The sequence below is a fragment of the Escherichia sp. WS547 genome, assembly GCF_046486065.1.
Classification (GTDB): Bacteria; Pseudomonadota; Gammaproteobacteria; order Enterobacterales; family Enterobacteriaceae; genus Escherichia; species Escherichia coli.
Genome location: NZ_JBJQMA010000015.1, coordinates 57,672 through 114,167 on the forward strand (window position 1 = coordinate 57,672; position 56,496 = coordinate 114,167).

Genomic DNA, 56,496 nt, shown 5'->3' on the forward strand with positions numbered 1-56,496 from the left:
TGGCAGGCATTGTCTGTGGCTGCCTCACTGCGTTAATCCAGGCATTCTGGCAAGGAGCGCCCGATGAGCTATGAGGTTCTGCTGCTTGGGTTACTGGTTGGCGCGGCGAATTATTGCTTCCGCTATTTGCCGCTGCGCCTGCGTGTGGGTAATGCCCGCCCAACCAAACGTGGCGCGATAGGCATATTGCTCGACACCATTGGCATCGCCTCGATATGCGCTCTGCTGGTTGTCTCTACCGCACCAGAAGTGATGCACGATACACGCCGTTTCGTGCCCACGCTGGTCGGCTTCGCGGTACTGGGTGCCAGTTTCTATAAAACACGCAGCATTATCATCCCAACACTGCTTAGTGCGCTGGCCTACGGGCTCGCCTGGAAAGTGATGGCGATTATATAACCCACAAGAATCATTTTTCTAAAACAATACATTTACTTTATTTGTCACTGTCGTTACTATATCGGCTGAAATTAATGAGGTCATACCCAAATGGATAGTTCGTTTACGCCCATTGAACAAATGCTAAAATTTCGCGCCAGCCGCCACGAAGATTTTCCTTATCAGGAGATCCTTCTGACCCGTCTTTGCATGCACATGCAAAGCAAGCTGCTGGAGAACCGCAATAAAATGCTGAAGGCTCAGGGGATTAACGAGACGTTGTTTATGGCGTTGATTACGCTGGAGTCTCAGGAAAACCACAGTATTCAGCCTTCTGAATTGAGTTGTGCTCTTGGATCATCCCGTACCAACGCGACGCGTATTGCCGATGAACTGGAAAAACGCGGTTGGATTGAACGTCGTGAAAGCGATAACGATCGCCGCTGCCTGCATCTGCAATTAACGGAAAAAGGTCACGAGTTTTTGCGCGAGGTTTTACCACCGCAGCATAACTGCCTGCATCAACTCTGGTCCGCGCTCAGCACAACAGAAAAAGATCAGCTCGAGCAAATCACCCGCAAATTGCTCTCCCGTCTCGACCAGATGGAACAAGACGGTGTGGTTCTCGAAGCGATGAGCTAACGCGTCATCTCGCTCAAAAATCCAGATTTATAAAAGAAAAAATGACTGGCCAGCATCGCAACATGCTGGCCTTTTTGGCAAGCAGGTCGGCTCAGCCGATGAGTTAAGAAGATCGTGGAGAACAATATGAGCGCAAATGCGGAGACTCAAACCCCGCAGCAACCGGTAAAGAAGAGCGGCAAACGTAAGCGTCTGCTCCTCCTTCTCACCTTGCTCTTTATAATTATTGCCGTAGCGATAGGGATTTATTGGTTTTTGGTACTGCGTCATTTCGAAGAAACCGATGACGCATACGTGGCAGGGAATCAGATTCAAATTATGTCTCAGGTGTCTGGCAGCGTGACGAAAGTCTGGGCCGATAACACCGACTTTGTAAAAGAAGGCGATGTGCTGGTCACCCTCGACCCGACAGATGCTCGCCAGGCGTTTGAAAAAGCCAAAACTGCACTGGCTTCCAGCGTTCGCCAAACCCACCAGCTGATGATTAACAGCAAACAGTTGCAGGCGAATATTGAGGTGCAAAAAATCGCACTCGCGAAAGCACAAAGCGACTACAACCGCCGTGTGCCGCTGGGCAATGCCAACCTGATTGGTCGCGAAGAGCTGCAACACGCCCGCGACGCCGTTACCAGTGCCCAGGCACAACTGGACGTCGCGATTCAACAATACAATGCCAATCAGGCGATGATTCTGGGGACTAAACTGGAAGATCAGCCTGCCGTGCAACAGGCTGCCACCGAAGTACGTAACGCCTGGCTGGCGCTGGAGCGTACTCGTATTGTCAGTCCGATGACCGGTTATGTCTCCCGCCGCGCGGTACAGCCTGGGGCACAAATTAGCCCAACGACGCCGCTGATGGCGGTCGTTCCAGCCACCAATATGTGGGTGGATGCCAACTTTAAAGAGACGCAGATTGCCAATATGCGCATCGGTCAGCCGGTCACCATCACCACCGATATTTACGGCGATGATGTGAAATACACCGGTAAAGTGGTTGGTCTGGATATGGGGACAGGTAGCGCGTTCTCACTGCTTCCGGCGCAAAATGCGACTGGTAACTGGATCAAAGTCGTTCAGCGTCTGCCTGTTCGTATTGAACTGGACCAGAAACAGCTCGAGCAATACCCGCTGCGTATCGGTTTGTCCACGCTGGTGAGCGTCAATACCACTAACCGTGACGGTCAGGTACTGGCAAATAAAGTACGTTCCACACCGGTAGCGGTAAGCACCGCGCGTGAAATCAGCCTGGCACCTGTCAATAAACTGATCGACGATATCGTAAAAGCTAACGCTGGCTAATCCAGAGGTGCGTGTGATGCAACAGCAAAAACCGCTGGAAGGCGCGCAACTGGTCATTATGACGATTGCGCTGTCACTGGCGACATTCATGCAGGTGCTGGACTCCACCATTGCTAACGTGGCGATCCCCACTATCGCCGGGAATCTGGGCTCATCGCTCAGCCAGGGAACGTGGGTAATCACTTCTTTCGGGGTGGCGAATGCCATCTCGATCCCGCTTACCGGCTGGCTGGCAAAGCGCGTCGGGGAAGTGAAACTGTTCCTCTGGTCAACCATCGCCTTTGCTATTGCGTCGTGGGCGTGTGGTGTCTCCAGCAGCCTGAATATGCTGATCTTCTTCCGCGTGATTCAGGGGATTGTCGCCGGACCGTTGATCCCGCTTTCGCAAAGTCTATTGCTGAATAACTACCCGCCAGCCAAACGCTCGATCGCGCTGGCGTTGTGGTCAATGACGGTGATTGTCGCGCCAATTTGCGGCCCGATCCTCGGCGGTTATATCAGCGATAATTACCACTGGGGCTGGATATTCTTCATCAACGTGCCAATTGGCGTGGCGGTGGTGTTGATGACACTGCAAACCCTGCGCGGACGCGAAACCCGCACCGAACGGCGGCGGATTGATGCCGTGGGGCTGGCACTGCTGGTTATTGGTATAGGCAGCCTGCAGATTATGCTCGACCGCGGTAAAGAGCTGGACTGGTTCTCATCACAGGAAATTATCATCCTTACCGTGGTGGCAGTGGTGGCTATCTGCTTCCTGATTGTCTGGGAGCTGACCGACGATAACCCGATAGTCGATCTGTCGTTGTTTAAGTCGCGCAACTTCACCATCGGCTGCTTGTGTATCAGCCTCGCGTATATGCTCTACTTCGGCGCGATTGTTCTGCTGCCGCAGTTGTTGCAGGAGGTCTACGGTTACACGGCAACGTGGGCAGGTCTAGCCTCTGCGCCGGTAGGAATTATTCCGGTGATCCTGTCGCCGATTATCGGCCGCTTCGCGCATAAACTGGATATGCGGCGGCTGGTAACCTTCAGCTTTATTATGTATGCCGTCTGCTTCTACTGGCGTGCCTATACCTTTGAACCAGGTATGGATTTTGGCGCGTCGGCCTGGCCGCAGTTTATCCAGGGTTTTGCGGTGGCCTGCTTCTTTATGCCGCTGACCACCATTACGCTGTCTGGTTTGCCACCGGAACGACTGGCGGCAGCATCGAGCCTCTCCAACTTTACGCGAACGCTGGCGGGGTCTATCGGCACGTCGATAACCACAACCATGTGGACCAACCGCGAGTCGATGCACCATGCGCAGTTGACTGAGTCGGTAAACCCGTTCAACCCGAATGCCCAGGCGATGTACAGTCAACTGGAAGGGCTTGGGATGACGCAACAGCAGGCATCAGGCTGGATTGCCCAGCAGATCACCAATCAGGGGCTGATTATTTCCGCCAATGAGATCTTCTGGATGTCAGCCGGGATATTCCTCGTCTTGCTGGGGCTGGTGTGGTTTGCTAAACCGCCATTTGGCGCAGGTGGCGGCGGAGGTGGTGCGCACTAAGTACAACTAAGCCAGTTCATTTGAACTGGCTTTTTTCAATTAATTGTGAAGATAGTTTACTGACTAGATGTGCAGTTCCTGCAACTTCTCTTTCGGCAGCGCCAGTTCTTCGTTGCTGTTGATGCGTACGTCACGTTCCAGAATGCTACGCGCAATATCCTGTGCTTCCTGCAACGAGTGCATCTGGTAAGTGCCACACTGGTAGACGTTCAGTTCCGGGATCTGATTCTGATCCTGCACTTTCAGCACGTCTTCCATTGCCGCTTTCCAGGCATCAGCGACACGCTGCTCATCTGGCGTACCAATCAGACTCATATAAAAACCGGTGCGGCAGCCCATTGGCGAGATATCGATAATCTCTACACCATTACCGTTAAGATGGTTACGCATAAAACCAGCAAACAGGTGCTCCAGGGTATGGATCCCTCTTTCTGGCATCACTTCTTTGTTCGGCACGCAGAAGCGCAGATCGAACACGGTGATTGCGTCGCCATGCGGGGTGTTCATTGTTTTCGCCACCCGAACTGCAGGCGCTTCCATCCGGGTATGATCGACTGTGAAGCTATCTAACAACGGCATTTAGCCACCTCCGGTAATTTTTTTAAAAATTTTCTGAACTCTTTCTTCCCAGGCGAGTCTGAGTATATGAAAGACGCGCATTTGTTATCATCATCCCTGAATTCAGAGATGAAATTTTGGCCACTCACGAGTGGCCTTTTTCTTTTCTGTCAGGCGTGTTTTTCCAGCCACACCGCAAACGGTTCGGTATCAGCGGCTTCCATTTCCTGCTGACGGCGTTCAGACGCCTCGCGCTCGGCTACAAAATCCTCTTCGCGCAGAATTTCCAACGGCTCTTCACGCAGCAGATTACGGTACGCTTCAGCAAACGCTTTGCCTGTTCCGCCAATACCAGTATCAATCATAGACCTTAAGATACGGGCAGAGAAAGTCAGATCGGGATTATCGAAGCAGGCGACCAGTTCATCACACACTTTCTGATACGCTTCGCCGCCGTTAATGCTATCCAGCGTTTGCGCAACGCGTTTCAGATCGCGGAACAGATCTTTACCCACCTGCGGTAACGGGAACTGCGCGGTTTCGCAGCCGATACCCAGCGTCAGGCCCGGTTTGCGACCTTCGAGGATCACCCGGTTCCAGTTAACGCGTGTACAGGCAAGTTCGCGACTGCTCATTTCCGGTGCATCAGCCAGCGCACACCAGACCATAAACAGGTCGAGGAATCGCACCTGCTGTTCATCTACACCAATCGGCGAGAATGGGTTGATGTCCAGCGAACGCACTTCAATATATTCAATGCCGCCACGTAACAGCGCATCAGAAGGCGACTCACCACTGCGGGTAACGCGTTTTGGACGAATCGGCGCGTACAGTTCGTTTTCAATCTGCAGCACATTGCTGTTGATTTGCAGCCGCTTACCGTCTTTCTCAATACCAATCTTCGCGTACTCTTCCGATGGCGTTTTGATTGCCTGTTTAAGGCCCGCTACGTACTCGTAAAGATCGTTGAAGGTAATACCAAGATTGCTTTGCGATTTGTTGGTATAGCCAAGATCGCTCAAACGAAGAGAGGTCGCATACGGCAGGTAATACATACCGCACTCGGTTTTCTCAAACGGCAGCGACGTTGGTTTTCCTTGCAGGAAAGAAGAACAAATCGCCGGAGACGCGCCAAACAGATAAGGAATGACCCAACCGAAACGATAGTAATTGCGGATAACGCGGAAATAGCCCGCAGAAATTTTCTCTTTGGCATCAGCGCCCGCGATATCACCACACTTCGCTTGCCAGAATGCCATTGGCAAAGAGAAATTGTAGTGCACGCCGGAAATGGTTTGCATCAGCGCGCCGTAGCGATTTTTCAGCCCTTCACGGTACAGCGTTTTAAAGCGTCCGGTGTTAGAAGTGCCGTACTGTGCCAGTTCGATGTCCTGACCTTCTGCGATGTAGCATGGCATACTTAACGGCCACATCCGCTCATCGCCCATATTGCGCGCCGTATAACGATGCAGATCGCGCATAAAGGTCAGCATATGTTCAATATCACCATCCACTGGTGTAATGAATTCCAGTAATGCTTCCGCAAAATCGGTAGTAATCCATTTGTGCGTCAGTGCGGAACCTAATGCTTCAGGATGACCTGTTGTTGCCAGTCTGCCATCAGCATTAACACGCAAAGTTTCGCGCTCCAGCCCACGCTGTATCCCCTTTAACGCCTGAGGATGTTTTTCCAGCCAGGCCAGCGCCTGTGATACGTCCGGGATCAAATTGACCTCCCGCCTGTCAAAATCGTTTTAATTAGCATAACTGTAATGGTGACCATATGTGCAGGCCTACAATTAGTGCCACCACATCATGCCCTGAACGGTCGCTGCTGCAACTGCAACATAGCGTAACGCTTTACCAAGGCACAAAAAAAAGATTACCGGCCCCCAGGAGATGCGCATCCATCCCGCTAACAGACACAGTAAATCGCCAACCACGGGCATCCAGCTTAATAATAGCGTGACTGCACCATAGCGTTTCAGCCAGCCGGTAGCTTTCTCTTGCCAGCGCGATGTTTTACGCAATGGAAAGAAACGCCCAAGGATAACGTTAGTTAACCCTCCAAGGCTATTACCCATTGTTGCTGTTAAAACTAAAACCCAGGGATGACTGATCCCGGAAAGCAACATTGCCACCAGCACGACTTCGGAGTTGCCGGGTAATAGTGTAGCGCTGAGAAAACTACTGGCAAACAACGAGAAAAGCGATAACGCTTCACTCACAGCAAGCGAACATCCACAGCGTCCATGCCTGCTGCACGGGCCGCCAGAATACCGAAATCGGCATCTTCAAAGACCACACACTGTGTCGGTTGCACGCCCATACGCTGCGCGCACAACAAAAATGTGTCTGGCGCGGGTTTATGGTGTTTGACGTGATCAGCAGCGACGACGGCGTCAAAATAACGGCGTAATCCCAGGTGCGCCAGCAATGCCTCAGCGATGGCGCTTTCACTCCCCGTTCCTACAGCCATTGGGCGACGACCATGCCAGCTTTTCACCACTTCAACAAGAGGAAGCGGCTCGACACTATCCAGCAGCATACTTCTTACTGCTTCTGTTTTTTCACGCGCTAACGCATGCGGGTCGAGATCGGCCTGATTCAGCTCAATAATCGCCTGAGCAATACGCCAGGTGGGCGAGCCATTAAGCGCAATCATCGCCTGAACATCGTACTGAAGACCGTAGTGCCCTAATACTTCGCGCCACGCTTTACGGTGCGTAGGCTCGGTATCCAGGATGGTGCCATCCATATCAAAAATTAAACCTGCATAACGCTCGTACATGGTCTTCTCGCAAGTCGAAAAATATGACGCTACTTTAGCGTAATTGCTTGATTTTGTCGCTGATGGCGAAGGAGAAGAAAATTCAGGAAATGGATAAAGTAGTTATTTAGAAATGAGATATTTTTGAAGGAAATTTGTGGGAGAAGATGGTGCCTGCGGTTAGTACCGCTACCTCTTCGATACCTTCATTGCTGAAGATTACGGAGAATATGGTGCATCCGGGAGGATTCGAACCTCCGACCGCTCGGTTCGTAGCCGAGTACTCTATCCAGCTGAGCTACGGATGCATCGGGAAAACTTATTTTACTGCTGATATTGATACCGCTACTAAAGCCATATCAAATAAGAAAATCCATCTTAACCATCATCACTGATGATTACGGAGAATATGGTGCATCCGGGAGGATTCGAACCTCCGACCGCTCGGTTCGTAGCCGAGTACTCTATCCAGCTGAGCTACGGATGCATCGGGAAATTTATTTTACTGCTGATATTGATACCGCTGCTAAAGCCATATCAAGTAAGAGATGGTGCATCCGGGAGGATTCGAACCTCCGACCGCTCGGTTCGTAGCCGAGTACTCTATCCAGCTGAGCTACGGATGCATCGGGAAACTTACTTTACTGCAGATTTTTTGATACCGCTACTAAAGCCGTATCAAGTAAGAGATGGTGCATCCGGGAGGATTACTCGCCTTGCGGCTCGCCCTTCGGGCCGTTGCTAAAGCAACGTTATCCTCCCTGGTGCCTGCGGTTATTACCGCCACCTCTTCCATACCTTCATCGCTGAAAGTACGTAGAATATGGTGCATCCGGGAGGATTCGAACCTCCGACCGCTCGGTTCGTAGCCGAGTACTCTATCCAGCTGAGCTACGGATGCAAATGGCGGTGAGGCGGGGATTCGAACCCCGGATGCAGCTTTTGACCGCATACTCCCTTAGCAGGGGAGCGCCTTCAGCCTCTCGGCCACCTCACCACACGCCTCTTACGAGTGCTTCGAAGAACTTGTTTATCGCTCATCGTCGCTGCGTGGCGCACATATTACTTTCTGAGACTTATAAGTCAAACAATTTTTCCCACACTTTTATCGTTTGCACACTTCACGCTCAATTAGTCTGTAAAAACGTCAAAAAGAGTGTTTTATCAACAGAAAAACGGAGGTCTGACAGATAGCAGTAATGCAAAAAAATGGAGACTTAAGTTGAATGAACGGGAGTAAAGCGAAAAGACTATAGAGTGAAGGAGAGATTTTGAGGGTGCGTCTCACCGATAAAGATGAGACGCGGAAAGATTAGTAACTGGACTGCTGGGATTTTTCAGCCTGGATACGCTGGTAGATCTCTTCACGGTGAACAGAAACTTCCTTCGGGGCATTTACGCCAATACGTACCTGGTTGCCCTTTACCCCTAAAACTGTCACGGTGACCTCATCCCCAATCATGAGGGTCTCACCAACTCGACGAGTCAGAATCAGCATTCTTTGCTCCTTGAAAGATTAAAAGAGTCGGGTCTCTCTGTATCCCGGCATTATCCATCATATAACGCCAAAAAGTAAGCAATGACAAACACATTACATGTAAGCAGTCATGGCATTACATTCTGTTAAACCTAAGTTTAGCCGATATACACAACTTCAACCTGACTTTATCGTTGTCGATAGCGTTAATGCGAATGCCGTGAAGCGAGTCCACGGCATTGCCTGACGCTTATATTATTGCAATTTCGCGCTGACCCAGCCTTTCACACTGGCTAACGCTGCAGGTAAGGCCGCAGCATCCGTACCACCGGCTTGCGCCATGTCAGGACGTCCACCACCCTTGCCGCCCACCTGCTGAGCGACCATACCAATCAGTTCCCCTGCTTTCACACGATCTGTGACGTCCTTAGATACGCCTGCAATCAGAGAAACCTTACCTTCGGCTACCGTTGCCAGCACGATAATTGTCGACCCCAGCTGATTTTTTAAATCGTCAACCATGGTACGCAACATTTTCGGCTCAACACCGCTAAGCTCGCTAACCAACAGCTTAACACCATTAACATCAATTGCCTTACTGGAAAGATTTGCGCTCTCCTGTGCGGCAGCTTGTTCTTTAAGCTGTTGTAGTTCTTTTTCTAACTGACGCGTACGTTCCAGTACTGAGCGCACTTTATCAGCCAGATTATTGCTATCGCCTTTCAGCAGATGCGCGACTTCGCTTAAGCGATCGCTGTCTGCATGAACGGTGGCGATAGCGCCTTCTCCGGTTACCGCTTCGATACGACGAACGCCTGCAGCAGTACCCGATTCAGAGATGATGCGGAACAGACCAATATCACCGGTGCGGCTGGCGTGAGTACCGCCACACAGCTCGGTGGAGAAATCGCCCATGCTCAGCACGCGTACGCGCTCATCATACTTCTCGCCGAACAGCGCCATCGCACCTTTCGCTTTCGCCGCTTCGAGATCCATGATGTTGGTTTCGATCGGCAAGTTACGGCGAATCTGTGCGTTCACCAGGTCTTCGACCGCACGAATCTCTTCTGGTTTCATCGCTTCGTTGTGTGAGAAGTCGAAGCGCAGCACTTTGTCGTTAACCAGTGAACCTTTCTGCGATACATGAGTACCCAGAACCTGGCGCAGCGCAGCGTGCATCAGGTGCGTTGCGGAGTGATTCAGACGAATACGGGCGCGACGAGCTTCATCAACATCAGCCTGCACCGCGTCGCCCACTTTCAGAGAACCCGCAGCAAGTTTACCGATGTGACCAATCGCCTGGCCGTATTTCTGCGTATCTTCCACCGCAAAGGAGAAGTTAGCGCCTTTCAGTTCGCCTTTATCACCAACCTGACCGCCGGATTCCGCATAGAATGGCGTTTGATCCAGCACGACCACAGCTTCCTGGCCTGCATTGATGGCATCAACCGCTTTACCATCAACAAACAGCGCGGTCACTTTGCCGTTCAGTTCCAGATGGTCATAGCCTTTAAATTCAGATGCGCTGTCAACACGGATCATTGCGTTGTAATCGGCACCAAAGCCGCTGGCTTCGCGCGCGCGACGACGCTGCTCTTCCATTGCTGCTTCGAAACCAGCTTCGTCAACTTTGATGTTGCGCTCACGACAAACATCAGCCGTCAGGTCAACCGGGAAGCCATAGGTGTCGTACAGACGGAAAGCCGTTTCGCCATCCAGCGTATCACCAGAAAGTTTTGCCAGCTCTTCATCCAGCAGCGCCAGACCGCGCTCCAGAGTACGGGCAAACTGCTCTTCTTCAGTCTTCAGCACCTGCTCAACCTGCGCCTGCTGGCGTTTCAGGTCTTCACCCGCAGAGCCCATAACGTCGATCAGCGGACCAACCAGTTTGTAGAAGAAGGTTTCTTTCGCGCCGAGCATATTACCGTGACGCACTGCGCGACGAATGATACGACGCAGTACATAACCACGGTTTTCATTGGACGGCATTACGCCATCCGCGATCAGGAACGCACAAGAACGAATGTGGTCAGCGATTACACGCAGCGATTTGTTGCTCAAATCGGTCGCGCCAGTGACTTTCGCTACCGCCTGGATCAGCGTACGGAACAGGTCGATGTCATAGTTAGAGTTAACGTGTTGCAGCACCGCAGCAATACGCTCCAGACCCATACCGGTATCTACAGACGGCTTCGGCAGCGGTTCCATCGTGCCATCTGCCTGGCGGTTGAACTGCATGAAGACGATGTTCCAGATCTCAATGTAGCGGTCGCCATCTTCTTCCGGACTTCCCGGAGGGCCACCCCAAATGTGGTCGCCGTGATCGTAGAAGATTTCGGTGCACGGGCCGCACGGACCAGTGTCACCCATCTGCCAGAAGTTGTCAGATGCGTATGGCGCACCTTTGTTATCGCCGATGCGAATAATACGTTCGCGCGGGATCCCTACTTCTTTTTCCCAGATTTCGTAGGCTTCGTCGTCGCTTTCATAGACGGTAACCCACAGACGCTCTTTCGGCAGGGCAAACCATTTTTCACTGGTCAGCAGTTCCCATGCAAACTGAATGGCATCGTGTTTGAAATAGTCGCCGAAGCTGAAGTTGCCCAGCATTTCGAAGAAGGTATGGTGACGCGCGGTGTAACCGACGTTTTCCAGGTCGTTGTGTTTACCACCCGCACGCACGCAGCGTTGGGAAGTGGTAGCGCGGGAATAATTACGCTTGTCGAGCCCAAGGAACACATCCTTGAACTGGTTCATCCCGGCGTTGGTAAACAACAAAGTTGGGTCGTTATGGGGTACCAGGGAGCTGCTGGCAACTACCTGATGTCCCTTACTATGGAAAAAGTCGAGAAACGCCTGACGGATCTCAGCGGTGCTCTTGCTCATAATTATCCTGAAATCAAGCTAACGAAATATCGCTACCAGCCGTTGCGTGTCGTTAACCGCCGGGCTGGTAACTGAAAAGTGGGAATAAGATAAGTTTTCTTGACTGGGAAGTAAAATCCCGTATGCGTTCAGTCGGCAAAATTTCGCCAAATATCCTGGATATCTTCCATCAGATAGCCACGATAGAGCAGAAAACGCTGGATCTTAACTTTTTCTGAAAAGACAGTTGGCAAAGGTTCGCCATATTTTCGCGTCGCCTGATCGCGCGCCAGTGCGCACCAGTCGATGTCACATTCACGCATCGCTTTTTCTGTCGCTTCGCGGGAAATACCTTTCTGATTCAGTTCCTGACGAATACGCGCAGGTCCATAACCTTTGCGGCTACGGCTGGCGATAAAGCGCGCAACAAATCGGCTGTCATCGAGATAGCCATGTTCATGGCACCAGGCGATAACGCGCTCGTAATCTTCTGCCGTGGCATCAATCTCTTCCGGGCCATTTTTGCCCATGATCGGTGCCGCGAGTTTACGTCGCAATTCTTGCTCACTGTGATCGCGCACCGCCAGAATGCGTACCGCACGATCCAACAGGCGAGCATATGCCGGGCGACGGGACGTTGATTCTGTCATGGCATATCCTTACAACTTAAAAAAGCAAAAGGGCCGCAGATGCGACCCTTGTGTATCAAACAAGACGATTAAAAATCTTCGTTAGTTTCTGCTACGCCTTCGCTGTCATCTACAGAGAAATCCGGCGTTGAGTTCGGGTTGCTCAGCAGCAACTCACGTACTTTCTTCTCGATCTCTTTCGCGGTTTCCGGGTTATCTTTCAGCCAGGCAGTCGCATTCGCTTTACCCTGACCGATCTTCTCACCTTTGTAGCTGTACCACGCACCTGCTTTCTCGATCAGCTTCTCTTTCACGCCCAGATCAACCAGTTCGCCATAGAAGTTGATACCTTCGCCGTAGAGGATCTGGAATTCAGCCTGTTTAAACGGAGCAGCGATTTTGTTCTTCACCACTTTCACACGGGTTTCGCTACCCACCACGTTTTCGCCCTCTTTCACCGCGCCGATACGACGGATGTCGAGACGAACAGAGGCGTAGAATTTCAGCGCGTTACCACCGGTAGTGGTTTCCGGGTTACCGAACATCACACCAATTTTCATACGGATCTGGTTGATGAAGATCAGCAGCGTGTTGGACTGCTTCAGGTTACCCGCCAGCTTACGCATCGCCTGGCTCATCATACGTGCCGCAAGGCCCATGTGAGAGTCGCCGATTTCGCCTTCGATTTCCGCTTTCGGCGTCAGTGCCGCCACGGAGTCAACGACGATAACGTCTACTGCACCAGAACGCGCCAGGGCGTCACAGATTTCCAGTGCCTGCTCGCCAGTGTCCGGCTGGGAGCACAGCAGGTTGTCGATATCGACGCCCAGTTTACGTGCATAGATTGGGTCCAGCGCGTGTTCAGCATCGATAAACGCACAGGTTTTACCTTCACGCTGCGCTGCGGCGATCACCTGCAACGTCAGCGTGGTTTTACCGGAAGATTCCGGTCCGTAGATTTCGACGATACGGCCCATCGGCAGACCACCTGCCCCAAGCGCGATATCCAGTGAAAGCGAACCGGTAGAGATGGTTTCCACATCCATGGAACGGTCTTCACCCAGGCGCATGATGGAGCCTTTACCAAATTGTTTCTCAATCTGGCCCAGTGCTGCCGCCAACGCTTTCTGTTTGTTTTCGTCGATAGCCATTTTTACTCCTGTCATGCCGGGTAATACCGGATAGTCAATATGTTCTGTTGAAGCAATTATACTGTATGCTCATACAGTATCAAGTGTTTTGTAGAAATTGTTGCCACAAGGTCTGCAATGCATACGCAGTAGCCTGACGACGCACCGCATCACGGTCACCGCTGAAGCATTCCCGCCGGGTAATACCTTCGCCGCGGGCGGTGGCAAAAGCAAACCAGACGGTGCCGACAGGCTTCTCTTCACTGCCGCCATCCGGCCCGGCGATACCACTAATAGACACAGCATAATCAGCACGAGCCGCTTTCAGTGCGCCTATCGCCATTTCCACCACGACAGGTTCGCTCACCGCGCCATGCTGCGCCAGCGTCTCTTCGCGTACACCGATCATTTGCGCTTTCGCTTCGTTACTGTAGGTGACAAATCCGCGTTCAAACCAGGCGGAACTGCCGGCAATATCGGTAATCACTTTCGCTACCCAACCACCGGTACAAGACTCAGCAGTTGTTACGGTTGCGCCACGGGCTTTCAGCGCCTGCCCAACCTGTTCGCTTAACTGCATCAGTTCACTGTCAGTCATCACAACCTCTGTCAGTCAAAAATTTATGCCGGACAAGATAGCACTTTCGTCAGGAAGATGGTGTTGGCGTTGCAATTTTACGAGGAGGATTCAGAAAAAAGCTGATTAGCCAGAGGGAAGCTCACGCTCCCCTCTTGCAAATAGTTACTGCACGCGCGCCAGCGCCACGGCTTGTCCTAACTGCCAGACCGCCATTGCGTAATGGGTGCTGTGGTTATAACGGGTAATGGTGTAGAAGTTCGGCAGACCGTACCAGTACTGGTAACCTGTTCCAACATCCAGACGCAGCAGGCTGGCTTGTTGATGGTTGCCCAGCGGCTGCTGTGGCGTTAAACCTGCCGCGGTAAGCTGCGAAATGCTGTACTTGGTTTTGAAGCCATTTGGCAAGCCTGGAGCCTGACCGTTTGCCATTACCGCGACCTGATCGCCTTTCACCCAGCCGTGCGCTTTGAAATAGTTCGCCACGCTACCGATCGCATCAACCGGATCCCACAGGTTGATATGCCCGTCGCCGCTGAAATCTACCGCATATTGTTTGTAAGACGACGGCATAAACTGTCCGTAGCCCATCGCCCCGGCAAAGGAACCTTTCAGATTGAGCGGATCGTCCTGCTCATCGCGCGCCATCAGCAGGAAAGTTTCCAGCTCGCCAGAGAAATACTCCGCGCGGCGTGGGTAGTTAAATGACAGCGTTGCCAGCGCATCGAGGATACGGGTTTTCCCCATCACGCGCCCCCAGCGGGTTTCAACGCCGATAATCCCGACGATAATTTCCGGCGGTACGCCATACACCTGCCACGCGCGATTCAACGCATCTTCATACTGATTCCAGAAAACCACACCATTCTGCACGTTGTCCGGCGTAATAAATTTTTTGCGATAACGCAGCCATGCGCCGTTCGGACCTGATGGCGGTTTCACCGATGTGGTTGGTGCCTGGTTATCCATCAGCCGCAGTACCGAATCCAGACGTTTCGCCTGAGAGAGAATTTCCTGCAACTGCTGACGATCGAAACCGTGTTTGTTCACCATTTTGTCGATGAACTGCTGGGCATTCGGGTTATTGGCGAAGTCACCGCCCATCTGCATCACATTGTGCTGCGGCTCAAGCAGGAAGCCGCCAGACGGCGTTCCGGTGGTCGTTTCAGTCTCAGTAGGTTTTGGCTTGCTGCTACAGGCGGCAAGCAACACAAAAAGGGGAAGCAATGTTACATAACGACGCTTGAACATGAGGGGTCCATTTAACAGATTCAACCAAGGGCAAGTATGGTAAAGCATCACGCCCCGCACAAGGAAGCGGTAGTCACTGCCCGATACGGACTTTACATAACTCAACTCATTCTCCTCGCTATCCTTTTATTCAAACTTTCAAATTAAAATATTTATCTTTCATTTTGCGATCAAAATAACACTTTTAAATCTTTCAATCTGATTAGATTAGGTTGCCGTTTGGTAATAAAACAATAAATCCTGAAGGAGAGAACAATGATAGAAACCATTACTCATGGTGCAGAGTGGTTTATCGGGCTGTTCCAAAAGGGCGGAGAGGTGTTTACCGGGATGGTGACCGGCATTCTTCCGCTGTTGATTAGTCTGCTGGTTATCATGAACGCACTGATTAATTTTATCGGTCAGCATCGTATTGAACGTTTTGCTCAACGTTGCGCCGGTAACCCTGTTTCCCGTTACCTGCTGCTACCGTGCATTGGTACGTTTGTCTTTTGTAATCCAATGACCCTAAGCCTGGGTCGCTTTATGCCGGCAAAATACAAACCCAGCTACTACGCAGCGGCCTCTTATAGCTGCCACTCCATGAATGGCCTCTTCCCTCATATCAACCCTGGCGAACTGTTTGTTTATCTTGGCATTGCCAGCGGTCTGACGACGCTGAATCTGCCACTTGGCCCACTGGCAGTGAGTTATCTGCTGGTTGGTTTGGTCACCAACTTCTTCCGCGGCTGGGTGACCGATCTGACCACCGCCATTTTTGAGAAAAAGATGGGTATTCAACTTGAACAAAAAGTTCACCTGGCAGGAGCAACATCATGACGCGTATTCGGATCGAAAAAGGAACGGGTGGCTGGGGCGGCCCGCTTGAGCTGGAAGCCACGCCGGGCAAAAAAATCGTCTATATCACCGCCGGTACCCGGCCTGCGATTGTTGACAAACTGGCACAGCTTACTGGCTGGCAGGCTATTGACGGATTTAAAGAAGGTGAACCCGCGGAGGCGGAAATTGGTGTCGCGGTAATCGACTGTGGCGGCACATTACGCTGCGGCATCTATCCGAAACGACGTATTCCCACCATTAATATCCACTCGACGGGCAAGTCCGGTCCACTGGAGCAGTACATTGTAGAAGATATTTATGTCTCTGGCGTAAAAGAAGAAAACATCACTGTAGTGGGTGATGCGACACCACAACCCTCTTCCGTGGGCCGTGACTATGACACCAGCAAGAAAATCACCGAACAAAGCGATGGTTTACTGGCGAAGGTGGGAATGGGTATGGGTTCTGCCGTTGCCGTGTTGTTTCAATCTGGTCGTGACACCATCGACACTGTATTAAAAACCATTCTGCCGTTTATGGCGTTCGTCTCGGCGCTTATCGGCATCATTATGGCTTCCGGTCTTGGCGACTGGATTGCCCACGGTCTTGCTCCGCTGGCTAGCCATCCTCTGGGGCTGGTCATGCTGGCGCTCATCTGCTCCTTCCCGCTGCTTTCACCTTTCCTCGGCCCAGGCGCAGTTATCGCACAGGTTATCGGCGTATTGATTGGCGTGCAGATTGGTCTCGGCAATATTCCGCCGCATCTGGCTTTACCTGCACTGTTTGCCATCAACGCGCAGGCGGCCTGCGACTTCATCCCGGTCGGTTTGTCGCTGGCGGAAGCCCGTCAGGACACGGTTCGCGTCGGTGTCCCTTCTGTTCTGGTGAGCCGCTTTTTAACCGGCGCGCCAACTGTACTGATCGCCTGGTTTGTCTCCGGTTTTATCTATCAATAGAGGCTGAAACATGACCGTTATTTATCAGACCACCATCACCCGTATCGGCGCGAGTGCCACTGACGCCCTCAGCGACCAGATGCTCATCACCTTTCGTGAAGGCGCGCCTGCGGATCTCGAAGAGTATTGCTTCATTCATTGCCACGGCGAGTTGAAAGGTGCACTCCATCCCGGTTTGCAATTTTCGCTCGGGCAGCATCGCTATCCGGTGACCGCCGTTGGCAGCGTGGCGGAAGACAACCTTCGCGAACTGGGTCATGTCACCCTGCGCTTCGATGGTTTAAACGAAGCGGAATTCCCGGGCACTGTCCATGTGGCAGGCCCTGTACCCGACGATATCGCGCCGGGATCGGTTTTGAAGTTTGAATCTGTTAAGGAGTAAAAAATGAATCAGGTTGCCGTTGTTATCGGTGGTGGGCAAACCTTAGGCGCGTTCCTGTGCCACGGTCTGGCTGCCGAGGGGTATCGCGTCGCGGTTGTCGATATTCAGAGCGACAAAGCCGCAAATGTGGCACAAGAAATTAACGCCGAATATGGTGAAGGTATGGCGTACGGTTTTGGTGCTGACGCCACCAGTGAGCAAAGCGTTCTGGCGCTCTCTCGTGGGGTAGATGAAATCTTTGGTCGCGTGGATTTGCTGGTCTACAGCGCCGGAATTGCAAAAGCAGCCTTTATCAGCGACTTCCAGCTCGGCGATTTTGACCGTTCGCTACAAGTGAATCTGGTGGGTTATTTCCTGTGTGCCCGTGAATTTTCGCGTTTGATGATCCGCGACGGGATTCAGGGGCGCATTATTCAGATCAACTCGAAATCCGGCAAAGTGGGCAGCAAACACAACTCTGGTTATAGCGCCGCGAAATTTGGTGGCGTCGGGCTGACTCAATCACTGGCGCTGGATCTGGCGGAGTACGGCATTACGGTGCATTCACTGATGCTCGGTAATCTGCTGAAATCGCCGATGTTCCAGTCGCTGTTGCCACAATACGCGACCAAGCTGGGTATCAAACCGGATCAAGTCGAGCAGTATTACATCGATAAAGTACCGCTCAAACGCGGCTGCGATTATCAGGATGTGCTGAATATGCTGCTGTTCTACGCCAGTCCTAAGGCGTCGTACTGCACTGGTCAGTCGATCAATGTCACCGGCGGTCAGGTGATGTTCTGATCAACAGCGGAGATCCGTTAAGGATCTCCGCGAGACTAATAAAATGCCTGATGCGCTACGCTCATCAGGCATACAGGACTTCCGCCACTACATTACGGAGAAGTTATGGTATCCGCACTCATCACCGTCGCCGTTATCGCCTGGTGTGCGCAACTGGCCTTAGGCGGTTGGCAAATTTCTCGTTTTAACCGTGCCTTCGACACACTATGCCAGCAAGGGCGGGTTGGCGTGGGCCGTTCCAGCGGGCGCTTTAAACCGCGGGTCGTGGTCGTCATCGCCCTGGACGATCAGCAACGCATCGTCGACACCTTGTTTATGAAAGGACTGACCGTCTTCGCCCGACCACAAAAAATTCCCGCAATTACCGGTATGTATGCGGGTGATTTACAGCCCGATGTGATCTTTCCCAATGATCCACTATCACAGAATGCTCTATCATTGGCGCTTAAACTGAAACGTGGATAATTTCGTTGTGAATGTTACTTGCTTGCGAAGTTATCATTTTGAAACCTAAATCAGGTAATCACGCCCATGAAACCTCGTCAGCGTCAGGCCGCCATTCTGGAGTATCTGCAAAAGCAGGGTAAATGCTCGGTTGAAGAATTGGCGCAATACTTTGACACCACAGGCACAACCATTCGCAAAGATCTGGTCATTCTGGAACATGCCGGAACCGTCATTCGTACTTATGGCGGAGTGGTGTTGAATAAAGAGGAATCCGATCCGCCTATCGATCATAAAACACTCATCAACACCCACAAGAAAGAGCTGATTGCAGAAGCTGCCGTTAGTTTTATCCATGATGGCGATTCGATCATTCTTGATGCTGGCAGTACCGTTTTGCAGATGGTTCCCCTGCTCTCGCGCTTTAATAACATCACAGTGATGACCAACAGCCTGCATATCGTCAATGCGCTATCCGAACTGGATAACGAACAAACTATCCTGATGCCAGGCGGAACATTTCGTAAAAAATCGGCCTCATTTCACGGGCAACTGGCAGAGAATGCCTTCGAGCATTTCACCTTCGATAAATTGTTTATGGGCACCGACGGCATCGATCTCAATGCGGGCGTAACCACGTTCAACGAGGTTTATACCGTCAGTAAGGCAATGTGCAATGCCGCGCGCGAAGTGATTTTGATGGCAGACTCATCAAAGTTTGGCCGTAAAAGCCCCAACGTAGTTTGCAGTCTTGAAAGCGTCGATAAGCTAATTACCGACGCAGGTATCGATCCGGCGTTTCGTCAGGCGCTGGAAAAGAAAGGGATCGATGTGATCATAACCGGAGAGAGCAATGAGTGAAGCACTACTGAACGCGGGACGTCAGACTTTAATGCTGGAGTTGCAGGAAGCAAGCCGTTTACCGGAACGTCTGGGCGATGATTTTGTTCGCGCCGCCAATATCATCCTGCACTGCGAAGGCAAAGTGGTGGTTTCGGGAATTGGCAAATCGGGCCACATTGGTAAGAAAATCGCCGCAACGCTTGCCAGTACCGGCACACCGGCTTTTTTTGTCCATCCGGCAGAGGCACTGCACGGCGATCTGGGGATGATCGAAAGCCGCGATGTGATGCTGTTTATCTCTTACTCCGGTGGCGCGAAGGAACTGGATCTGATTATTCCGCGTCTGGAAGATAAATCTATCGCACTGCTGGCGATGACCGGCAAACCGACGTCACCGCTGGGCCTGGCGGCGAAAGCGGTGCTGGATATCTCCGTAGAACGCGAAGCCTGTCCGATGCACCTTGCGCCGACCTCCAGCACCGTGAATACCCTGATGATGGGTGACGCGCTGGCGATGGCGGTCATGCAGGCGCGCGGATTTAATGAAGAAGATTTTGCCCGCTCCCACCCTGCTGGAGCATTGGGTGCTCGCTTGCTGAATAAAGTGCATCATCTGATGCGCCGTGATGACGCTATCCCGCAGGTAGCGTTAACCGCCAGCGTGATGGATGCGATGCTGGAACTCAGCCGCACTGGTCTGGGGCTGGTGGCGGTATGTGACGCTCAACAACAGGTACAAGGCGTCTTTACCGACGGCGATTTACGTCGCTGGCTGGTTGGCGGCGGCGCACTCACCACGCCAGTTAATGAAGCGATGACGACAGGCGGCACCACATTACAGGCGCAAAGCCGTGCCATCGACGCCAAAGAGATCCTGATGAAGCGCAAAATCACTGCCGCACCGGTGGTGGATGAAAACGGCAAACTCACCGGCGCAATTAACTTGCAGGATTTCTATCAGGCCGGGATTATTTAATCCTTCAATCCCAGACGTTTCGCCAGCCGATGCAGGTTGGCGACGTCGGTTTCCAGCATCCGCGCACAGGCAGCCCAGTTGTGATGATTTTGTGCCAGTGCCTGACGAATAGTTTCACGCTGGAACGCTTCTGTCGCTTCACGCAGGTTTTGCTTAACAACGGGCACCGCCGCCGCTTCTGGCGGCGGCAACGTCACCTCAGGAAAAGCAAAATGTTGCGCCTCAAGAATCACTTCATCGCCGCTGCGAGTGGCTCTCGACAGTACTACCGCCCGATGAATAGCATGTTCCAGTTCGCGCACGTTTCCCGGAAAACTGTAGTGTTGCAGTAAATTTCGCGCCCCGGCACTTAATACCACGCGGGAGAGCCCCAGCCGCAAACGACACTGCTCGCAGAAATACCCCGCCAGCAGAATGACATCATCGCCCCGCTCACGCAGCGGCGGCACCGAAAGTGGAAACACGCTCAGGCGATGAAACAAATCGGCGCGGAATCGCCCTGCCAGCACCTCTTCGCGTAAATCGCGGTTAGTCGCCGCCAGCACGCGCACATCGACCCGCAAACTGCGGTCATCGCCAACGCGCTGAATATCGCCATACTGCAACACCCTCAGCAGCTTGGCCTGCAATGCCAACGACAACTCGCCGATCTCATCGAGAAACAGTGTGCCGTTATCCGCCATTTCAAACTTCCCGCTGCGGTTACTGATAGCACCAGTAAACGCCCCTTTCACATGCCCGAACAGTTCACTTTCCGCCACACTTTCCGGCAGTGCGGCACAGTTGAGATAGACCAGCAGATTCACCGCCCTTGGCGAGGCTTCATGAATCGCTTTCGCCACCAGCTCCTTACCGGTTCCCGTCTCACCGCTGATTAAGACGTTGAGATCGGACGCCGCCACAATCTCAATCTCTTTTTTTAATTGCGTCATACCTGGCGACAGACCGATCATCTGCGTCTGTTTCACCGCTTCAAACGGCGTGGCATCGCCTGGCAGCATATTCTGGCTTTCCAGTTGTTCAATCAGCAACGCATTGCTTAACGCTCCCGCCGCCAGCGCGGCAATCAGGCGTAACTCTTCGTCGCTGAAAACATCGAACTGATCGGGCTGCATCCCGTCGAGCGTCAATGCGCCGATCAGGTTTTGCCCGGCAAACAATGGCAGACCAACGCAGGCGTGAACCTTCAGACTCTCCTGCCCGGGAATCAAACCGTCATAGGGATCGGGCAATTCGCTGTCTGCGGGAAAGCGCACCACGTCCCCGGCGCGGGCAATCGCTTCCAGCCGTGGATGCCCTTCCAGCGCAAAGCGTCTACCGAGTACATCCTTTGCCAGCCCGTCGATGGCAAGCGGAATAAACTGCCGCGAGTCGTAACGTAGCAATGCAGACGCATCGCACTCCAGCACCTGACGCAGCGTGGTGATCAGGCGCTGAAAACGATCCTGATGACCAATCCCACGCTGCAATTCGATGGCGATATTCGCCAGCACATCAACGGAAAAACTCATCTTTGCCTCACTGTCAATTTGACTATAGATATTGTCATATCGACCATTTGATTAATAGTCATTTTGACTACTCATTAATGAGCATAATTTTATTTATAGAGTAAAAACAATCAGATAAAAAACTGGCACGCAATCTGCAATTAGCAAGACATCTTTTTAGAACACGCTGAATAAATTGAGGTTGCTATGTCTATTGTGGTGAAAAATAACATTCATTGGGTTGGTCAACGTGACTGGGAAGTGCGTGATTTTCACGGCACGGAATATAAAACGCTGCGCGGCAGCAGCTACAACAGCTACCTCATCCGCGAAGAAAAAAACGTGCTGATCGACACCGTCGACCATAAATTCAGCCGCGAATTTGTGCAGAACCTGCGTAATGAAATCGATCTGGCGGATATCGATTACATCGTGATTAACCATGCTGAAGAGGACCACGCCGGGGCGCTGACCGAACTGATGGCGCAAATTCCCGATACGCCGATCTACTGTACTGCTAACGCTATCGACTCGATAAATGGTCATCACCATCATCCGGAGTGGAATTTTAATGTGGTGAAAACTGGCGACACGCTGGATATCGGCAACGGCAAACAGCTCATTTTTGTCGAAACGCCAATGCTGCACTGGCCGGACAGCATGATGACTTACCTGACAGGCGACGCGGTGCTATTCAGTAACGATGCTTTCGGTCAGCACTACTGCGACGAGCATCTGTTCAACGATGAAGTGGATCAGACGGAGCTTTTCGAGCAGTGCCAGCGTTACTACGCCAATATCCTGACGCCGTTCAGCCGCCTGGTAACGCCGAAAATTACCGAGATCCTGGGCTTTAACTTACCAGTCGATATGATAGCGACCTCTCACGGCGTGGTATGGCGCGATAACCCGACGCAAATTGTCGAGCTGTACCTGAAATGGGCGGCGGATTATCAGGAAGACAGAATCACCATTTTCTACGACACCATGTCGAATAATACCCGCATGATGGCTGACGCTATCGCCCAGGGTATTGCGGAAACCGACCCACGCGTGGCGGTGAAAATTTTCAACGTCGCCCGAAGCGATAAAAACGAAATCCTGACCAATGTCTTCCGCTCAAAAGGCGTGCTGGTTGGCACTTCGACGATGAATAATGTGATGATGCCGAAAATCGCCGGGCTGGTGGAAGAGATGACCGGATTACGCTTCCGTAACAAACGCGCCAGTGCTTTCGGCTCTCACGGCTGGAGCGGCGGTGCGGTGGATCGTCTTTCCACACGCCTGCAGGATGCAGGTTTCGAAATGTCGCTTAGCCTGAAAGCCAAATGGCGACCGGACCAGGACGCTCTGGAGTTATGCCGTGAACACGGTCGCGAAATCGCCCGTCAGTGGGCGCTCGCGCCGCTGCCGCAGAGCACGGTGAATACGGTGGTTAAAGAAGAAACCTCTGCCACCACGACGGCTGACCTCGGCCCACGGATGCAGTGCAGCGTCTGCCAGTGGATTTACGATCCGGCAAAAGGCGAGCCAATGCAGGACGTTGCGCCAGGAACGCCGTGGAGTGAAGTCCCGGATAACTTCCTGTGCCCGGAATGCTCCCTTGGCAAAGACGTCTTTGACGAACTGGCATCGGAGGAAAAATGAGCAACGGCATTGTGATCATTGGTTCGGGCTTTGCCGCCCGCCAACTGGTGAAAAATATTCGCAAACAGGACGCCAGTATTCCATTAACCCTGATTGCCGCCGACAGCATGGATGAGTACAACAAACCGGACCTCAGCCATGTTATCAGTCAGGGGCAACGTGCCGACGACCTTACCCGCCAGACGGCGGGTGAATTTGCCGAGCAGTTTAATCTGCGCCTGTTTCCGCACACCTGGGTAACGGATATCGATGCCGAAGCCCATGTGGTGAAAAGTCAGAATAATCAGTGGCAATACGACAAGTTAGTGCTGGCAACTGGTGCCAGTGCCTTTGTCCCGCCAGTGCCTGGGCGTGAGTTAATGCTGACGTTAAATAGTCAGCAAGAGTATCGCGCCTGTGAAACGCAACTGCGGGATGCCCGACGCGTGTTGATTGTCGGCGGTGGTTTGATTGGTAGCGAACTGGCGATGGATTTTTGTCGTGCAGGCAAAGCGGTCACGCTAATCGACAACGCTGCCAGTATTCTGGCGTCGTTAATGCCACCAGAAGTAAGCAGCCGCTTGCAGCATCGGTTGACGGAGATGGGCGTTCATCTGCTGTTGAAATCTCAGTTGCAGGGGCTGGAAAAAACGGATTCTGGCATTCTGGCAACGCTGGACCGCCAGCGTAGCATCGAAGTGGATACGGTAATTGCCGCCACCGGACTGCGCCCGGAAACCGCCCTGGCACGACGCGCCGGGCTGACGATTAATCGCGGCGTTTGCGTCGATAGTTATCTGCAAACCAGTAATGCCGATATTTATGCGCTGGGCGATTGCGCGGAAATTAACGGTCAGGTATTGCCGTTCCTCCAGCCGATTCAACTTAGCGCGATGGTGCTGGCAAAAAATCTTCTCGGCAATAACACGCCGCTGAAACTCCCGGCGATGCTGGTGAAAATCAAAACGCCGGAATTACCTCTGCATCTGGCAGGCGAAACCCAGCGTCAGGATTTACGCTGGCAAATTAATACCGAACGCCAGGGAATGGTGGCGCGCGGTGTTGATGATGCCGACCAGCTTCGCGCCTTTGTGGTCAGTGAGGATCGGATGAAAGAGGCGTTTGGATTGTTGAAAACGTTGCCGGTATAGGCATGTTTTTCTCCCTCGCCCAAAGGGCGAGGGGACTGTCCGCGCTCTATTTACGCTTAGTTACGCCACATCCGCCACTATGCAGTATGCAGGATGCGCGCCGCAGCAATAACCCCCTGCCCCAGAGACAAACCGCCATCACCTGCCGGTAAACTCTGCGGAAAGAGTAATGTGAAATCAGCGAGATAATGCGACAGACGTGTACGCAGCAATCGGTTATGAATAACCCCACCGCTAAATACCAGCGTAGTGATACCGCGCATCGTGGCCTGCTCACGCATCAACGCGGCAAAACCCTGCGCCAGCGCATCATGAAACGCCCACGCGCGTTGATTAACCGGTGCCTGCCAGTTCAGCCACTGCTGCCAGAAAGTGGCGAGATCCAGTTGATTGTCCACCAGCGGCATCGTCACCGGATGCGTCACTCCGTCGCACGAAGCTGCGAGCGCCTCCAGAGCACAAGCCGCTTCACCTTCATAACTTAACGTGGCTGGCGCGCAGCCCAGCGCCGCCGCCACAGCATCGAACAAACGCCCACACGATGACGCCAGCGGCGCGTTAATTCCACGCTCAATGGCCCGCGCCAGCACGCTCCAGTTTTGCTGTTGCACACTTGCCGTTTCAGGGTAATTCTGCCACTCCGGCACAAAGCGCAGGCACTGCGCCAGCAGGTTACGCCACGGCTGCTTTGCAGCCAAATCGCCCCCCGGAAGCGCCACCGCAGGCAAGCCGCCCAGGTGCTCACATTCGCGATAGTTCACCCGCAGGCATTCACCGCCCCACAAAGCGCCGTTCTCCCCCATACCGATACCGTCGAGCGTCAACGCAATGACATCACCGCCATCCAGCGGCCACTGATGCTCTGCCAGACACGCCGCCGCATGAGCATGATGATGAAGCATCGTTTGCGTCGGCAGATTCATTTCGCGCGCCCACTGGCTGGAGACATAGCCCGGATGCACGTCATGCACAACGTATTGCGGGGTAAAATCGTAGATGTTTTGCATCAGGCGTAACGCTTCGCGCCACTGCATCTGGATGCCATCGTCACTTAAATCGCCCAGATGCTGACTCAACACCGCTTGTTCGCCGCGCACCAGGCAGAAGGTGTTTTTCAGATCCGCGCCGAGACACAGCACAGGCGGAACATTTTTAAAGCCCGGAGGCAAAGCCAGCGCATCCGGCACATACCCCCGCGAACGGCGCAGCATTTCGCCGCTTTCGCGCACTACCGAATCATCCATCCGCTGCACGATGTCGCGGTTATGTAGCAAGAATCCGTCGGCAATGCCCTGCAAATCCGCCAGCGCCTGTTCGTTGCTGATAGCCGGTGGTTTACCGCTCAGGTTGCCGGAGGTCATCACCAGCGGACATTGCAGTTCCTGTAACAGCAAATGCTGAAGCGGATTCGCAGGCAACATCACCCCAACTTCGTTAAGGCCAGGGGCGATATCATCACAAAGCTCAGGAACGTATTTTTTATCCACCAGCACAATCGGCGCGGCGGGTGTGGTAAGCAACTGACGGGCAGCGTCTGGTAAACCTTCTGCCACTGGCAACATAACCGCCAGCGGTTTCGCCGGGCGATGTTTGCGCGCCCGCAGTGTCGCCACCGCGTTACTGTTACGCGCATCGCAGGCGAGATGAAATCCGCCAATCCCTTTGATGGCGACAATGTTGCCCATTTTTAACTGTGCGATAGCTGCCTGTAATGCCGCCTCTTGTTCTGCATGTTCACCATGACTTATCCATTCAAGATGTGGGCCACACTCCGGGCAGGCCACCGGCTGGGCGTGGAAGCGACGATCGAGCGGGTCGCGATATTCTTTGTCACAGGCCGGACACAGCGGAAACGCCGCCATCACGGTAAACGGGCGATCGTAAGGCATCGCGCGAATAATGGTGAAACGCGGGCCACAGTGGGTACAGTTGATAAACGGATAACGCCAGCGTCGTTCGCCTGGGGTATTCATTTCGGCAAGGCAAGCAGGGCAAGTCGCGGCATCGGGAACAATTTGCGTATTCATGACGCCACCCGCGCTCTGGCGGATGGTGAACTCAGTGGGCAGTTGTGACCAGATAAACGGCTCACGCTCGACGCTATCAATACGCGCCAGTGGCGGGCAGTGCTGATGCAATTGAACAAGAAACGTTTCCGGATCTTCCAGCAGCCGGACTTCTACGCCATCGCCGTCATTACAGACATCGCCGTGAAGATTTAATTGCTGTGCCAGTTGCCAGACAAACGGACGAAAACCGACGCCCTGCACTTTGCCACGAATACGCAGTTGGACACCGCAAGATGTGTTTTTTGCCATTGAGTTATTCCCGCCATCATGAATTGCGTAACCCGCCCAGCCGGACACGAGCGCGTCGCATCCGGCAATCACAGATCGGCGATACCGCCCGCTCCGTATTCTACGAATATTTCCGGGAATTCCTTTGATGCCAGAACAGTTCAGTAAGATTTTTAGAACATCAGCGCCGTACGGCGACGTTTTTCTGCGCTCAGTTGTTCAAGTTTATTACGATCGACACAAATCAGCGCATGAGTCGGGCAAGCCGCCATACACGCCGGGCCGTCTTCACGATGGTTGCACAGGTCACATTTATTGGCTTCGGCTTTGTCAGCCCGTACATTCAGCCCCGCGCCGCTGTTGCGAATCACCGGACGTACCACCACTTCCATCGCGCCATACGGGCAAGCCACAACGCAGGTTTTGCAACCAATGCAACGTTCCTGCATCACATGAACAAACCCTTTATCACGGCTGATAGCACCATTCGGGCAGACGTTAGCGCACGGTGCATCTTCACACTGACGGCAGACTGTTGCCGTGGAAATGTTCACACCTTTAATGACATGGATTCGCGGTAAAAAAGTTTCCGGGGTCAGCGATGCACAGTCCTGATTCTCCTGATGAGAAACCACGCACGCCACTTCACAGGTACGGCAACCAATACATTTACTCGCGTCAGCAATGATGAAACGGTTCATCAAATTCTCCAGCAATGACAGTTAATGCGCCGATACATTCACAAATCATGCCAGTTTTTAATTTACTGTTATTTAAAGAAATTAAATTCTGTAATGCAGGAAAAACGATGTCATCGACACTAGTGACGATGACATGTGATGACAATGTTTATTGCGAAAGAGCAATGAGGGAGCCGCGGCGGATCAGTTTTCCGCTGAAGGTTTTCGGCGGTGAGAAATCCCCGCCATCGAGCATAAAAATCAGCCGTCCAATAATTTCCTGAATCATCTCAGTCACCGGAATTTTTACGCTGGAGAGCGCCGGAACGGTGTAGGGGGCAATAGCGATATCATCGAATCCGATAACTGACACCTGCTCTGGCACCGCTACGCCGCGCTCGTGTAACGCTTTCATCGCACCTATCGCCATATCGTCGTTACTGGCAACTAACGCGCTAAATTTAGCCCCACGTTCGAGCAACGTTTCTACCCCTTCGGCCCCGCTGGCGGGCGTCCATTTACCGTTAGCGATAAGTTTTTCATTGAGCGCAATACCATGCTGCGCCAGCGCGTCTTTATACCCGGCAAGACGTTCAACGCTGGTGGGGGAATCCATCGAGCCGGTAAGGAAAGCAATCTCCTGATGTCCGGCGTTTATCAACTCTGCCACGGCGTTAAAGCTGGTCTGTTTATGATCGCACCAGACGCTATGGCTGCTGTTTTTGCGCAGGCGGCGATTAAGCACCATTATCGGCTGACTGTGTGCGTCAATGATGTCATCAATCTCATCCACGCTTAAAAAACGCGGGTAAATCATAATGGCGTCGCAGCGCAAATCCAGCAGATACTGAATCGCCTGGCGCTCTTCTTCGGCGCTGTGTTTACCATCTGCCAATAGCAACTGTCGCCCTTTCTCTTCCGCCATTCGCGCGGCATGAAACAGTAATTCACTAAAATAAATGCCGTGGTAAAGCGTGTTGGTCACGACCAGCCCCAGCGTCTGAGTACTCTTCGCCGACAGATTGCGCGCCAGCAAGTTTGGACGGTAACCGCTCTCTTCTACCGCCTGAAACACGCGATCTTTAGTCTCCTGGCTGACGTAGCCATTACCTGAAAGCACGCGGGAAACGGTCGCTTTTGAAACCCCGGCGCGCTTCGCCACTTCCAGCATCGTCGTCATCATTTTCATCCCTTTACACGCAATCAACGCAGTGTACTGCACCGTTTGCCGATTGTCCTTGCGCAATCGGCGGGAAAAATATTCAGGTGACCGGTTTCACAAATATAAAAAATGAACAATTAACTCTCTTGCTTATTCAGTGACAACTATTCATGATTTTGTGAAACCGGTTTCCTAATTCCGTTTCAGCATCGGCATTTTTCCGTCACGTCGACTGATAACAACTACATCTACCCTACTGATAACAGGATAAAATCCGATGGCCAAAAATTATGCGGCGCTGGCACGCTCGGTGATAGCGGCACTGGGCGGCGTTAATAACATCTCGGCAGTCACGCACTGTATGACGCGTTTGCGCTTTGTTATCAAAGATGACCAGCTTATCGACAGTCCGACGTTGAAAACCATCTCCGGCGTGCTCGGCGTGGTACGTAGTGACAACCAGTGTCAGGTGATTATCGGCAATACCGTTTCACAAGCCTTTCAGGAAGTCGTCAGCCTGCTGCCGGGAGATATGCAGCCCGCACAGCCCGTGGGTAAACCCAAACTTACGCTACGTCGCATAGGTGCGGGGATCCTCGATGCGCTGATCGGCACCATGTCACCGCTGATCCCGGCGATTATCGGCGGATCGATGGTCAAACTGCTGGCGATGATCCTCGAGATGAGCGGCGTGCTGACAAAAGGATCGCCGACCTTAACCATTCTGAATGTGATTGGTGACGGTGCTTTCTTCTTCCTGCCGCTGATGGTCGCGGCTTCTGCCGCCATCAAATTTAAAACCAATATGTCGCTGGCGATTGCCATCGCGGGTGTGCTGGTACATCCGAGTTTTATTGAATTAATGGCGAAAGCGGCCCAGGGTGAACATGTCGAATTTGCCCTGATTCCGGTCACCGCGGTGAAATACACCTACACGGTGATCCCGGCGCTGGTGATGACCTGGTGCCTGTCATATATCGAACGCTGGGTGGACAGCATTACACCGGCGGTGACTAAAAACTTCCTCAAGCCAATGCTGATTGTGTTGATTGCCGCACCGCTGGCAATTCTGCTGATTGGCCCGATTGGTATCTGGATCGGTAGCGCCATTTCGGCGCTGGTTTACACCATTCATGGTTATCTGGGCTGGCTTTCAGTCGCCATTATGGGTGCGCTGTGGCCTCTGCTGGTAATGACCGGGATGCACCGCGTCTTTACGCCAACCATCATTCAGACCATTGCCGAAACCGGCAAAGAAGGGATGGTCATGCCGTCAGAGATCGGCGCTAACCTGTCGCTGGGCGGTTCATCACTGGCGGTGGCGTGGAAAACGAAAAACCCGGAACTGCGCCAGACGGCGCTGGCTGCGGCGGCATCAGCCATTATGGCGGGGATTTCCGAACCGGCGTTATATGGCGTGGCGATCCGCCTGAAACGTCCGCTTATCGCCAGTCTTATCAGCGGTTTTATTTGCGGCGCGGTTGCCGGTATGGCGGGGCTTGCCAGCCACTCAATGGCAGCGCCGGGGCTATTTACCAGCGTGCAGTTCTTCGAGCCGGCGAATCCAATGAGCATCGTCTGGGTGTTCGCGGTCATGGCGCTGGCGGTGGTGCTGTCGTTCATCCTCACACTGTTGCTCGGCTTTGAGGATATTCCTGTTGAGGAAGCGACTGCCGAGGCGCGAAAGCATCAGAGCGCACAACCGACCGTCGCCAAAGAAGTAAGTCTTAATTGAGGATGAAAATGTCAGTATTTCCAGAAGGTTTTTTATGGGGCGGCGCGCTTGCCGCCAACCAGTCTGAAGGTGCGTACCGTGAAGGTGGCAAAGGGCTGACCACCGTCGATATGATCCCGCACGGCGAGCATCGAATGGCGGTGAAACTGGGGCTGGAAAAACGTTTTCAGTTGCGCGATGACGAGTTTTATCCCAGCCATGAGGCGACGGATTTTTATCATCGTTATAAAGAAGATATCGCCCTGATGGCAGAGATGGGATTCAAAGTGTTCCGTACCTCAATTGCCTGGAGCCGCCTCTTCCCGCAGGGCGATGAACTGACGCCCAACCAGCAGGGCATTGCCTTTTACCGCGCGGTATTTGAAGAGTGTAAAAAGTACGGTATCGAACCGCTGGTCACGTTGTGCCACTTCGATGTGCCGATGCATCTGGTCACCGAATATGGCTCCTGGCGTAACCGCAAGCTGGTGGAGTTTTTCAGCCGCTACGCCCGGACCTGCTTTGAAGCATTTGATGGCCTGGTGAAATACTGGCTCACCTTCAATGAAATCAACATTATGTTGCATAGCCCGTTCTCCGGCGCGGGTCTGGTGTTTGAAGAAGGCGAAAATCAGGATCAGGTGAAATATCAGGCTGCGCATCACCAACTGATTGCCAGTGCATTAGCCACCAAAATCGCCCATGAGGTTAACCCGCAAAATCAGGTGGGCTGTATGCTGGCGGGCGGTAACTTCTACCCTTACAGTTGCAAGCCGGAAGATGTCTGGGCGGCGCTGGAGAAAGATCGGGAAAACCTGTTTTTTATCGATGTGCAGGCGCGGGGCGCGTATCCGGCTTACTCTGCCCGCGTATTCCGCGAAAAAGGGGTAACCATCGACAAAGCACCGGGCGATGATGAGATCCTGAAAAACACCGTCGATTTTGTCTCTTTCAGCTATTACGCCTCACGCTGCGCCTCGGCGGAGATGAACGCCAACAATAGCAGTGCGGCGAACGTAGTGAAATCGCTGCGTAACCCGTATCTGCAAGTGAGCGACTGGGGCTGGGGTATTGATCCACTCGGTCTGCGTATCACCATGAACATGATGTACGACCGCTATCAGAAGCCGCTGTTTCTGGTGGAAAACGGCCTGGGCGCAAAAGATGAATTTGCGGCCAATGGTGAGATTAACGATGACTATCGTATCAGCTATTTACGCGAACATATCCGCGCAATGGGCGAAGCGATTGCAGATGGCATTCCGCTGATGGGCTACACCACATGGGGCTGTATTGATTTAGTTTCCGCCTCTACGGGTGAAATGAGCAAACGCTACGGTTTTGTCTTTGTTGACCGTGACGACGCAGGCAACGGTACGCTGACGCGCACGCGTAAGAAATCGTTCTGGTGGTATAAAAAAGTGATTGCCAGTAATGGTGAGGATTTAGAGTAAGTAACTACCGTCGCACGAACCAGGAAAGCCCGATAAGCGTTGCGCATCGGGCAATCTTGGGTTTGGCATCAGTCAAAATCAAAGAAACCATTCCGGCTTAACACCAAATCGGGCTGAAAGTGCCTTAATGTGGGATATCGTCAGGGATCGTTGCCCAGACAAAATCTGACTGACCAGGGATTTAGAGCCGATTTCGTTCTTCAAATCCGCGTAGGTCAGATTATGTTGATCAATCAGCGTACGAAGTAACGCCACGCCAACCGGCATTGCTGCAACGGCTTTGTCGAACTCGGCAAACTTTTCGTTGTTGTTTTCATATTCTGCAATGCGGCTCGCCAGAAAGTCGATAAGTGGATTGGTGTCATCTTCTTCAATCAAATATTCGACCAGTTCCAGTGCTTCACGATAATCATCTTCTGAGTCACTACCTCCCAGAAAGGGGACTGCATTGACCAGTTCTCTTGTTGCTTTAACAGCGCGTGCAGCATTAGCAGTCATTCTTTGTTCTCTCTGTAGTAACGTGTCAGTTTGTCATACTCTGCGTGATTCGTTATGTGCTTCACAAAGAACCGCTTATTAACAAAGTTTATGTAGGCAATAACCCTAAGATTGTTCCCGCCGACATCCAGAACGTACCATTTGTTGCGATATCTAAAATTGTCGAGGTTGGGAAACGCCGTTCGCATTTCTTCTGGTGTAGAAAAATCCGTTTCCTTAATAACCCGATACAATGAGTATAGAGCCAGAGCGTCGTTAGGATATTTGCGCGCACACTCTTCAAATGGCGCTTTCGAAATGATGTGCATTTTAACTTCCTTATTAGCGCCTGAATGACTAAACCTGGACTACCATTCCTTCGGATTTATTTTCCTATAGTAGTTGATCACACGGGTGTTCACAATATGTAAACACCCGTCTACACGTCACAATTGCACGTCCAAATTCCAAAACGTGAACATGTTTGTCTACGAACTACTCTTCTTCCACCGCTAACTGCGCGAATCCGCCATTCCCTTCCCAGCCTTCCAGTCGTTGATAAACGGTTTCTACCGCATCTTTAATCGGCTGGGTCATCGGGTAGTAAAAGCCGACGATATCCGGCTGGATGCCGAGGAAAATCACTTCGCCAATGTCTTCTTTTAACTGGTCGATAAGGTAGTTCAACGGCATGTTATGGGTAGTCATCATAAACATCTCGGCGATATCATCCGGATCGATGATGCGGATCTCGCCGGGGTTTAGCCCCATATCCGTGGCGTCGACAATCAGCAGTCGTGTCGGGCGCAGTTCGCGAATAGCGACAATGTCGTTTTCCGGTGCGCTACCGCCGTCAATCACCACCCAGTTACCTTTCGGCGCGGCGGCGCACTTTTCCGCCAGCAGCGGACCTGCGCCATCATCGCCCATCATGCTATTGCCAACACAGAGTAAAACGTCAGTCACGCAATCTCCTCACCATCAAATAGATGGCGTTTTCCTGATGAATATCATGCAGCATACTTAACAGCATTGTACTCCATTCCTTCTGCTGCGAAGTTTGCGCAGCCCGGGCTTTATCGAATGCGTTGGCCAGCATCGGCACATGGTTAATGTCGATGACGATCTCACCATATTTCGGCACGCCTTCCATTTTGCGGCGGGCTTCGCTGCCCGCCTCCAGAGTGGCAATCCATGCCAGATATTCATCCCACGGACAGGTGAGCGCCGCTTCCAGGCAATCGATAACCCCAAGGTGGTGACCAATCGCCAGGCTGTAATAGACCACCTGCTGCGCCTCGGCGGGCGTGGCATCGTTCTCATCAATAAATTTACGGCTCAGTTGACTGAACACCACCTTTTCACTCATCGGATACGCGCCTCTTCAACAACATGATTCAGATGGCTGACAATCTCGTTCAGACGCGGATCGTTTTCCGCTTCCAGCCAGCGTGCAACCTGCTCTTCGCCCTGCCCTAACTGTGTCAGGAAGTCATCGGCAATCTGGCGACCGTAACGGTAACCCGCCAGGCGGCGAGCTTCGCGATCCACTTTCACGCGCAGCGGCTGCACCATATCGCCATGCAGGATCTCCGCCGGTTGTTCATCCTGCTCACCCGGCCCACGGGCGTGAATTTTCTGCTCCAGCAGGCCGAGCGCCATTGCAAAGCCGTACAGCGTGGCGGCAGGCGTTGGCGGGCAGCCAGGGATATAAACATCCACCGGGACGATTTTATCCGTACCGCCCCACACGCAGTAGAGATCGTGGAAGATCCCGCCGCTGTTACCGCAGGCACCGTAGGAGATACAAATTTTCGGGTCCGGCGCGGACTGCCACGCACGCAGCGCAGGGGATCGCATTGCACGGGTGACCGCGCCGGTAAACAGTAAAATATCCGCATGACGCGGTGAAGGAACGACTTTAATGCCGAAGCGTTCTGCATCAAACAGCGGCGAAAGCGTGGCGAAAATTTCGATTTCGCAGCCGTTGCAGCCGCCGCAGTCCACGCGGTAAACGTAGGCAGAACGTTTGATTTTTTTCAGTAACGACGCCTTCATGCTGGCGATGGATTCATCCACCGTCATCGGGACCGGAATGCCGTTGGCGTCACGGGGGCCTAATAAATTGCTCATCAGATGGCCTCTTTCATATGGCGAGTCAGTTCAATACGGTCGGACGGCACCAGGCATTTCTGGCGCTTACATTCCGGGCAAGTCTCAAAGCTTTCGCGGTGGTTTTCCGCGCGGCTGTCGCCGTTGTGCTTGAGCAGCGCAATGGCGTAGTCGATCTCTTTCTGGACGGCGAAAGGACGATTGCAGACGCGACAGTTGCACAGCGCGAAGCGGGACTGTTGCAGGAAGTCTTCTTTCTTCCACACCGCCAGTTCGTACTCTTGCGACAGCTTAATCGCCGCCGTCGGGCAAACTTCTTCGCAGCGTCCACAGAAGATGCAGCGCCCGAGATTAAACTCCCAGGCAAGCTCTCCTGTGGCGAGGTCAGTTTCAACCGTTAAGGCGTTTGACGGGCAGGCATTGACGCAGGCCGCGCAGCCGATGCACTGCTGCGGGTTCTGCTCTGGCTTACCACGGAAGTTTTTATCAACCGCAATCGGCTCCAGCGGATAAGACGAGGTCGCCGTGCCGGTTTTGATAACTTTTTTGATAAAGGTAAACATGGCGATTCCTTATTTCAGCGGCGAGTTTTTACGCTCAATGCTGTAACGCTCGAGTTCTTTGTACGGCACCACTTTGCTCTTCTTCTTACGCACATCGACCACGGTCATGCGGTCGGTACAGGAGTAGCAAGGGTCCAGGCTACCGATAATCAGCGGCGCATCGGAAACGGTGTTGCCGCGCAGCATGTAGCGCAGGGTCGGCCAGTTCGCGTAGGTCGCGGCACGGCAGCGCCAGCGGTACAGCTTCTGGTTGTCGCCGGTCATGCTCCAGTGGATATCGTCGCCGCGCGGCGCTTCGGCAAAGCCCAGCGCAAAACGGTGCGGAATATAGGTAAAGCCTTCCACCATCAGCGGACCGCCCGGCAGGTTATCCAGACCGTAGTCGATCATGTTCAGCGCGGTATAGACCTCGTTGATACGCACTTTCAGACGGGAAATAACGTCGCAGCCCTGCTCGCTGTGGACTTCCATTGGCAGCAGGCCATAACCAACAAACGGGTGATCGGCACGGGTATCGCGGGCGTGACCGCTGGCGCGGACCATCGGGCCAACGTTACTGAAATCGCGGGCGATTTCCGGGTCCAGACGACCAATGCCGACAGTACGCTGTTCCATGTTCGGTGTGCTCAGCAGCACATCCACCAGCTCCTGCACTTCACGACGCATCTGTTGCGCCAACTGGCGGGTCTGGATCATGTCATCTTTCAGCAGATCGCGACGAATTCCGCCGATCAGGTTCAGGCCGTAGGTTTTACGCGCACCGGTAAGGATCTCTGCCATTTTCATGGAGGTTTCACGCACGCGGAAGAACTGCATAAAGCCGGAGTCGAAGCCGGTAAAGTGACTGGCGAGGCCGAGGTTGAGCAGATGCGAGTGCAGGCGTTCTACCTCCAGCAGAATGGCGCGGATCATCTGCGCACGTTCTGGCACCTGAATACCCATCGCGTTTTCCACCGACGTGGTGTAGGCGGTGCTGTGAGCAAAGCCGCAGATCCCGCACACACGGTCAGAGAGGAAGGTCACTTCGTTGTAACCCATGCGGGTTTCCGCCAGTTTTTCCATGCCGCGATGGACATAGAACAGGCGGTAGTCGGCGTCGATAATGTTTTCGCCATCGACGAACAGACGGAAGTGACCCGGTTCGTCGGAAGTGACGTGCAGCGGACCAATCGGCACGACGTTGTTTTTCTTGTCGCCCAGTTCGTTGATGAACTCGTAGGTTTCAGCATCGGTAGTCGGTGCCGGACGTTGACGATAATCCATGCTGTCTTTACGCAGCGGATAAAGTTCATCCGGCCAGTCATCCGGCAGCACCAGACGACGTTCATCCGGCAGCCCTACCGGAATCAAACCGTACATATCGCGCACTTCACGCTCGCCCCATACCGCCGCCGGAACGCGCGGCGTTACGGACGGATATTCCGGTTTGTTGGCGTCAACTTCAACGCGCACGGTTATCCAGCATTTGGTGCCCTTCTCCATCGACAGCACGTAGTAAACGGCGTAATGACCATTAAGTTTGCGTTCGTCGTTACCAAACAGCACCGACAGCCAGCCCCCCTGCTTGTAGTAGAGAAACTCCACCACTTCCGGCAGGTAGTTCACCTTCACGGTCACGGTCAGCTGATCTTTGGTCTGCCAGGCGTGGTCCAGCACGACGCCCGGAAATGCCTCATTCAGCGCAGCGAGATAATGTTGACCTAATTTTTCTTCAGACATGCTCAAACTCTCTTTAATCACGCCGCCAGCAAGGAGACGAACGCTAAAAATGCAAAGCCAAACCCAGCCCAGGTAATGCGCGGAGTAATATCAAGACGCAGACGGGCCATGCTGTTTTCGAACAGCGCGATAACCAGGACGCCAACCACCAGTTTGACGATGGCAATCACCAGCGCCAGCAGCAGCCCACCGACGGTGAAGGTTTCCATTTGTCCCCACGGAATAAACACCCCGACGAACATCTGCAACACCACCAGCTGTTTCAGGCTGATACCCCATTTCATGACGCCAAAGCCGCTGCCGCTATACTCAGAGAGCGGACCTTCCTGCAACTCCTGCTCGGCTTCCGCCAGGTCGAACGGCAGTTTGCCCATTTCGATAAAGGTGGCGAATGCACAGGCACAAAGCGCCAGCACCAGCGGAATGCTCTGGCTCAGCGGCCAGTGATAAACGGTGTCGGTGATGTTGCTGATGTTGGTAGAACCGGCAACCTGTGCGGCGACCCACAGACCAAGCAGCAGCATCGGTTCAACCAGCACGCCAAGCATCGCTTCACGGCTCGCGCCGATAGCGGTAAACGGGCTACCGGTATCCAGACCAGAAATGGCAAAGAAGAAACGCGCGATGGCAAAGAGATACAGTAAAGTGATCAAATCGCCCAGCTGCGGCAGCGGAGAACCAACGGTCACCACCGGCAGCGCAGTAGCGATAGTCAGCATGACGCCCACCATCACATACGGCGTCAGGCGGAACACCCAGCCGGAGGCATCCGGGCCAACGCTCTGGCGACCCAGCAGTTTGATAATGTCGCGATACTCCTGCAACACGCCCGGCCCGCGACGGTTATGCAAGCGGGCGCGCGCCACGCGGGTTATACCGGAGAGCAGCGGCGCAACGGCAAATAACACCAGCGCCTGAATTAACGGATATAAAACACTCATTCTCAGGCTCCTCGTGAAACAATAATCACCACCAGCACCGCCAGTTCAACCAGCGCCATCCGGCGGAACAGCAACGCACTGCCTTCGCACTGCCAGCCCGGCACCAGCGACACCGGATTCAGCCATTTGCGCAGTTTCAGCACTGGCGCAAACGCCTGTTTCACCGGCATGGCAAAACCGTGAGCGGTAATCACCATTGATTTTTCGTGGTCGTAGCCGCACACCCAGGCCGCGCCGCGGGAACGCGACGGCAAACGGTCGCCTTTGCAAATCGCCATAATGATGAATGGCAGCAGCGGGCAGGCAATCAGCAGCAACGTGATCATGGGTTGAGAAACGGTGGTGTTAGCAGGCTCCAGCGGCAGAGGTACAGCAGCAGAGAGCATCGGCAGCAGCCACGGCGCAGCAACACCGCCAATTACGCAGCAAATCGCCAGTGCCACTACGCTTACGCTCATCAGGAGCGGCGCACAGGTGGCGTTTTCGGCTTCTTTGGTACGCGGCGCGCCGAGGAACGTGACGCCATAGACTTTCGCCATACACATCACCGCTAGCGCACCGGTAATTGCCAGACCCACTGCGAGCAGCGGCCCCAGCAGACGGGCAACAAACGCGCCACTATTGCTCAGTTTGAAGAAGGATTGATAGATAACCCATTCCCCGGCAAACCCGTTCAGCGGCGGCAACGCAGCCATTGCCATCAGCCCAACTAACATGGCGATGGAGATAACCGGCATTTTCTTGCCAATACCACCGAGTTTTTCGATATCGCGATGACCGGTACGGAACCAGACGCTCCCCGCCCCGAGGAAAAGTACGCTTTTGAACAGGCTATGGTTAAGCAGATGGTACAGACCACCGACCAGGCCAAGAGCAATCAGCGCCGGTTGTTCGAGCGCGATACCCGTTACGCCAGCGCCCAGCCCCAGCAGGATAATGCCGATATTTTCCAGGGTGTGGTAAGCCAGCAGGCGCTGGATGTTGTGTTCCATCAACGCATACAGACCACCGACGAACGCGGTGATCATGCCGAGCACCAGCAGCGCGATTCCCCACCACAGCGGTGCATTACCGCCCAGCAGTGACAGGGTTAAAATGCCCAGCAGGCCAATTTTCATGACTACCGTGGAAAACAACGCGGCAGCTGGCGCAGAGGCGTTAGCATGTGCCTGCGGCACCCAGCCGTGCAGCGGAATAATCCCGGCCAGCAGGCCAAAGCCAATCACACCGAGCAGCCAGATATCGGAACCGAGCGGCAGCTGTTGCATACGCATATCCAGCAGGCGCAGATCCAGCGTGCCGTAACGCTGCCACAGCAGCCAGCAAGCAATCGCCAGCAGCAGAGTGCCAAGACGCCCCAGTGCAAACCACAGTTTGCCCTCTTTGCTGTTGTTGGTGAGGAACACCGCGCACAAGGCCATGATTTCTGCCATTACCACGAACATACCGAGGTTGCTGGCGATGACAGCACAGACGGCAGCAGCCATCAACATATTGATCTGCAAGCCGTTGCACTTCACCTGCGCGTGGCGATGCCAGTCAATGTTGTAGAGGCTGACAAACAGACCGCACAGGCCGAGCGTAATCAGCCAAATCGCGTTAAGCGGAGAGATTTGCACATCGTAGCTTACCAGCGACAGCGCACCGCTCACGCCAACCGCGCCAGTCAGTACAGTGAAGCCCGCGGCTGCCGTATACAGACTACCCACCGCGCCGCCAATTCCGGCTATCCAGCCGCTTAGCGCCTTTTGAAAAGAAAAGAGAAATGCCAGAACAGCGGCGGCGACAAACCACGCCACGCCGCTATTGATCAGGGAAATTGCGCTCATTTAGCCTCTCCACTTTGAGCCTGCTGAAACAAGGTGAGATCGCCAAAGTCCGTGTTAAAGGTCAGCTCACGCTTACGTTTGCTGACGCGGGCGATATCGGTGTTATCCACCAGATGCAGGGCTTTAGTCGGGCACATCCGCACGCAGGCCGGACCTTGTTCATCAAAGCTACAAAGGTCACATTTGACGGCGATCGCGCGAATACCTGGCACCCAGTCAAGCAATGTGCTGACACGCGCCGGAGCAGGCGGTGCCGGTGGCGCTTTCGGGGTATTGGCGTTTGCCGGAATATCCAGCGGACGGCTGCCGGAAAATTCAATTGCGCCAAACGGGCAGGCGATGCCGCACAGTTTGCAGCTTACGCACAGGCTTTCATTCAACTGCACGGCCCCATCAACGCGGGTGATGGCGTTAACCGGGCAGACCACCGCACAGGGCGCATCTTCACAGTGGTGACAGAGCTGCGGCGCAGATTCTTTTTCATTGAGCATCACTCGCAGGCGCGGCATTGATTGCAGGCCGTGCTGGCGATGCGTCTCTGAACAGGCGGCCTCACAGGTGTGGCAGCCGATACAGAGCGTGGAGTCAGCAATTACAAAACGATTCACCAGGCATTCCTCAGGTGATTGTCATTTTTGACGAAAACATGCCGATGAAATGTCATTTTCGACACTCATCGACACGCCCATCCCCAAACAGGCGTAACGCCTGCAAAACGGGCAAAGCCTCAGCTCATGCTGCCGGGCTTTGTCCCTTTACCAGTTGGCTTAAATTCACCGGCACATTGTTTTCAATGGCGGTGTATAAGCTGTCGTAAACGCCAGCGATTTTTTCGAGATAGTGTTCCAGAACCTGTTCGCGATCGCGGATGTTGACCTTGCCATCAATCATGCCGTCAATGCTCAGTTGCGCCTGCGCAATCCGCTGTTTGTCTTCACCATCTTTTGTTTCGACGTAATACTCGATGGTGTGGCTGTTAAAGCCATCCGCCAGGGTGACGTAAATGCGAAAATGTTCAAAAAGGACGAAACAGAGTTCTTTGTCCGGCGCGCAGCTCATGGCGTGATGCAGGCGCGCTTTCGATAACGTGATCCCCTGAACCAGCGAATTGCAGTAGATGTGCCACTGGTCCTGTAGGCGACGATGCCGCTGTGCGATGTAATCGGCTTTCTCGCTTATTTCCCAAATAGTCATTGTCAGGTTACCCGTTTAACAGAGATGCCAGCTTTAAGCATTTTTTGTGCCAACTTTTAATTTATTGTTATTAAAGCGATTTTTAAGCTAAAGATGAATTTCGTCGCCGTGTCGACGTGTCATTTCGACATCATCGACATTATTCACCGCAGGGATAATCAACACTGGCACAATTATTGCTTGTAGCTGGCAATAGTTAATGGGAGGCGATATGCACGAAATAACCCTCTGCCAACGGGCACTGGAATTGATCGAACAGCAGGCCGCAAAACACGGCGCAAAACGCGTAACTGGGGTCTGGCTCAAAATTGGCGCATTTTCTTGTGTCGAAACCAGCTCTCTTGCCTTTTGTTTTGATCTGGTTTGCCGCGGCAGCGTGGCGGAAGGTTGTAAACTGCACCTCGAAGAACAAGAGGCCGAATGCTGGTGTGAAACATGCCAACAGTATGTGACGCTACTGACCCAGCGCGTCCGCCGCTGTCCACAGTGTCATGGTGACATGCTACAGATTGTGGCAGACGACGGTTTACAGATTCGGCGGATAGAAATAGACCAGGAGTGAGCGATGTGTACAACATGCGGTTGCGGTGAAGGCAACCTGTATATCGAGGGTGATGAACATAACCCTCATTCCGCGTTTCGTAGCGCGCCATTTGCCCCGGCGGCACGCCCGAAGATGAAAATCACCGGCATTAAAACGCCTGAATTTACCCCCAGCCAGACTGAAGAAGGCGACCTGCATTACGGTCATGGCGAAGCGGGCACTCACGCGCCGGGCATGAGCCAGCGTCGGATGCTGGAAGTCGAAATTGACGTGCTGGACAAAAATAACCGTCTGGCTGAACGCAACCGCGCGCGCTTTGCTGCCCGCAAGCAACTGGTGCTCAACCTGGTTTCCAGCCCTGGTTCCGGTAAAACCACCCTGCTGACGGAAACCTTAATGCGCCTGAAAGACAGCGTTCCGTGCGCGGTTATTGAAGGCGATCAGCAAACCGTGAACGATGCCGCACGCATTCGCGCTACCGGCACACCAGCGATTCAGGTGAATACCGGTAAAGGCTGCCATCTTGACGCACAGATGATTGCCGACGCCGCACCGCGCCTGCCACTGGACGATAACGGTATTCTGTTTATCGAAAACGTCGGCAACCTCGTGTGCCCGGCCAGCTTCGATCTCGGTGAAAAACACAAAGTGGCGGTGCTTTCCGTTACCGAAGGTGAAGACAAACCGCTGAAATATCCGCATATGTTTGCCGCAGCTTCGCTGATGCTGCTCAACAAAGTTGACTTGCTGCCGTATCTCAACTTTGACGTTGAGAAGTGCATCGCCTGCGCCCGCGAAGTCAATCCAGAAATTGAAATCATCCTTATTTCCGCCACCAGCGGCGAAGGGATGGACCAGTGGCTGAACTGGCTGGAGACACAGCGATGTGCATAGGCGTTCCCGGCCAGATCCGCACCATTGACGGCAACCAGGCGAAAGTCGACGTCTGCGGCATTCAGCGCGATGTCGATTTAACGTTAGTCGGCAGCTGCGATGAAAACGGTCAGCCGCGCGTGGGCCAGTGGGTACTGGTTCACGTTGGCTTTGCCATGAGCGTAATTAATGAAGCCGAAGCGCGCGACACTCTCGACGCCTTACAAAACATGTTTGACGTTGAGCCGGATGTCGGTGCGCTGTTGTATGGCGAGGAAAAATAATGCGTTTTGTTGATGAATATCGCTCGCCGGAACAGGTGATGCAGTTAATTGAGCATCTGCGCGAACGTGCTTCACATCTCTCTTACACCGCCGAACGCCCTCTGCGGATTATGGAAGTGTGCGGTGGTCATACCCACGCCATTTTTAAATTCGGCCTCGACCAGTTGCTGCCGGAAAACGTTGAGTTTATCCACGGTCCCGGTTGCCCGGTGTGTGTACTGCCGATGGGTAGAATCGACACCTGCGTGGAGATTGCCAGCCATCCGGAAGTCATCTTCTGTACCTTTGGCGACGCCATGCGCGTGCCGGGGAAACAGGGATCGCTGTTGCAGGCAAAAGCACGCGGTGCCGATGTGCGCATCGTTTACTCGCCGATGGATGCGTTGAAACTGGCGCAGGAGAATCCAACCCGCAAAGTGGTGTTCTTCGGCTTAGGTTTTGAAACCACCATGCCGACGACGGCCATCACTCTGCAACAGGCGAAAGCGCGTGATGTGCAGAATTTTTACTTCTTCTGCCAGCATATTACGCTTATCCCGACGCTGCGCAGTTTGCTGGAAGAGCCGGATAACGGTATCGACGCGTTTCTTGCGCCCGGTCACGTTAGTATGGTTATCGGCACTGATGCCTATAATTTTATCGCCAGCGATTTTCATCGTCCGCTGGTGGTCGCTGGTTTCGAACCCCTTGATCTACTGCAAGGCGTGGTCATGCTGGTGGAGCAGAAAATAGCGGCCCACAGCAAGGTAGAGAATCAGTATCGTCGGGTGGTGCCGGATGCCGGTAACCTGCTGGCGCAACAGGCGATTGCCGATGTGTTCTGTGTCAACGGCGACAGCGAATGGCGCGGCTTAGGCGTGATTGAATCTTCTGGTGTACACCTGACGCCGGATTATCAACGATTCGATGCCGAAGCGCATTTCCGCCCGGCACCGCAGCAGGTCTGCGATGACCCGCGCGCACGTTGTGGCGAAGTATTAACGGGCAAATGTAAGCCGCATCAATGCCCGCTGTTTGGTAACACCTGTAATCCTCAAACCGCGTTTGGTGCGCTGATGGTTTCCTCCGAAGGAGCGTGCGCCGCGTGGTATCAGTATCGTCAGCAGGAGAGTGAAGCGTGAATAATATCCAACTCGCCCACGGTAGCGGCGGCCAGGCGATGCAGCAATTAATCAACAGCCTGTTTATGGAAGCCTTTGCCAACCCGTGGCTGGCAGAGCAGGAAGATCAGGCCCGTCTTGATCTGGCGCAGCTGGTAGCGGAAGGCGACCGTCTGGCGTTCTCCACCGACAGTTACGTCATTGACCCGCTGTTCTTTCCTGGCGGTAATATCGGCAAGCTGGCGATTTGCGGCACCGCGAATGACGTAGCGGTCAGTGGCGCTATTCCGCGCTATCTCTCCTGTGGCTTTATCCTCGAAGAAGGATTGCCGATGGAGACACTGAAAGCCGTAGTGACCAGCATGGCAGAAACCGCCCGCGCGGCAGGCATTGCCATCGTCACTGGCGATACTAAAGTGGTGCAGCGCGGCGCGGCAGATAAACTGTTTATCAACACCGCTGGCATGGGCGCAATTCCGGCGAATATTCACTGGGGCGCACAGACGCTAACCGCAGGCGATGTATTGCTGGTTAGCGGTACACTCGGCGACCACGGGGCGACTATCCTTAACCTGCGTGAGCAGCTGGGGCTGGATGGCGAACTGGTCAGCGACTGCGCGGTGCTGACGCCGCTTATTCAGACGCTGCGTGACATTCCCGGCGTGAAAGCGCTGCGTGATGCCACCCGTGGTGGTGTGAACGCGGTAGTTCATGAGTTCGCGGCAGCCTGCGGTTGCGGTATTGAAATTTCAGAAGCGGCACTGCCGGTTAAACCTGCTGTGCGCGGCGTTACCGAACTGCTGGGACTGGACGCCCTTAACTTTGCCAACGAAGGCAAACTGGTGATCGCCGTTGAACGCAACGCGGCAGAGCAAGTGCTGGCAGCGTTACATTCCCATCCACTGGGAAAAGACGCGGCGCTGATTGGTGAAGTGGTGGAACGTAAAGGTGTTCGTCTTGCCGGTCTGTATGGCGTGAAACGAACCCTCGATCTACCGCACGCCGAACCGCTTCCGCGTATATGCTAATAAAATTCTAAATCTCCTATAGTTAGTCAATGACCTTTTGCACCGCTTTGCGGTGCTTTCCTGGAAGAACAAAATGTCATATACACCGATGAGTGATCTCGGACAACAAGGGTTGTTCGACATCACTCGGACACTATTGCAGCAGCCCGATCTGGCCTCGCTGTGTGAGGCTCTTTCGCAACTGGTAAAGCGTTCTGCGCTCGCCGACAACGCGGCTATTGTGTTGTGGCAAGCGCAGACTCAACGTGCGTCTTATTACGCATCGCGTGAAAAAGACACCCCCATTAAATATGAAGACGAAACTGTTCTGGCACACGGTCCGGTACGCAGCATTTTGTCGCGCCCTGATACGCTGCATTGCAGTTACGAAGAATTTTGTGAAACCTGGCCGCAGCTGGCCGCAGGTGGGCTATACCCCAAATTTGGTCACTATTGCCTGATGCCACTGGCGGCGGAAGGGCATATTTTTGGTGGCTGTGAATTTATTCGTTATGACGATCGCCCCTGGAGCGAAAAAGAGTTCAATCGTCTGCAAACATTTACGCAGATCGTTTCTGTCGTCACCGAACAAATCCAGAGCCGCGTCGTCAATAATGTCGACTATGAGTTGTTATGCCGGGAGCGCGATAACTTCCGCATCCTGGTTGCCATTACCAACGCGGTGCTTTCCCGCCTGGATATGGACGAACTGGTCAGCGAAGTCGCCAAAGAAATCCATTACTACTTCGACATTGACGATATCAGCATCGTCTTACGCAGCCACCGTAAAAACAAACTCAACATCTACTCCACTCACTATCTTGATAAACAGCATCCCGCCCACGAACAGAGCGAAGTCGATGAAGCCGGAACCCTCACCGAACGCGTGTTCAAAAGTAAAGAGATGTTGTTGATTAATCTCCACGAGCGGGACGATTTAGCCCCCTATGAACGCATGTTGTTCGACACCTGGGGCAACCAGATTCAAACCTTGTGCCTGTTACCGCTGATGTCTGGCAACACCATGCTGGGCGTGCTGAAACTGGCGCAATGCGAAGAGAAAGTATTTACCACTACCAATCTGAGCTTACTGCGCCAGATTGCCGAACGTGTGGCAATCGCTGTCGATAACGCCCTCGCCTATCAGGAAATTCATCGTCTGAAAGAACGGCTGGTTGATGAAAACCTCGCCCTGACCGAGCAGCTCAACAATGTTGATAGTGAATTTGGCGAGATTATTGGCCGCAGCGAAGCCATGTACAGCGTACTTAAACAAGTTGAAATGGTGGCGCAAAGTGACAGTACCGTGCTGATCCTCGGTGAAACTGGCACGGGTAAAGAGCTGATTGCCCGTGCTATCCATAATCTCAGTGGGCGTAATAATCGCCGCATGGTCAAAATGAACTGCGCGGCAATGCCTGCCGGATTGCTGGAGAGCGATCTGTTTGGTCATGAGCGTGGGGCTTTTACCGGTGCCAGCGCCCAGCGTATCGGTCGTTTTGAACTGGCGGATAAAAGCTCCCTGTTCCTCGACGAAGTGGGCGATATGCCACTGGAGTTACAGCCGAAGTTGCTGCGTGTATTACAGGAACAGGAGTTTGAACGTCTCGGCAGCAACAAAATCATTCAGACGGACGTGCGTCTAATCGCCGCAACTAACCGCGATCTGAAAAAAATGGTCGCCGACCGTGAGTTCCGTAGCGATCTCTATTACCGCCTGAATGTATTCCCGATCCACCTGCCGCCACTACGCGAGCGTCCGGAAGATATTCCGCTGCTGGCGAAAGCCTTTACCTTCAAAATTGCCCGTCGTCTGGGGCGCAATATCGACAGCATTCCTGCGGAGACGCTGCGCACCTTGAGCAACATGGAGTGGCCGGGTAACGTACGCGAACTGGAAAATGTCATTGAGCGCGCGGTATTGCTAACACGCGGCAACGTGCTGCAGCTGTCATTGCCTGATATTGCTTTACCGGAGCCTGAAACGCCGCCTGCCGCAACGGTTGTCGCCCAAGAGGGCGAAGATGAATATCAGTTGATTGTTCGCGTGCTGAAAGAAACCAACGGCGTGGTTGCCGGGCCTAAAGGCGCTGCGCAACGTCTGGGGCTGAAACGCACGACCCTGCTGTCACGGATGAAGCGGCTTGGAATTGATAAATCGGCATTGATTTAGCAGATGTGGTTATACTCGATCAACATTCAATGAAAGGAGGCAGTATGGCAGTTTCAGCAAGAAATCAATTAACCGGAACAGTTAGCGCAGTAGCAATGGGCGCTGTGAATGATGAAGTAGAACTGACGCTGGCAGGTGGTGCAAAGCTGGTGGCAATTGTGACTCACAGCAGCCAGCAAGCGCTGGGTCTGGCGAAAGGGAAAGAAGCGATTGCCCTGATTAAAGCCCCGTGGGTAACGCTGGCAACGGAAGGCTGTGGACTGAAATTCTCTGCTCGCAACCAGTTTGCTGGCAGCGTGTCGACAATCACCGAAGGCGCAGTGAACGCCACTGTCCATATCAAAACGGATGCGGGTTTTGAAATTGTGGCAGTGGTAACAAATGAAAGTCAGGATGAAATGAAACTCACCACTGGCTCGCGCGTTATTGCATTGATCAAAGCATCAGCCATCCTGATTGCCACCAAAGCGTAAACGCCTTATTTGCCGGAGAGTATGGCTCTCCGGCAGATTTATTTCTTTGGACGATATTTTTCTGGCAACTCCGGCACCGGACGCTTGTCATCGATGAGATGACGCACGGTTAAGATCGGATGACGCCACAGCATTCTCGGCCCGGCCCAACGCATAATCTGTTTCATCTCTTCACGCTTTGCAGGCTGGTAACAGTGCACCGGACACTGCTTACAGGCTGGTTTCTCTTCGCCGAACACACATTTATCCAGCCGCTTTTGCGCGTAGGCAAACAGCGCGTCGTAATGCTCCGGCTCCGCTGACGCCTGCGGGCATTTCGCTTGATAAAGATCGATCATTTTTTTAATCGTCAGTTTTTCACGAGAGATACGCTTGCCGGACATGCTGCCTCCATACTCTTAAGGTGTATTTATATTACAACTTAATTTGAAAGGGGACTATGGCTCTGAAGGAGGAGGTTTATTCAACCGACGCAATTTTGCGTACCTGCTTCATAAGCATCACGCAAAAGCTGCAAAACAGCATCTTTCCCGGAATCACCATCAAGAACTCGCCGTTCGCTTCTTCCCCTGAAATGATTAACTCCGGTATCATGTGCGCCTTATGTGATTACAACGAAAATAAAAACCATCACACCTCATTTAATATCAGGGAACCGGACATAACCCCATGAGTGCAATAGAAAATTTCGATGCCCATACGCCCATGATGCAGCAGTATCTCAAGCTGAAAGCCCAGCATCCCGAGATCCTGCTGTTTTACCGGATGGGTGATTTTTATGAACTGTTTTATGACGACGCAAAACGCGCGTCGCAACTGCTGGATATTTCACTGACCAAACGCGGTGCTTCGGCGGGAGAGCCGATCCCGATGGCGGGGATCCCCTACCATGCGGTGGAAAACTACCTCGCCAAACTGGTGAATCAGGGCGAGTCCGTTGCCATCTGCGAACAAATTGGCGATCCAGCGACCAGCAAAGGTCCGGTTGAGCGCAAAGTTGTGCGTATCGTTACGCCGGGCACCATCAGCGATGAAGCGCTGTTGCAGGAGCGTCAGGATAACCTGCTGGCGGCTATCTGGCAGGACAGCAAAGGTTTCGGCTACGCGACGCTGGATATCAGTTCCGGGCGTTTTCGCCTGAGCGAACCGGCTGACCGCGAAACGATGGCGGCAGAGCTGCAACGCACTAATCCGGCAGAGCTGTTGTATGCAGAAAATTTCGCCGAGATGTCGCTGATTGAAGGTCGTCGCGGACTGCGCCGTCGCCCGCTGTGGGAGTTTGAAATCGACACCGCGCGCCAGCAGTTGAATCTGCAATTTGGCACCCGCGATCTGGTCGGTTTTGGCGTCGAGAACGCGCCGCGCGGACTTTGTGCTGCCGGTTGTCTGTTGCAGTATGCGAAAGATACTCAACGCACGACCCTGCCGCATATTCGTTCTATCACCATGGAACGTGAGCAGGACAGCATCATTATGGATGCCGCGACGCGTCGTAACCTGGAAATTACCCAGAACCTGGCGGGCGGTGCGGAAAATACGCTGGCTTCTGTGCTCGACTGCACCGTCACGCCGATGGGCAGCCGTATGCTGAAACGCTGGCTGCATATGCCAGTGCGCGATACCCGCGTCTTGCTTGAGCGCCAGCAAACTATTGGCGCATTGCAGGATTTCACCGCCGAGCTGCAGCCGGTACTGCGTCAGGTCGGCGACCTGGAACGTATTCTGGCGCGTCTGGCTTTACGAACTGCTCGCCCACGCGATCTGGCCCGTATGCGTCACGCTTTCCAGCAACTGCCGGAGCTGCGCGCGCAGTTAGAAAATGTCGATAGCGCTCCGGTACAGGCGCTGCGTGAAAAAATGGGCGAGTTTGCCGAGCTGCGCGATCTGCTGGAGCGAGCAATCATCGACACACCGCCGGTGCTGGTACGCGACGGTGGTGTTATCGCACCGGGCTATAACGAAGAGCTGGATGAGTGGCGCGCGCTGGCTGACGGCGCGACCGATTATCTGGAGCGTCTGGAAGTCCGCGAGCGTGAACGTACTGGCCTGGACACCCTGAAAGTCGGCTTTAACGCGGTTCATGGTTATTACATTCAGATCAGCCGTGGACAAAGCCATCTGGCACCCATCAATTACATGCGTCGCCAGACGCTGAAAAACGCCGAGCGCTACATTATTCCAGAGCTAAAAGAGTACGAAGACAAAGTTCTCACTTCAAAAGGCAAAGCACTGGCACTGGAAAAACAGCTTTATGAAGAGCTGTTCGACCTGCTGTTGCCGCATCTGGAAGCGTTGCAACAGAGCGCGAGCGCACTGGCGGAACTCGACGTGCTGGTGAACCTGGCGGAACGGGCCTATACCCTGAACTACACCTGCCCGACCTTTATTGATAAACCGGGTATTCGCATCACCGAAGGCCGCCATCCGGTGGTTGAACAGGTGCTGAATGAGCCGTTTATCGCCAACCCGCTGAACCTGTCGCCGCAGCGTCGCATGTTGATCATTACCGGTCCGAATATGGGCGGTAAAAGTACCTATATGCGCCAGACCGCACTGATTGCGCTGATGGCCTACATCGGCAGCTATGTACCGGCACAAAAAGTCGAGATTGGACCTATCGATCGCATCTTTACCCGCGTAGGGGCAGCGGATGATCTGGCATCCGGGCGTTCAACCTTTATGGTGGAAATGACCGAAACCGCCAATATTTTACATAACGCCACCGAGTACAGTCTGGTACTGATGGATGAGATTGGGCGCGGGACGTCCACTTACGATGGTCTGTCGCTGGCGTGGGCGTGCGCGGAAAATCTGGCGAATAAGATTAAAGCGTTGACGTTGTTTGCCACCCACTATTTCGAGCTGACCCAGTTACCGGAGAAAATGGAAGGCGTCGCCAACGTGCATCTCGATGCACTGGAGCACGGCGACACCATTGCCTTTATGCACAGCGTGCAGGATGGCGCGGCGAGCAAAAGCTACGGCCTGGCGGTTGCAGCCCTTGCGGGCGTGCCAAAAGAGGTGATCAAACGCGCGCGGCAGAAACTGCGTGAGCTGGAGAGCATTTCGCCGAATGCCGCCGCGACGCAGGTAGATGGCACGCAGATGTCTTTGCTGTCCGTACCAGAAGAAACTTCGCCTGCGGTCGAGGCACTGGAAAACCTCGACCCGGATTCACTGACTCCGCGTCAGGCGCTGGAGTGGATTTATCGCTTGAAGAGTCTGGTGTAATAACAATTCCCGATAGTCTTTTGCTATCGGGAATATTAACGACAACTGACGAATCAAATAAAAACACCCTGTATAATAGGAAATCTTATTTTACAGGGTAAAACCATGCCATCTACACGCTATCAAAAAATTAATGCCCATCACTATCGTTATATATGGGCCGTTGGTGATATTCATGGTGACTATCAATTATTACAATCCCGCTTACATCAACTCTCTTTTTTCCCTGAAACCGACTTACTTATTTCTGTCGGCGATAATATTGATCGTGGGCCGGAGAGTCTTAACGTACTACGCCTGTTAAACCAGCCCTGGTTTACATCGGTTAAAGGCAACCATGAAGCGATGGCGCTTGATGCATTCGAAACTGGCGATGGAAATATGTGGCTTGCCAGCGGCGGCGACTGGTTCTTTGAATTAAATGAGACGGAACAACAAGAAGCAATAAATCTGTTGCTGAAATTTCATCGCCTTCCACATATTATTGAAATCACTAACGACATAATAAAATATGTCATCGCACATGCAGATTATCCGGGGAATGAATATCTCTTTGGCAAAGAAATAGCGGAGAGAGAACTACTCTGGCCTGTTGATCGTGTGCAGAAATCGCTTAATGGCGAGTTACAACAAATAAACGGCGCTGATTATTTTATATTTGGACATATGATGTTTGATAACATTCAGACGTTCGCAAACCAGATTTATATTGATACCGGATCGCCGAAAAGCGGGCGGCTGTCATTTTATAAAATAAAGTAGTCTCATGCTTCTTCTGTGAAGCATGAGTAACCCGGTGTTATTGCAGGCCATTATTCATTTTTCGCTACCAGCAAAGAGAGATCCTGCTTCGCCAGCGCGCGACTGGCACTCTCCGGCAAACCGTCGTCTGTAATAATCTGATCAAACTCGCTTAATGGTAACGCCAGCCATGTCGCCACCTGACCATATTTCGTCGCATCACAGACCAAAACTCGCTGGCGGCTGGCACTGGCAATCGCCCGTTTCACCGTGACTTTATCTTCCGCTGGCGTAGAAATCCCCCGCACACTCCATGACGATGCAGAAATAAAAGCCTGATCAATCATCAGGCTGCGCAGCATGGTCGCAGCGGCTTCCCCGACACAGGAACGGTTTTCCCGACACACTGCACCGCCAGTGTGAATAATTGTGCAATTACTGTTGTCGAGCAAGTAGTCCGCAATAACGAAATCGTTTGTGACCACAGTCAGTGACTCCATGTGAATCAGATGCTGTGCTATCGCTAGCGTGGTCGTTCCCGCATCCAGATAGATACAACTTCCCGGCTGAACAAGACTTGCCGCCAGCTTGCCAATAGCCGCTTTTTGCGTCATTGCCAGCGCAGTTTTTACCTGATGAGAAGGTTCATGCGCCACGCGTCCCGGAGACTGGACGCCTCCGGACACCAGCACAACGGCTCCCTGCTGCTCCAGTTTTTGTAAATCCCGACGAATGGTCATATGTGACACATTCATTCTGTCCGTTAGTTCAGCAATACTGACAATGCCTTTTTCAGCTACCATCTCAAGGATGATTTGGCGACGCTCTACGGGTATCAACTTTTGCTCCTTCCTTTGTCCTGCTGACATTCTACGCTATTTGCCTGCGAAACGTGCGCGGCGCAACTAACGCTTAGTTCACATAAAATAACACACAATGTTAATTTTTGTGAATCAGCTCACCATATCGTTATCTTCCAGCGCCTATATTCACAATATCAAACAAAATATCACTTAAATTAACAAGGAGAGCAGATGAAAACGGGATCTGAGTTTCATGTCGGTATCGTTGGCTTAGGGTCAATGGGAATGGGAGCAGCACTGTCATGTGTCCGCGCAGGTCTTTCTACCTGGGGCGCAGACCTGAACAGCAATGCCTGCGCTACGTTGAAAGAGGCAGGTGCTTGCGGGGTTTCTGATAACGCCGCGACGTTTGCCGAAAAACTGGACGCTCTGCTGGTGCTGGTGGTCAATGCGGCCCAGGTTAAACAGGTGCTGTTTGGTGAAACAGGCGTTGCACAACATCTGAAACCCGGTACGGCAGTAATGGTTTCTTCCACTATCGCTAGTGCTGATGCGCAAGAAATTGCTACCGCTCTGGCTGGATTCGATCTGGAAATGCTGGATGCGCCAGTTTCTGGTGGTGCAGTAAAAGCCGCTAACGGTGAAATGACTGTCATGGCCTCCGGTAGCAATATTGCCTTTGAACGACTGGCACCCGTGCTGGAAGCCGTTGCCGGAAAAGTTTATCGCATAGGTGCAGAACCGGGACTAGGTTCGACCGTAAAAATTATTCACCAGTTGTTAGCGGGCGTACATATTGCTGCCGGAGCCGAAGCGATGGCACTTGCAGCCCGTGCGGGGATCCCGCTGGATGTGATGTATGACGTCGTGACCAATGCCGCCGGAAATTCCTGGATGTTCGAAAACCGGATGCGTCATGTGGTGGATGGCGATTACACCCCGCATTCAGCCGTCGATATTTTTGTTAAGGATCTTGGTCTGGTTGCCGATACAGCCAAAGCCCTGCACTTCCCGCTGCCATTGGCCTCAACAGCATTGAATATGTTCACCAGCGCCAGTAACGCGGGTTACGGGAAAGAAGACGATAGCGCAGTTATCAAGATTTTCTCTGGCATCACTCTACCGGGAGCGAAATCATGATCAAGATTGGCGTTATCGCCGATGATTTTACCGGCGCGACGGATATCGCCAGTTTTCTGGTGGAAAACGGTCTACCAACGGTACAAATTAACGGTGTTCCAACAGGTAAAATGCCGGAAGCAATCGACGCACTGGTGATCAGCCTGAAAACGCGTTCCTGTCCGGTTGTTGAAGCCACACAGCAATCGCTGGCGGCTCTGAGCTGGTTGCAACAGCAAGGTTGCAAACAGATCTATTTCAAATACTGCTCTACTTTCGACAGTACGGCGAAAGGTAATATCGGCCCGGTTACCGATGCATTAATGGATGCTCTCGACACGCCGTTTACGGTCTTCTCTCCGGCCCTGCCGGTCAACGGACGTACGGTTTATCAGGGGTATTTGTTCGTAATGAATCAACTGCTGGCCGAATCTGGGATGCGCCATCACCCGGTAAATCCCATGACCGACAGCTATCTTCCCCGTCTGGTTGAAGCGCAATCCACAGGGCGCTGCGGCGTCGTTTCGGCACATGTTTTCGAACAAGGTGTGGATGCCGTTCGTCAAGAGCTGGCTCGCTTACAGCAAGAGGGCTACCGCTACGCGGTGCTTGATGCGCTGACCGAACACCATCTGGAAATTCAGGGAGAAGCCTTGCGCGATACCCCACTGCTAACGGGCGGTTCTGGTCTGGCGATTGGCCTTGCCCGGCAGTGGGCGCAAGAAAACGGTAACCAGGCTCGCAAAGCAGGGCATCCGCTCGCTGGGCGCGGCGTAGTGCTCTCCGGTTCATGCTCTCAAATGACCAACCGCCAGGTAGCACATTACCGTCAAATTGCACCAGCCCGTGAAGTTGATGTGGCACGCTGCCTCTCAATTGAAACTCTGGCCGCTTATGCACACGAACTGGCAGAGTGGGTTCTGGGCCAGGAAAGTGTACTTGCTCCACTGGTTTTTGCCACCGCCAGCACTGACGCATTGGCAGCAATTCAACAGCAATACGGTGCACATAAAGCCAGTCAGGCAGTAGAAACACTGTTTTCTCAACTAGCGGCGCGGTTAGCAGCGGAAGGCGTGACACGCTTTATTGTCGCAGGCGGTGAGACCTCCGGCGTAGTCACACAGAGCCTGGGAATAAAAGGGTTTCATATTGGCCCAACCATTTCTCCCGGCGTGCCGTGGGTAAACGCACTGGATAAACCTGTCTCACTCGCCCTTAAATCTGGCAACTTCGGTGATGAAGCCTTTTTTTCACGAGCCCAAAGAGAGTTTTTATCATGAGCGATTTCGCAAAAGTAGAGCAGTCTTTGCGAGAGGAGATGACGCGGATTGCCAGTTCATTCTTTCAGCGCGGCTATGCAACCGGTTCGGCTGGCAATTTGTCGCTGCTTTTACCTGACGGGAATTTACTGGCGACACCGACAGGTTCATGCCTGGGCAATCTCGATCCGCAGCGGCTTTCCAAAGTCGCCGCGGATGGCGAATGGTTAAGTGGTGACAAACCCTCGAAAGAGGTGCTCTTTCATCTGGCGCTGTATCGCAACAATCCGCGCTGTAAAGCGGTGGTGCATTTGCACAGCACATGGTCGACGGCGCTTTCCTGCCTGCAAGGGCTGGACAGCAGCAACGTTATTCGTCCGTTCACACCATACGTGGTGATGCGGATGGGAAATGTCCCGCTGGTGCCTTATTACCGACCGGGCGATAAACGCATCGCACAGGATCTGGCGGAACTGGCAGCAGACAATCAGGCTTTTTTACTGGCAAATCATGGCCCAGTGGTTTGCGGTGAAAGCCTGCAAGAAGCCGCCAACAATATGGAAGAGCTGGAGGAAACGGCAAAGCTGATTTTTATTCTCGGTGACCGCCCGATCCGTTATCTGACCGCAGGTGAAATTGCGGAATTAAGGAGTTAATGCAATGCCTCGTTTTGCAGCTAATTTATCCATGATGTTCACCGAAGTGCCTTTTATTGAACGCTTCGCCGCAGCGCGAAAAGCCGGGTTCGATGCTGTGGAATTTCTGTTTCCCTATGACTACTCCACCCTGCAAATCCAAAAGCAACTGGAGCAAAACCATCTGACACTGGCGCTGTTCAATACCGCTCCCGGAGATATTAATGCGGGGGAATGGGGATTATCCGCCCTTCCCGGACGTGAGCACGAAGCACACGCAGACATCGACCTGGCACTGGAATATGCATTGGCGCTCAATTGTGAACAAGTCCATGTGATGGCAGGCGTCGTGCCCGCTGGCGAAGATGCTGAACGGTACAGGGCAGTATTTATCGATAATCTCCGCTACGCTGCCGACCGCTTTGCGCCACACGGCAAGCGAATATTAGTTGAAGCACTCAGCCCCGGCGTTAAGCCTCATTATCTCTTCTCCAGCCAGTATCAGGCACTGGCTATTGTTGAAGAAGTTGCGCGAGATAACGTGTTTATTCAACTAGATACTTTTCATGCGCAAAAAGTAGATGGCAACCTGACGCATTTAATCCGCGACTACGCCGGGAAATATGCGCACGTACAAATTGCCGGACTACCTGATCGACATGAACCGGACGATGGAGAAATCAACTATCCGTGGCTGTTCCGCCTGTTCGATGAGGTGGGATATCAGGGCTGGATCGGTTGTGAATATAAACCTCGTGGCCTCACCGAAGAAGGGCTTGGCTGGTTTGACGCCTGGCGCTAATTCGTTAAATCCCTAATTACAACGTACCCATACATCCCCCCATCTACGGATGGGGTAGGTTAACTATAACTTTCAGACAGGGTTTCCCATGTCCACAATTACATTGTTATGCATTGCGTTAACTGGCGTAATCATGCTGTTGCTGCTGGTCATCAAGGCAAAGGTACAACCATTCGTTGCTCTGCTCCTCGTCAGCCTGTTAGTCGCACTTGCGGCGGGTATACCGGCGGGCGAAGTGGGTAAAGTGATGATCGCCGGGATGGGCGGTGTGCTTGGTTCCGTCACTATTATTATTGGTCTGGGCGCTATGCTGGGGCGTATGATCGAACACTCTGGTGGTGCAGAGTCACTGGCTAATTATTTCAGTCGCAAGTTAGGTGACAAACGAACTATCGCTGCGCTGACTCTGGCAGCGTTCTTCCTCGGTATTCCCGTCTTCTTTGATGTCGGCTTTATTATTCTTGCGCCAATCATTTACGGTTTTGCCAAGGTTGCCAAAATATCGCCACTCAAATTTGGCCTGCCTGTCGCTGGAATCATGCTAACTGTTCATGTGGCGGTACCGCCGCATCCAGGCCCTGTCGCCGCAGCGGGGTTACTCCACGCAGACATCGGCTGGCTAACCATCATCGGTATTGCGATTTCTATTCCCGTAGGGATTGTTGGCTACTTTGCAGCGAAAATAATCAATAAGTGCCAATATGCGATG

General features: G+C 53.1%; 58 protein-coding genes and 5 tRNA genes (2 of these 63 running past the window's edge). 30 read left to right on the forward strand and 33 right to left on the reverse strand.

The annotated features are described in order from the left end of the window. The 5 genes from ygaZ to emrB form a co-directional block, all read left to right on the forward strand. A protein-coding gene (ygaZ, locus tag ACJHWK_RS14510; protein ID WP_000445658.1) for an L-valine exporter subunit YgaZ crosses the window boundary here: on the forward strand, window positions 1-74 show its end. The gene continues 664 nt to the left of window position 1, outside the view; only the last 74 of its 738 coding nucleotides appear in the window; the start codon falls outside the window, past its left edge; the stop codon is at window positions 72-74. Then, complete coding sequence (ygaH, locus tag ACJHWK_RS14515) at window positions 64-399, forward strand: L-valine transporter subunit YgaH (protein WP_000119745.1); 336 nt, start codon at window positions 64-66, stop codon at window positions 397-399. The genes ygaZ and ygaH overlap by 11 nt, the downstream gene beginning before the upstream one ends. Window positions 400-489: 90 nt before the next feature. Beyond that, window positions 490-1,020, forward strand: a complete 531-nt coding sequence (gene emrR, locus ACJHWK_RS14520) for a multidrug efflux transporter EmrAB transcriptional repressor EmrR (protein ID WP_000378442.1) — start codon at window positions 490-492, stop codon at window positions 1,018-1,020. Between the two features lie 126 nt (window positions 1,021-1,146). Beyond that, on the forward strand, window positions 1,147-2,319 hold the full coding sequence (emrA, locus tag ACJHWK_RS14525) for a multidrug efflux MFS transporter periplasmic adaptor subunit EmrA (protein ID WP_001295175.1): 1,173 nt from the start codon (window positions 1,147-1,149) through the stop codon (window positions 2,317-2,319). Window positions 2,320-2,335: 16 nt separating this feature from the next. Beyond that, window positions 2,336-3,874, forward strand: coding sequence for a multidrug efflux MFS transporter permease subunit EmrB (emrB, locus tag ACJHWK_RS14530; protein WP_001295176.1), 1,539 nt, complete (start codon window positions 2,336-2,338; stop codon window positions 3,872-3,874). Between the two features lie 63 nt (window positions 3,875-3,937). Here the strand turns inward: emrB and luxS are convergent, their stop codons facing one another. The 15 genes from luxS to mltB all read right to left on the reverse strand — a co-directional run bounded on the left by luxS (window position 3,938) and on the right by mltB (window position 15,131). Beyond that, complete coding sequence (luxS, locus tag ACJHWK_RS14535; protein ID WP_001130211.1) at window positions 3,938-4,453, reverse strand: S-ribosylhomocysteine lyase; 516 nt, start codon at window positions 4,451-4,453, stop codon at window positions 3,938-3,940. Window positions 4,454-4,602: 149 nt separating this feature from the next. Further along, complete coding sequence (gene gshA, locus ACJHWK_RS14540; protein WP_001521120.1) at window positions 4,603-6,159, reverse strand: glutamate--cysteine ligase; 1,557 nt, start codon at window positions 6,157-6,159, stop codon at window positions 4,603-4,605. A gap of 72 nt (window positions 6,160-6,231) precedes the next feature. Beyond that, window positions 6,232-6,660 carry a YqaA family protein gene (locus ACJHWK_RS14545; protein WP_001287454.1) on the reverse strand — a complete coding sequence of 143 codons (429 nt, stop codon included), beginning with the start codon at window positions 6,658-6,660 and terminating at the stop codon, window positions 6,232-6,234. Then, entirely contained in the window at window positions 6,657-7,223 is a 567-nt protein-coding gene (yqaB, locus tag ACJHWK_RS14550) for a fructose-1-phosphate/6-phosphogluconate phosphatase (protein ID WP_001521122.1), read from the reverse strand. Before yqaB ends, ACJHWK_RS14545 begins: the two co-directional genes overlap by 4 nt. Window positions 7,224-7,433: 210 nt before the next feature. Next, a tRNA-Arg gene (locus ACJHWK_RS14555) sits at window positions 7,434-7,510 on the reverse strand. A gap of 102 nt (window positions 7,511-7,612) precedes the next feature. After that, window positions 7,613-7,689 (reverse strand) — tRNA-Arg (locus tag ACJHWK_RS14560). Window positions 7,690-7,751: 62 nt separating this feature from the next. Continuing rightward, a tRNA-Arg gene (locus ACJHWK_RS14565) sits at window positions 7,752-7,828 on the reverse strand. A gap of 198 nt (window positions 7,829-8,026) precedes the next feature. Next, window positions 8,027-8,103 (reverse strand) — tRNA-Arg (locus ACJHWK_RS14570). Window positions 8,104-8,106: 3 nt separating this feature from the next. Further along, window positions 8,107-8,199: transfer RNA gene (locus ACJHWK_RS14575), tRNA-Ser, on the reverse strand. 315 nt (window positions 8,200-8,514) lie between these two features. After that, on the reverse strand, window positions 8,515-8,700 hold the full coding sequence (gene csrA, locus ACJHWK_RS14580) for a carbon storage regulator CsrA (RefSeq protein WP_000906486.1): 186 nt from the start codon (window positions 8,698-8,700) through the stop codon (window positions 8,515-8,517). A 234-nt stretch (window positions 8,701-8,934) separates the two neighbouring features. After that, complete coding sequence (alaS, locus tag ACJHWK_RS14585; protein WP_000047170.1) at window positions 8,935-11,565, reverse strand: alanine--tRNA ligase; 2,631 nt, start codon at window positions 11,563-11,565, stop codon at window positions 8,935-8,937. Window positions 11,566-11,693: 128 nt separating this feature from the next. After that, window positions 11,694-12,194, reverse strand: a complete 501-nt coding sequence (recX, locus tag ACJHWK_RS14590; protein WP_000140506.1) for a recombination regulator RecX — start codon at window positions 12,192-12,194, stop codon at window positions 11,694-11,696. A 68-nt stretch (window positions 12,195-12,262) separates the two neighbouring features. Continuing rightward, a complete protein-coding gene (gene recA, locus ACJHWK_RS14595) occupies window positions 12,263-13,324 on the reverse strand; it encodes a recombinase RecA (protein ID WP_000963143.1) in 1,062 nt (353 codons plus the stop codon). 79 nt (window positions 13,325-13,403) lie between these two features. Continuing rightward, window positions 13,404-13,901, reverse strand: coding sequence for a nicotinamide-nucleotide amidase (gene pncC / locus ACJHWK_RS14600; RefSeq protein WP_000132231.1), 498 nt, complete (start codon window positions 13,899-13,901; stop codon window positions 13,404-13,406). A gap of 144 nt (window positions 13,902-14,045) precedes the next feature. Then, window positions 14,046-15,131, reverse strand: a complete 1,086-nt coding sequence (gene mltB / locus ACJHWK_RS14605; RefSeq protein ID WP_020234022.1) for a lytic murein transglycosylase B — start codon at window positions 15,129-15,131, stop codon at window positions 14,046-14,048. Between the two features lie 255 nt (window positions 15,132-15,386). Between mltB and srlA the strand changes: the two genes are divergently transcribed. The 7 genes from srlA to gutQ all read left to right on the forward strand — a co-directional run bounded on the left by srlA (window position 15,387) and on the right by gutQ (window position 20,334). Next, window positions 15,387-15,950, forward strand: a complete 564-nt coding sequence (srlA, locus tag ACJHWK_RS14610; protein ID WP_265758950.1) for a PTS glucitol/sorbitol transporter subunit IIC — start codon at window positions 15,387-15,389, stop codon at window positions 15,948-15,950. Beyond that, window positions 15,947-16,906 carry a PTS glucitol/sorbitol transporter subunit IIB gene (gene srlE / locus ACJHWK_RS14615; RefSeq protein ID WP_001521126.1) on the forward strand — a complete coding sequence of 320 codons (960 nt, stop codon included), beginning with the start codon at window positions 15,947-15,949 and terminating at the stop codon, window positions 16,904-16,906. Before srlA ends, srlE begins: the two co-directional genes overlap by 4 nt. A 10-nt stretch (window positions 16,907-16,916) precedes the next feature. Further along, the gene (gene srlB, locus ACJHWK_RS14620; RefSeq protein WP_000216201.1) at window positions 16,917-17,288 is read left to right on the forward strand and encodes a PTS glucitol/sorbitol transporter subunit IIA; all 372 of its coding nucleotides are present in this window, start codon (window positions 16,917-16,919) and stop codon (window positions 17,286-17,288) included. A 3-nt stretch (window positions 17,289-17,291) separates the two neighbouring features. Continuing rightward, window positions 17,292-18,071 (forward strand): sorbitol-6-phosphate dehydrogenase, encoded by a 780-nt coding sequence (srlD, locus tag ACJHWK_RS14625; protein WP_001077342.1) that lies wholly within the window; start codon window positions 17,292-17,294, stop codon window positions 18,069-18,071. Between the two features lie 105 nt (window positions 18,072-18,176). Next, the gene (gene gutM / locus ACJHWK_RS14630) at window positions 18,177-18,536 is read left to right on the forward strand and encodes a transcriptional regulator GutM (RefSeq protein WP_001521127.1); all 360 of its coding nucleotides are present in this window, start codon (window positions 18,177-18,179) and stop codon (window positions 18,534-18,536) included. Between the two features lie 66 nt (window positions 18,537-18,602). Beyond that, a complete protein-coding gene (gene srlR / locus ACJHWK_RS14635; protein ID WP_000804552.1) occupies window positions 18,603-19,376 on the forward strand; it encodes a glucitol operon DNA-binding transcriptional repressor SrlR in 774 nt (257 codons plus the stop codon). Next, window positions 19,369-20,334 (forward strand): arabinose-5-phosphate isomerase GutQ, encoded by a 966-nt coding sequence (gene gutQ, locus ACJHWK_RS14640; protein WP_001287415.1) that lies wholly within the window; start codon window positions 19,369-19,371, stop codon window positions 20,332-20,334. The genes srlR and gutQ overlap by 8 nt, the downstream gene beginning before the upstream one ends. Here the strand turns inward: gutQ and norR are convergent. Continuing rightward, complete coding sequence (gene norR / locus ACJHWK_RS14645) at window positions 20,331-21,845, reverse strand: nitric oxide reductase transcriptional regulator NorR (RefSeq protein ID WP_170886088.1); 1,515 nt, start codon at window positions 21,843-21,845, stop codon at window positions 20,331-20,333. The genes gutQ and norR overlap by 4 nt on opposite strands. A 186-nt stretch (window positions 21,846-22,031) precedes the next feature. Here norR and norV point away from each other — a divergent pair, with 186 nt between their 5' ends. After that, complete coding sequence (gene norV / locus ACJHWK_RS14650; RefSeq protein ID WP_000029623.1) at window positions 22,032-23,471, forward strand: anaerobic nitric oxide reductase flavorubredoxin; 1,440 nt, start codon at window positions 22,032-22,034, stop codon at window positions 23,469-23,471. Beyond that, on the forward strand, window positions 23,468-24,601 hold the full coding sequence (gene norW, locus ACJHWK_RS14655; RefSeq protein WP_001521130.1) for an NADH:flavorubredoxin reductase NorW: 1,134 nt from the start codon (window positions 23,468-23,470) through the stop codon (window positions 24,599-24,601). Before norV ends, norW begins: the two co-directional genes overlap by 4 nt. Window positions 24,602-24,678: 77 nt before the next feature. On the opposite strand, the gene hypF is transcribed toward norW, so the two are convergent. From hypF to ascG, 3 genes are all read right to left on the reverse strand, one after another. Beyond that, the gene (hypF, locus tag ACJHWK_RS14660; protein WP_001521131.1) at window positions 24,679-26,919 is read right to left on the reverse strand and encodes a carbamoyltransferase HypF; all 2,241 of its coding nucleotides are present in this window, start codon (window positions 26,917-26,919) and stop codon (window positions 24,679-24,681) included. A gap of 152 nt (window positions 26,920-27,071) precedes the next feature. Continuing rightward, window positions 27,072-27,599: an electron transport protein HydN gene (gene hydN, locus ACJHWK_RS14665; RefSeq protein ID WP_001078777.1), complete on the reverse strand. Its 528-nt coding sequence runs from the start codon at window positions 27,597-27,599 to the stop codon at window positions 27,072-27,074. A gap of 148 nt (window positions 27,600-27,747) precedes the next feature. Then, a complete protein-coding gene (ascG, locus tag ACJHWK_RS14670) occupies window positions 27,748-28,758 on the reverse strand; it encodes a DNA-binding transcriptional regulator AscG (protein ID WP_015912547.1) in 1,011 nt (336 codons plus the stop codon). A gap of 259 nt (window positions 28,759-29,017) precedes the next feature. Here ascG and ascF point away from each other — a divergent pair, with 259 nt between their 5' ends. Both ascF and ascB read left to right on the forward strand, forming a co-directional pair. Further along, entirely contained in the window at window positions 29,018-30,475 is a 1,458-nt protein-coding gene (gene ascF / locus ACJHWK_RS14675) for a PTS cellobiose/arbutin/salicin transporter subunit IIBC (RefSeq protein WP_020234027.1), read from the forward strand. 8 nt (window positions 30,476-30,483) lie between these two features. Then, complete coding sequence (gene ascB, locus ACJHWK_RS14680) at window positions 30,484-31,908, forward strand: 6-phospho-beta-glucosidase AscB (RefSeq protein WP_020234028.1); 1,425 nt, start codon at window positions 30,484-30,486, stop codon at window positions 31,906-31,908. A gap of 78 nt (window positions 31,909-31,986) precedes the next feature. Here ascB and ACJHWK_RS14685 read toward each other — a convergent pair whose 3' ends face one another. The 11 genes from ACJHWK_RS14685 to hycA form a co-directional block, all read right to left on the reverse strand. Then, window positions 31,987-32,406: a type II toxin-antitoxin system HigA family antitoxin gene (locus tag ACJHWK_RS14685; protein ID WP_000126294.1), complete on the reverse strand. Its 420-nt coding sequence runs from the start codon at window positions 32,404-32,406 to the stop codon at window positions 31,987-31,989. After that, entirely contained in the window at window positions 32,403-32,714 is a 312-nt protein-coding gene (locus tag ACJHWK_RS14690) for a type II toxin-antitoxin system HigB family toxin (RefSeq protein ID WP_001521139.1), read from the reverse strand. The genes ACJHWK_RS14685 and ACJHWK_RS14690 overlap by 4 nt, the downstream gene beginning before the upstream one ends. Window positions 32,715-32,880: 166 nt before the next feature. After that, the gene (gene hycI, locus ACJHWK_RS14695; RefSeq protein ID WP_000132961.1) at window positions 32,881-33,351 is read right to left on the reverse strand and encodes a hydrogenase maturation peptidase HycI; all 471 of its coding nucleotides are present in this window, start codon (window positions 33,349-33,351) and stop codon (window positions 32,881-32,883) included. Then, complete coding sequence (gene hycH, locus ACJHWK_RS14700) at window positions 33,344-33,754, reverse strand: formate hydrogenlyase assembly protein HycH (RefSeq protein WP_001291918.1); 411 nt, start codon at window positions 33,752-33,754, stop codon at window positions 33,344-33,346. The genes hycI and hycH overlap by 8 nt, the downstream gene beginning before the upstream one ends. Beyond that, the gene (hycG, locus tag ACJHWK_RS14705) at window positions 33,751-34,518 is read right to left on the reverse strand and encodes a formate hydrogenlyase subunit HycG (protein ID WP_000067399.1); all 768 of its coding nucleotides are present in this window, start codon (window positions 34,516-34,518) and stop codon (window positions 33,751-33,753) included. The genes hycH and hycG overlap by 4 nt, the downstream gene beginning before the upstream one ends. Beyond that, window positions 34,518-35,060, reverse strand: a complete 543-nt coding sequence (gene hycF, locus ACJHWK_RS14710; RefSeq protein WP_000493785.1) for a formate hydrogenlyase subunit HycF — start codon at window positions 35,058-35,060, stop codon at window positions 34,518-34,520. Before hycF ends, hycG begins: the two co-directional genes overlap by 1 nt. A 9-nt stretch (window positions 35,061-35,069) precedes the next feature. After that, a complete protein-coding gene (hycE, locus tag ACJHWK_RS14715; protein WP_001521140.1) occupies window positions 35,070-36,779 on the reverse strand; it encodes a formate hydrogenlyase subunit HycE in 1,710 nt (569 codons plus the stop codon). 17 nt (window positions 36,780-36,796) lie between these two features. Then, window positions 36,797-37,720, reverse strand: coding sequence for a formate hydrogenlyase subunit HycD (gene hycD, locus ACJHWK_RS14720; protein WP_000115226.1), 924 nt, complete (start codon window positions 37,718-37,720; stop codon window positions 36,797-36,799). A gap of 2 nt (window positions 37,721-37,722) precedes the next feature. After that, window positions 37,723-39,549: a formate hydrogenlyase subunit 3 gene (hycC, locus tag ACJHWK_RS14725; RefSeq protein WP_001521141.1), complete on the reverse strand. Its 1,827-nt coding sequence runs from the start codon at window positions 39,547-39,549 to the stop codon at window positions 37,723-37,725. Continuing rightward, window positions 39,546-40,157 (reverse strand): formate hydrogenlyase subunit HycB, encoded by a 612-nt coding sequence (hycB, locus tag ACJHWK_RS14730; protein ID WP_001079186.1) that lies wholly within the window; start codon window positions 40,155-40,157, stop codon window positions 39,546-39,548. Before hycB ends, hycC begins: the two co-directional genes overlap by 4 nt. A gap of 124 nt (window positions 40,158-40,281) precedes the next feature. Then, entirely contained in the window at window positions 40,282-40,743 is a 462-nt protein-coding gene (gene hycA, locus ACJHWK_RS14735; RefSeq protein WP_000158056.1) for a formate hydrogenlyase regulator HycA, read from the reverse strand. 211 nt (window positions 40,744-40,954) lie between these two features. On the opposite strand from hycA, the gene hypA reads away from it, so the two are divergent. From hypA to ACJHWK_RS14770, 7 genes are all read left to right on the forward strand, one after another. After that, window positions 40,955-41,305: a hydrogenase maturation nickel metallochaperone HypA gene (gene hypA, locus ACJHWK_RS14740; protein WP_001299100.1), complete on the forward strand. Its 351-nt coding sequence runs from the start codon at window positions 40,955-40,957 to the stop codon at window positions 41,303-41,305. A 3-nt stretch (window positions 41,306-41,308) separates the two neighbouring features. Then, window positions 41,309-42,181, forward strand: coding sequence for a hydrogenase nickel incorporation protein HypB (hypB, locus tag ACJHWK_RS14745; RefSeq protein ID WP_000337682.1), 873 nt, complete (start codon window positions 41,309-41,311; stop codon window positions 42,179-42,181). Next, window positions 42,172-42,444 carry a hydrogenase 3 maturation protein HypC gene (gene hypC, locus ACJHWK_RS14750; protein WP_000334881.1) on the forward strand — a complete coding sequence of 91 codons (273 nt, stop codon included), beginning with the start codon at window positions 42,172-42,174 and terminating at the stop codon, window positions 42,442-42,444. Before hypB ends, hypC begins: the two co-directional genes overlap by 10 nt. Then, complete coding sequence (hypD, locus tag ACJHWK_RS14755; protein ID WP_001212997.1) at window positions 42,444-43,565, forward strand: hydrogenase formation protein HypD; 1,122 nt, start codon at window positions 42,444-42,446, stop codon at window positions 43,563-43,565. Before hypC ends, hypD begins: the two co-directional genes overlap by 1 nt. Beyond that, window positions 43,562-44,572 (forward strand): hydrogenase maturation carbamoyl dehydratase HypE, encoded by a 1,011-nt coding sequence (gene hypE / locus ACJHWK_RS14760; RefSeq protein ID WP_001521142.1) that lies wholly within the window; start codon window positions 43,562-43,564, stop codon window positions 44,570-44,572. Before hypD ends, hypE begins: the two co-directional genes overlap by 4 nt. Before the next feature lie 73 nt (window positions 44,573-44,645). Continuing rightward, window positions 44,646-46,724 (forward strand): formate hydrogenlyase transcriptional activator FlhA, encoded by a 2,079-nt coding sequence (flhA, locus tag ACJHWK_RS14765; protein WP_021523231.1) that lies wholly within the window; start codon window positions 44,646-44,648, stop codon window positions 46,722-46,724. 44 nt (window positions 46,725-46,768) lie between these two features. After that, on the forward strand, window positions 46,769-47,197 hold the full coding sequence (locus tag ACJHWK_RS14770; RefSeq protein ID WP_001521144.1) for a molybdopterin-binding protein: 429 nt from the start codon (window positions 46,769-46,771) through the stop codon (window positions 47,195-47,197). Between the two features lie 38 nt (window positions 47,198-47,235). On the opposite strand, the gene ACJHWK_RS14775 is transcribed toward ACJHWK_RS14770, so the two are convergent. Both ACJHWK_RS14775 and ACJHWK_RS14780 read right to left on the reverse strand, forming a co-directional pair. Then, complete coding sequence (locus ACJHWK_RS14775; protein WP_000015479.1) at window positions 47,236-47,580, reverse strand: nitrous oxide-stimulated promoter family protein; 345 nt, start codon at window positions 47,578-47,580, stop codon at window positions 47,236-47,238. Window positions 47,581-47,656: 76 nt separating this feature from the next. Continuing rightward, a complete protein-coding gene (locus tag ACJHWK_RS14780) occupies window positions 47,657-47,791 on the reverse strand; it encodes a hypothetical protein (protein WP_000611937.1) in 135 nt (44 codons plus the stop codon). A gap of 75 nt (window positions 47,792-47,866) precedes the next feature. Between ACJHWK_RS14780 and mutS the strand changes: the two genes are divergently transcribed. Together mutS and pphB are read left to right on the forward strand one after the other, a co-directional pair. Next, window positions 47,867-50,428 (forward strand): DNA mismatch repair protein MutS, encoded by a 2,562-nt coding sequence (mutS, locus tag ACJHWK_RS14785; protein WP_001272917.1) that lies wholly within the window; start codon window positions 47,867-47,869, stop codon window positions 50,426-50,428. 105 nt (window positions 50,429-50,533) lie between these two features. Next, the gene (pphB, locus tag ACJHWK_RS14790) at window positions 50,534-51,190 is read left to right on the forward strand and encodes a protein-serine/threonine phosphatase (protein ID WP_001141345.1); all 657 of its coding nucleotides are present in this window, start codon (window positions 50,534-50,536) and stop codon (window positions 51,188-51,190) included. Between the two features lie 50 nt (window positions 51,191-51,240). On the opposite strand, the gene ygbI is transcribed toward pphB, so the two are convergent. Then, complete coding sequence (gene ygbI, locus ACJHWK_RS14795) at window positions 51,241-52,008, reverse strand: DNA-binding transcriptional repressor YgbI (RefSeq protein ID WP_001295181.1); 768 nt, start codon at window positions 52,006-52,008, stop codon at window positions 51,241-51,243. 195 nt (window positions 52,009-52,203) lie between these two features. Here ygbI and ltnD point away from each other — a divergent pair, with 195 nt between their 5' ends. From ltnD to ACJHWK_RS14820, 5 genes are all read left to right on the forward strand, one after another. After that, entirely contained in the window at window positions 52,204-53,112 is a 909-nt protein-coding gene (ltnD, locus tag ACJHWK_RS14800; RefSeq protein WP_000847993.1) for an L-threonate dehydrogenase, read from the forward strand. Then, a complete protein-coding gene (gene otnK, locus ACJHWK_RS14805) occupies window positions 53,109-54,371 on the forward strand; it encodes a 3-oxo-tetronate kinase (RefSeq protein ID WP_170886087.1) in 1,263 nt (420 codons plus the stop codon). Before ltnD ends, otnK begins: the two co-directional genes overlap by 4 nt. After that, the gene (locus ACJHWK_RS14810; RefSeq protein ID WP_001278994.1) at window positions 54,368-55,006 is read left to right on the forward strand and encodes an aldolase; all 639 of its coding nucleotides are present in this window, start codon (window positions 54,368-54,370) and stop codon (window positions 55,004-55,006) included. Before otnK ends, ACJHWK_RS14810 begins: the two co-directional genes overlap by 4 nt. A gap of 4 nt (window positions 55,007-55,010) precedes the next feature. Then, a complete protein-coding gene (locus tag ACJHWK_RS14815) occupies window positions 55,011-55,787 on the forward strand; it encodes an HPr family phosphocarrier protein (protein WP_001136925.1) in 777 nt (258 codons plus the stop codon). A gap of 88 nt (window positions 55,788-55,875) precedes the next feature. Beyond that, window positions 55,876-56,496: the start of a GntP family transporter gene (locus ACJHWK_RS14820; RefSeq protein ID WP_000104455.1), read on the forward strand. Its footprint extends 744 nt past the window's final position; only the first 621 of its 1,365 coding nucleotides appear in the window; the start codon lies at window positions 55,876-55,878; its stop codon lies beyond the right edge, outside the window.

What these genes read in the sequence shown, in the direction of transcription:
- ygaH (WP_000119745.1), top strand. Translation starts at nt 64, where the DNA reads ATGAGCTATGAGGTTCTGCTGCTTGGGTTACTGGTTGGCGCGGCGAAT.
- emrA (WP_001295175.1), top strand. Translation starts at nt 1,147, where the DNA reads ATGAGCGCAAATGCGGAGACTCAAACCCCGCAGCAACCGGTAAAGAAG.
- hycD (WP_000115226.1), bottom strand. Translation starts at nt 37,720, where the DNA reads ATGAGTGTTTTATATCCGTTAATTCAGGCGCTGGTGTTATTTGCCGTT.
- ACJHWK_RS14780 (WP_000611937.1), bottom strand. Translation starts at nt 47,791, where the DNA reads ATGATACCGGAGTTAATCATTTCAGGGGAAGAAGCGAACGGCGAGTTC.
- srlB (WP_000216201.1), top strand. Translation starts at nt 16,917, where the DNA reads ATGACCGTTATTTATCAGACCACCATCACCCGTATCGGCGCGAGTGCC.
- otnK (WP_170886087.1), top strand. Translation starts at nt 53,109, where the DNA reads ATGATCAAGATTGGCGTTATCGCCGATGATTTTACCGGCGCGACGGAT.
- pncC (WP_000132231.1), bottom strand. Translation starts at nt 13,901, where the DNA reads ATGACTGACAGTGAACTGATGCAGTTAAGCGAACAGGTTGGGCAGGCG.
- ACJHWK_RS14690 (WP_001521139.1), bottom strand. Translation starts at nt 32,714, where the DNA reads ATGCACATCATTTCGAAAGCGCCATTTGAAGAGTGTGCGCGCAAATAT.
- srlA (WP_265758950.1), top strand. Translation starts at nt 15,387, where the DNA reads ATGATAGAAACCATTACTCATGGTGCAGAGTGGTTTATCGGGCTGTTC.
- recA (WP_000963143.1), bottom strand. Translation starts at nt 13,324, where the DNA reads ATGGCTATCGACGAAAACAAACAGAAAGCGTTGGCGGCAGCACTGGGC.
- alaS (WP_000047170.1), bottom strand. Translation starts at nt 11,565, where the DNA reads ATGAGCAAGAGCACCGCTGAGATCCGTCAGGCGTTTCTCGACTTTTTC.
- norR (WP_170886088.1), bottom strand. Translation starts at nt 21,845, where the DNA reads ATGAGTTTTTCCGTTGATGTGCTGGCGAATATCGCCATCGAATTGCAG.
- hypA (WP_001299100.1), top strand. Translation starts at nt 40,955, where the DNA reads ATGCACGAAATAACCCTCTGCCAACGGGCACTGGAATTGATCGAACAG.
- luxS (WP_001130211.1), bottom strand. Translation starts at nt 4,453, where the DNA reads ATGCCGTTGTTAGATAGCTTCACAGTCGATCATACCCGGATGGAAGCG.
- mutS (WP_001272917.1), top strand. Translation starts at nt 47,867, where the DNA reads ATGAGTGCAATAGAAAATTTCGATGCCCATACGCCCATGATGCAGCAG.
- hypF (WP_001521131.1), bottom strand. Translation starts at nt 26,919, where the DNA reads ATGGCAAAAAACACATCTTGCGGTGTCCAACTGCGTATTCGTGGCAAA.
- srlE (WP_001521126.1), top strand. Translation starts at nt 15,947, where the DNA reads ATGACGCGTATTCGGATCGAAAAAGGAACGGGTGGCTGGGGCGGCCCG.
- ltnD (WP_000847993.1), top strand. Translation starts at nt 52,204, where the DNA reads ATGAAAACGGGATCTGAGTTTCATGTCGGTATCGTTGGCTTAGGGTCA.
- ascG (WP_015912547.1), bottom strand. Translation starts at nt 28,758, where the DNA reads ATGACGACGATGCTGGAAGTGGCGAAGCGCGCCGGGGTTTCAAAAGCG.
- srlR (WP_000804552.1), top strand. Translation starts at nt 18,603, where the DNA reads ATGAAACCTCGTCAGCGTCAGGCCGCCATTCTGGAGTATCTGCAAAAG.
- emrB (WP_001295176.1), top strand. Translation starts at nt 2,336, where the DNA reads ATGCAACAGCAAAAACCGCTGGAAGGCGCGCAACTGGTCATTATGACG.
- ACJHWK_RS14815 (WP_001136925.1), top strand. Translation starts at nt 55,011, where the DNA reads ATGCCTCGTTTTGCAGCTAATTTATCCATGATGTTCACCGAAGTGCCT.
- norW (WP_001521130.1), top strand. Translation starts at nt 23,468, where the DNA reads ATGAGCAACGGCATTGTGATCATTGGTTCGGGCTTTGCCGCCCGCCAA.
- hycG (WP_000067399.1), bottom strand. Translation starts at nt 34,518, where the DNA reads ATGAGCAATTTATTAGGCCCCCGTGACGCCAACGGCATTCCGGTCCCG.
- hypB (WP_000337682.1), top strand. Translation starts at nt 41,309, where the DNA reads ATGTGTACAACATGCGGTTGCGGTGAAGGCAACCTGTATATCGAGGGT.
- ACJHWK_RS14685 (WP_000126294.1), bottom strand. Translation starts at nt 32,406, where the DNA reads ATGACTGCTAATGCTGCACGCGCTGTTAAAGCAACAAGAGAACTGGTC.
- csrA (WP_000906486.1), bottom strand. Translation starts at nt 8,700, where the DNA reads ATGCTGATTCTGACTCGTCGAGTTGGTGAGACCCTCATGATTGGGGAT.
- hycA (WP_000158056.1), bottom strand. Translation starts at nt 40,743, where the DNA reads ATGACTATTTGGGAAATAAGCGAGAAAGCCGATTACATCGCACAGCGG.
- flhA (WP_021523231.1), top strand. Translation starts at nt 44,646, where the DNA reads ATGTCATATACACCGATGAGTGATCTCGGACAACAAGGGTTGTTCGAC.
- norV (WP_000029623.1), top strand. Translation starts at nt 22,032, where the DNA reads ATGTCTATTGTGGTGAAAAATAACATTCATTGGGTTGGTCAACGTGAC.
- gutQ (WP_001287415.1), top strand. Translation starts at nt 19,369, where the DNA reads ATGAGTGAAGCACTACTGAACGCGGGACGTCAGACTTTAATGCTGGAG.
- mltB (WP_020234022.1), bottom strand. Translation starts at nt 15,131, where the DNA reads ATGTTCAAGCGTCGTTATGTAACATTGCTTCCCCTTTTTGTGTTGCTT.
- emrR (WP_000378442.1), top strand. Translation starts at nt 490, where the DNA reads ATGGATAGTTCGTTTACGCCCATTGAACAAATGCTAAAATTTCGCGCC.
- ACJHWK_RS14770 (WP_001521144.1), top strand. Translation starts at nt 46,769, where the DNA reads ATGGCAGTTTCAGCAAGAAATCAATTAACCGGAACAGTTAGCGCAGTA.
- ascB (WP_020234028.1), top strand. Translation starts at nt 30,484, where the DNA reads ATGTCAGTATTTCCAGAAGGTTTTTTATGGGGCGGCGCGCTTGCCGCC.
- recX (WP_000140506.1), bottom strand. Translation starts at nt 12,194, where the DNA reads ATGACAGAATCAACGTCCCGTCGCCCGGCATATGCTCGCCTGTTGGAT.
- hycE (WP_001521140.1), bottom strand. Translation starts at nt 36,779, where the DNA reads ATGTCTGAAGAAAAATTAGGTCAACATTATCTCGCTGCGCTGAATGAG.
- ACJHWK_RS14775 (WP_000015479.1), bottom strand. Translation starts at nt 47,580, where the DNA reads ATGTCCGGCAAGCGTATCTCTCGTGAAAAACTGACGATTAAAAAAATG.
- hycF (WP_000493785.1), bottom strand. Translation starts at nt 35,060, where the DNA reads ATGTTTACCTTTATCAAAAAAGTTATCAAAACCGGCACGGCGACCTCG.
- hycC (WP_001521141.1), bottom strand. Translation starts at nt 39,549, where the DNA reads ATGAGCGCAATTTCCCTGATCAATAGCGGCGTGGCGTGGTTTGTCGCC.
- yqaB (WP_001521122.1), bottom strand. Translation starts at nt 7,223, where the DNA reads ATGTACGAGCGTTATGCAGGTTTAATTTTTGATATGGATGGCACCATC.
- pphB (WP_001141345.1), top strand. Translation starts at nt 50,534, where the DNA reads ATGCCATCTACACGCTATCAAAAAATTAATGCCCATCACTATCGTTAT.
- hypD (WP_001212997.1), top strand. Translation starts at nt 42,444, where the DNA reads ATGCGTTTTGTTGATGAATATCGCTCGCCGGAACAGGTGATGCAGTTA.
- ascF (WP_020234027.1), top strand. Translation starts at nt 29,018, where the DNA reads ATGGCCAAAAATTATGCGGCGCTGGCACGCTCGGTGATAGCGGCACTG.
- hycH (WP_001291918.1), bottom strand. Translation starts at nt 33,754, where the DNA reads ATGAGTGAAAAGGTGGTGTTCAGTCAACTGAGCCGTAAATTTATTGAT.
- srlD (WP_001077342.1), top strand. Translation starts at nt 17,292, where the DNA reads ATGAATCAGGTTGCCGTTGTTATCGGTGGTGGGCAAACCTTAGGCGCG.
- ACJHWK_RS14810 (WP_001278994.1), top strand. Translation starts at nt 54,368, where the DNA reads ATGAGCGATTTCGCAAAAGTAGAGCAGTCTTTGCGAGAGGAGATGACG.
- hydN (WP_001078777.1), bottom strand. Translation starts at nt 27,599, where the DNA reads ATGAACCGTTTCATCATTGCTGACGCGAGTAAATGTATTGGTTGCCGT.
- gutM (WP_001521127.1), top strand. Translation starts at nt 18,177, where the DNA reads ATGGTATCCGCACTCATCACCGTCGCCGTTATCGCCTGGTGTGCGCAA.
- hypC (WP_000334881.1), top strand. Translation starts at nt 42,172, where the DNA reads ATGTGCATAGGCGTTCCCGGCCAGATCCGCACCATTGACGGCAACCAG.